Raw genomic sequence first — 57,671 nt, 5'->3', positions numbered from 1 at the left:
AATGCTGATTTTATTAACTCACTGAATGTGTTCCCAGTTCCAGACGGGGATACTGGAACCAATATGAGCTTGTCACTTCAGAGCGGGGCCAAGTACGAACGGGATGCTGATAGCACTGCCGTTGGAACTTTGGCAACTGCTTTGGCCAAGGGTTTACTGATGGGTGCACGGGGAAACTCCGGTGTCATTTTATCACAGATCTTCCGGGGCTTTTCTAAGAAGTTAGCGGATAAGGAAACCTTAAATGCCCAAGATTTGGCCGATGGCTTCGCTGCTGGTGCTGAGACCGCCTATAAGGCCGTTATGAAACCCACCGAAGGAACTATCCTCACCGTAGTTCGCGAGGGTGCTCAGGCTGGCTTAAATACGGCTAAGAAGTCCGATGATGTTTTAGCTGTCATGGATGCTGTCTATGAAGCAGCCAAGGCCGCTTTAGCGACGACACCGGATCTCTTGCCAGTCTTGAAGCAGGTCGGGGTTGTCGATTCTGGTGGTCAAGGGTTGACTTTTGTGCTGGAATCCTTTAATGATTCTCTGAATGGCCGTGTTGCCGAAGAGGGCGACTACAAGCCAGATGATGCTGAAATGGATGAAATGATCGACGCTGCACACCACCAAAGTGTGCAAGGTAAATTAGATCCAGACAGTATCAAGTACGGTTACTGTACCGAAATTATGGTTCGTATCGGCCGTGGGAAACAAGTCGATCACGATTTTGATTACGATACGTTCTATAAGTATTTGGCCAATCTGGGTGATTCTTTACTAGTGGTCAATGATGAGGAAATCGTCAAGGTCCATGTCCATACGGAACATCCTGGAAAAGTGATTGCCTGGGGTCAAGAATTCGGTGACCTGGCGAAGGTTAAGGTCGACAACATGCGGATGCAGCAAGAAACCATCATGGAACATGATGAAGAGGCTGCTGCAGATGCCGGCGCCGTTGCGACCGCTGAAGAGCCTGCTGACACGGCAATCATTGCAATTACTGCTGGTGACGGGTTAGCTACGCTCTTTAAGAGCCTCGGTGTGACGCACGTGGTCAATGGTGGTCAAACCATGAATCCAAGTACGCAAGACATCGTGGATGCAATCAATCAGAGCCAAGCTAAGCGGGCCATTGTCTTACCAAATAACAAGAACATCTTCTTGGCGGCCGAACAAGCCGCTAAGGTTGCTGATGTGCCAACTGTGATTGTGCACGCCACGACGGTTTCTCAAGGGATGACCGCTATGCTCGGGTATAACCCGGATGCCGAACTCGTTGACAATCAGGCTGCTATGGAAGATAATTTGTCTGCCGTTAAGAGTGGTCAGGTGACGCATGCCATTCGGGATACGCAACTAGACGGCTTTGACATTAAGGAAGGTAACTTCATGGGAATCGTCGATGGGACGATTAAAGTGACTGATGCCGACCTGTTGAAGACGGCTGTTGACATGGTGAAGACCATGCTCGATGACGAAAGCGAAATTGTTACGATTATTTATGGTGCCGATACGACGGCTGAAGTTGCGGATCAGTTGCAACAAGCCATCCTGGCATTAGATGATGAATTAGAAACGGAAGTTCACGAAGGGGACCAACCGGTTTACCCATTCCTGATTTCGGTTGAATAGTCGATTTACCTAAAGCATAGGCTCGTGAGCGGCATTTCTGCCATTGACAGCCCAGTTGTATGTGGTAACGACAACACGAAGGGGTGTGGGACATTTTGTCTCATGCCCCTTCGCTTGTTAAACCTATGTGGTTCGTCCTGCGACTTGCGGTTGTCAGGGATTCCGCCTTGGAAGTGTACCGGTCTTCTCGCAGCCTTGAGGCCCCACTAAGACTTCAAAGTTGCTCGTGTTGTAAACTAGCTGATGAAACGTTAGTGAATATCATTTTCACGGCTGGCTATGTTCCTGGCAATTTGGCTTTACCATGATAGATGGTGTTATAAACCGCCAGCTTGTATCGTCTCATGTTGCCACAGAACGTCAGTGTCAGTCGATGAGGCCATCGTATAACTTTAGGACTAATTAAAAAAATTTGAGAAGGAGGTGATCGTGATGGCAAGTTTGAGTGATTCGGTCGGAATATTGGCCGGGGTTGGGCCCAAGCGGGTACAGGCGCTAAGCGAGCTGGATATTCATAACGTTAATGACCTGTTGACATACTTTCCCTTTCGCTATGAGAATCTGCAGGCCAAGGATCCGGAAGAACTCACGGATCAAGCGAAGGTCACACTGAAAGGAACCGTTGCGGCAGCTCCCGTTTTGACTCGCTTTGGGCGTAAAAAGAACCGGCTGAACTTTCGCCTGTTGCTCGACGAACATACCATTATTCCGGTGACCTTCTTTAATCAGCCCTGGTTGCGTGACCAACTAGAGGTCGGCGCCGAAATAGTTGTTTATGGGCGTTATGATGCTAAACGACAAAGTTTGGCGGGGATGAAGATTCTGGCTAGCGCGGATAACGCGATGGGATCAATCTATCCGGCGAACAAAGAAATTCATCAGGCGACCATAAAGAAGCTGGTACAGGCGGCCTATGACCTCTACGCACCGGTTATCGTAGATTTGATTCCGGAGCCCTTACGCGAGCAATTTAGATTACTACACCGTCACCAGATGATTCACGACATGCATTTTCCCGCAAACGATGCAGCAGCGCAAGCAGCTCGGCGCACAGCCAAATTTGAAGAATTTTACTTGTTTGAATTGCGATTACAAATTGTAAAGCAACAGGATCACACGTTACACGGTCAGGCGTTTGCCTACGATTTGGCCCAGCTCAAGGCCTTCATCGATTCACTACCTTACGAGTTGACCACTGCTCAGAAACATGTGGTCAATGAAATCTGTTTTGACTTAAAGCGGCCAATTCATATGAACCGCCTCTTACAAGGTGATGTGGGAAGTGGGAAAACGGTCGTTGCGGCTATCGCGATGTATGCGGCGATTACGGCAGGGGCCCAGGCGGCTCTGATGGCACCGACCGAAATTTTGGCCGAGCAGCATGCCAATAACTTGGCGAAACTGTTCGATGGCTTTCCAGTGAATGTCGCACTGTTGACCGGTGCGACCAAACCAGCTGCAAGAAAGACGTTACTGCCACAGATTGCCAATGGTGAAGTGAACCTGTTGATTGGGACACACGCACTGATCCAACCGGAAGTGACGTATCACCATCTCGGCCTCGCCGTAATTGATGAACAACACCGTTTTGGGGTCAATCAGCGGCAGGCCTTGCGCGAGAAGGGGCAACAGCCCGATGTCTTAGCGATGACGGCGACGCCGATTCCCCGGACGCTAGCGATTACCGCGTATGGTGAGATGGATGTGTCGGTCATCAATGAACTGCCAGCTGGTCGGCAACCGATTCGGACGACCTGGATTCGTAGCAATCAAGTGGATGCCACACTACGACAGGTCAAGGCTGAACTCAGCAGTGGATCACAGGCTTATGTGGTCACGCCGCTGATTGAGGAGTCTGAAGCCGTCGACATGAAGAATGCCGAAGCCATTTATGCACGGTTTAAAGAAGAATTTGAACCGACTTACAAGGTGGGATTGCTCCACGGGCGGATGAAAAATGACGAAAAAAACGCTATCATGGCCGCCTTCAAGGCCAACGAATTTCAAGTGCTGGTAGCCACGACGGTGATCGAAGTTGGGGTGGATGTGCCCAATGCGACACTGATGATGATCTATGACGCCGATCACTTTGGTTTGGCCCAGCTACACCAGTTGCGGGGCCGGGTCGGTCGGGGGAAGAAAGCCTCCGCTTGTATTCTAGTGGCTGACCCGAAAAACCAGTTGGCCATTGAACGGATGACCACTATGACCAATACCAACGACGGTTTTGTTTTATCCCAAAAGGATTTGGAATTACGAGGTCCGGGTGATATTCTGGGAAGAAAGCAGTCCGGTGTGCCCGATTTCAAAGTTGGGGATCCGGTCGCTGATTTAAATGTTTTGAGTGCAGCTCAACAGGCGGCAAAGGAAACGGTCGCCGCACCAAACTGGGCCGATAAAGACGATAACTTGGCGCTGGCCGCCTTCCTAACGACGACCGCCCATCAAACTACTACGATGGATTAAGTGAGGAGATAGACTAATGAAAATTGCCGTTGACGCAATGGGTGGCGATTACGCCCCAACCGAAGTCGTAAAGGGTGTGGAATTAGCACGTGATGCTTACCCAGACTTAGAGTTTTTGCTGTATGGACAAGAAGAAAAGGTAACATCCTTGCTCACCGATACCACGCGTATCACCGTAATGCCCGCGCCAGAAGTGATTACGATGGAAGATGAACCCGTTCGGGCCATTCGTCGTAAGAAGCAATCCAGTATCGTATTGGCCGCAACAGCCGTTCGTGAGGGAGAGGCGGATGCCTTCCTATCCGCTGGAAATTCCGGGGCCGTGTTGGCAGCAGGATTGCTGATTGTTGGCCGTATCAAGGGCATCGATCGTCCTGGGCTGACCACGACGCTGCCTGTCTTACAAAAGCCAGATCAATCGAGCTTTGTCATGCTGGACGTGGGGGCCAATGCCGATACGAAGCCATTCAACGTGGTGCAGTACGCCGTTATGGGGCAGTATTATGCGCAGTCCTTGATGAACGTGAAGAATCCACGGGTGGGGCTGCTAAACAACGGGACCGAAGCCGATAAGGGTGATCAAAATCACCGTGCGATCCATGACGCCTTGGCCGGCATGGACAGCATTAACTTTGTGGGTAATGTAGAATCACGGGATCTGTTACGTGGGGTTGCCGATGTGGTCGTTACCGATGGTTTCACTGGGAATGCCACGCTTAAGGCAATCGAAGGCACTGCCTTGTCCATGTTGAAACTAATCAAGGGCGAGATCATGAGTGGTGGTCTCGGTGGCAAGCTGGGTGCAGCCATGTTAAAACCAGTCTTCAAAAACGTTCAGAGTGCCATGGACTACTCACAATATGGTGGTGCCGTTCTGCTCGGATTAAAGGCACCAGTCGTTAAGACACACGGTTCATCTAAAGCCGGGACCATTAAAAACACGATTGCTCAGATCCATGAGCTCTTGGAGACGCACAGTGCCGAACAGCTGGTCAATTACTTCGATCAGCACACCGATGAAATGGCTGCTTTGAAGGAAGCTTTGAAATAGCAGCGTCAAGATCTAAGGGGTATTAGATTAGTTAAATATGGCAGCCATAGCCGGCCAACTTACACCCCCGGTTTGTTTGTGTAAGGCCCTCAGTAAGCCATTGTTGACCGCATGGGGAAGCCAGGGTGCTACACTGGTTGGCAAAGGACGTAGGGACGATAAATTGGCTAGACAAGCCTGGGAAAAACGGTTAGACTACTTATTGAATACTGTGAGCGAGGGATTATAAATGACAAAAGCAGAAATTTTTGACAAGATTGCCGATATTATCGCCGATCGATTTGAAACTGATAGAGACGCGATCAACGATCAACTGAATTTTAAACAGGACTTGGATGCGGATTCCATTGACTTTGTGGAATTTGTCTTGGAACTGGAAGATACCTTTGGCGCAGAGATTTCGGATGAAGATGCCGAAAAATTGAATACCATTGGCGAAGTTGTGGACTACATTGATGCCCACCAAAATCAAGCAAAATAAAGTACCAAGCGAGTCCGGGCCGCAACTTTTCGTCCCGGGCTTTTTCAATCTGACTATGAAGAAATGAGGGAATTTACGCGTGATTGCTGGATTAAATGAAGAATTAGCAGAGAACTTTGATATTCACTTTAAAGACCAGTCGCTACTCGACGAAGCGTTTACACAAGCCTCGTACGTCAACGAACACCCAAATCAGGGCCTGAAATTTTATGAACGAATTGAATTCCTAGGGGATGCTGTGATGCAGTTGGTCGTTTCCAACTATATCTTTCGACGTTACCCCAAGATGCCCCAGGGACGCTTAACGCGGCTTCGGGCAGCCATGGTCAATGAACAGAGCTTTGCGAGTTTTGCACGCGAATGCCATTTCGACCAATATATTCGGTTAGGTCGGGGTGAGGAAAAGGCGCAGGCTCGGCAACGCGACTCCTTGTTATGCGATATTTTCGAGTCCTTTATTGGTGCGCTGTATATGGATCAGGGGTTGGACAAGGTGGTGCCGTTCGTGACGACCGTCGTCTTTCCTAAGCTGGATGAGGGCCGTTTCGACGAATTCTTTGACCACAAGACCGAACTCCAAGAATTGGTCCAAAAGAATGGGTCAGTTACCATCGACTATCGCTTATTGGATGAAGAGGGGCCAGATAATGACCGGGCCTTCAAGGTTGCCGTTTACGTGAACGATAAGTTACTGGGGGAAGGAAACGGCCACTCCAAGAAGCATGCGGAACAAAATGCAGCACGGCATGCGCTGGAGAATCTGAAAGAAGAGTAAGGATGACTAACGATGCGGTTGAAGACATTAGAAATTAGCGGGTTCAAATCCTTTGCGGATAAGACTCGAATTGACTTTTTGCCGGGAATGACCGGCATCGTCGGCCCTAACGGTAGCGGAAAGAGTAACATTTCTGAGGCCGTCCGTTGGGTTCTAGGGGAACAGTCCGCCAAAAGTTTACGAGGCAGTAAAATGCCCGATATAATCTTTGCGGGTTCGGCTGACCGGCACCCATTGAATAGAGCAGCAGTGGCCATTACATTGGACAACACTGACCACTATTTGAAAAGTGACTATACCGAACTGACTATCAGTCGGGCGCTGTATCGGAGCGGTGAAAGTAATTACCAGCTTAATGGTCAGGACTGTCGATTAAAGGACATTACGGAACTGCTCATGGATTCCGGGATGGGTCAGGACTCCTTTTCCATTATTTCTCAAGGACGGGTGGAATCCATCTTTAATAGCAAGCCTGAGGATCGCCGTAACATCATTGAAGAGGTCGCCGGAGTCTACAAGTACCGCAAGCATAAGGAAAAGGCGCAGCGAGAAATGGACGACACGATGGCTTATTTGAGTCGGGTTGAAGACATTATCGCGGAACTCGAAGGCCGAATCGAGCCGCTAGAAAAACAGAGTAGTTTGGCACAAGATTATCTTGATCAACAGGAAAAATTTGCTCTGTTGGATCGAACCCAACTCACGCGCCAATTACGAGCAGAGCTGGCCGAAAAGCAGACGGCCGACAGCCTTGTGCGCACCAAGCATAACCAGGTCACGATGCATCAAAATGCCGAAAAAGAGCAGTTGGCAACGGTTCAGCAGTTGAAGCAAGGACAGGCTGATCATTTGGCAGCCAAGGATGCCCTGCAAGCAAAATTGGTGACGGCAACGCAACGGGTTGAACAAGCTCAGGGACAGGTGAATCTGTCCGGCGAGCAGCAACGCCATTTGGACGAACAACAGCGGCAGGCCAAGGATCAACTGGCTGAACTAAACGATCGTATTGCGACCAATCAAGACGCATTAGCTACGACTAAACAACAGGTCAACGAGCTAGTGGCGGCGATGAAGACAGCTCAGGGTGAAGTCAAAACTTTAACGGTGGCGACGGACCCCAAGACGGTGACAGCGTTGCGGCAGCAGCTGGAGGATCTACGTACGACATACTTCGATCAGAAACAACAGATTGCCACGCTGCGGAATCAACGTCAGTATTTACAACAAAATCAAGAACGGGTACAGCAACAAGGTCAGCGGGTGGCCCAGCAGCTGGCTGACTTACAGGCGAAGGCCCGAGCGGCCCAAACGACGGTAATGACGCTCACGGAACAGACCACCACAGTTAAGGCACAGGTGAACCAAGCCGAACAGGGATTAGACACCGAAGCTGGGCAGTATCAGCAGTTACAAAAGGCCTACCAGCAGGCCCAGCATAATTGGCAAGCAGCCCTAGAAGTTTACCAGCGAGCGCAAACGCAGGCGGCGAGCCTGCAGTCTGCTTCAGCCGAATATGGGGGGTTCTACCAGGGCGTCCGGGCCATTTTGAAGCAACGTGATCATTTTCGCGGCTTGCTGGGCGCCGTTTCCGAACTTCTGCAAGTACCGGAACGGTATACGATGGCGGTAGAATACGCCTTGGGTGGTCAGCTACAACAGGTCGTGGTCGATGACGAAACGACGGCGAAGGCTGCGGTCGGTTATTTGCGCGAACACAAAGGTGGACGGGCAACCTTTTTACCACTAACTACGATTCGCGGCCGTCAAGTCGACCGGAGCACGCGGCAACTCTTACGGGGACTCTCTGGTTTTCTTGGTGTCGGGAGTGACCTGGTACAGATGACAGCCCAAGCACAGCCCATTTTGGACTACCTGCTGGGAACCACGATTTTTGCGGCCAATTTGGATACGGCCGTCGATATCAGTCAGCGGATTCACCATCGCTATCGGGTGGTTAGTCTGACGGGTGACGTGGTCAGTGCCAGCGGGGCCATTTCCGGGGGGCAATCGCGGCAGAGCCACAGCAGTGTTTTGCGGCAACAACAAGAGTTACAACAGCTCCAAACGTCGATTGCGGCTATGAAGAGCAAGCTTACGGCTCAGGAAACGAAAATCAAGCAGCAACGAGCCGGGCTACAGGACAGTGAGGCTCGCAGTCAGGAACTGCAGGTAACGATCAATCGCTTACAACCACAATGTCGGCAATTAGAGGACAATCTGGCAAATGCCCAAACGACGGCCGGACAGGCTGATCGGCAGGTGAAGGCCGCCAAATTGGAGATCAAACAGGCGCAGGTGGTCACGGACGACCAACAGGGTGAGTCGATTGCGGCGCGAATTACCGTCGGCGAGCAGGATGTGGCGGCGACCGAGCAACACGTCAAGGACTTGCAGACTAAGATCACGACAGTGACGGCTGAACAAGCGCAGAATCAGACGGCGTTAACTGCCAAGCAAACATGGTTGGCGGGAGCTAAGGAACGTCACCAACAGCAGGTAGAAACGGTGCATCGACTGGAAAAGCAAATGCAAGCTGACCAGCAACAGGTGACGACGGTGACCGCCGAGCTACAGCAATTGGTGAATCAGGAGTCACTGACGCCAGAACAGGCTCAGCAACGGCTGGCCGACGCCCAAGTGGCCCGGCAGACAGTCGAACAACAAGTGGCGCAGGAAAATGAACTGTTGACCACAGCAAACGATGATCTGGCTGCTGCCGAAACGGCAAACCAGCGGACTAGCGGGTTATTGCAGTTGGCTAACGATGAGTTGCAACAAGCACAGGTCAAGCAGACGCGTCTATCGGCCTTGATCGACCAACAACAGAACCAGTTGTCTGAAAAGTATCATGTGAGCTTAGCGGCTGCCGAGCAGGATGTCAGTGACTTGCCAGCCGATGAGCTTGCGGTCCAATTGAAACTATTGAAGCGTGGTTTGGATGAGATTGGGCCGGTCAACGTGAACGCCATTGACGAATATAAAGATGTGCGTGAACGCTATGATTTCTTGACGCAACAGCGCGATGATCTATTGACGGCTAAGGAGCAGTTGACGACGACCATGACTGAATTGGATGGCCAAGTCAAACGCCGATTCAAGGACAGCTTCGATCAAATTGCGGCAAAGTTTACTGCGACATTCCGCCAGATGTTTGGTGGGGGAACGGCTAAGCTTGTTTTGACCGATCCAGATGACTTACTAACAACTGGAATTGACATTATGGCGCAGCCACCTGGCAAAAAGTTCCAGAACATGGGGCTTCTTTCCGGTGGCGAGCGGGCACTGACAGCGATTACGCTATTATTTGCGATTTTACAGGTGCAACCTGTGCCATTCTGTATCTTAGATGAAGTGGAAGCGGCGCTAGATCCAGCTAATGTGACCCGATTTGCCCGTTACATTCATCAGTTCCAAAATCAAACACAATTTATCGTCATCACCCATCGGAAGGAAACCATGGTTCAAGCCGACATTTTGTACGGTGTGACCATGCAGGAGTCCGGGGTGTCTAAGATGGTGGCAGTTGACCTTGACCACGAGACCACTACGGAAGGGAAGCAATCCTAATGGGATTATTTGATATTTTCCGTCGGCGTGCCAAGCCGGCGAGTGAAGCACCAAAACCGGAATCAGAAGCAGAACCAGTAGAAAATGCGGCCGTCACTAGCGAGAGTGTTGCGAGTGAGGCAACGGATAGTGAGACCAGTGTAGCCAGTGAGACCAGTGAGACCAGTGAGACCAGTGAGACCAGTGAGACCAGTGAGACCAGTGAGACCAGTACAACTAGTGAAGCCGAAACGAGTGAAGCAACGGCCACAACTAGTGAGTCTGAGACTAGCATAACTCCCACCAGCGAAGCGTCACAAACAACTGACAATGGGAATCTAATCGGTGAAGTTGTGCCTAATGAGGCCAGTGAAACGGCAACTGAAATGACGAGTGAAGCCCCTGTGGCGCCAACTGTTACTTCAGAATCCGTTACCAAGTCAGTGGTTGTGTCTGAACCTGAGGTAACATCTGAAGCGGCACCAGTTTTGGAGTCAACATCGGTAGCCGAAACGCCAGGTAGTGAGGCGGTTGTTGCAAACAGTGAAGAAGCAAAGGGTGCGGCTGAAAAATCAGTTGAAATGCCTAGCGAAGCAGAATCCGTGCCGACAGAATCTGTGCCAGCTGAACCCACCGAAAAACCTGTCAGTGACGAACAACTTTACGACAAGGGGCTGGAAAAGACGCGGACGACATTTGGTCAGCGCCTGAACGCTCTGCTTGCCAACTTTCGGCACGTCGACGAGAGTTTCTTTGATGACCTTGAAGAGACTTTGATTGGCGCCGACGTTGGCTTTGATATGGCTGTGAAGCTCAGTGACGAGTTGCGAGATGAAGTGAAACTACAAAACGCTAAGAAGTCCCAAGATGTACAAAACGTGGTCGTGGAAAAGTTGGTCGAGATTTATGATGCGGCCGGTAACGATGAGAGCACGGCACTAAACATGGCGTCTGAGGGCCCCACAGTAATCTTGTTTGTTGGGGTCAACGGGGTCGGTAAGACGACGACCATTGGGAAGATGGCAAACCGTTTCCACCAACAGGGTAAAAAAGTTCTGTTGGCCGCCGCCGATACTTTTCGGGCTGGGGCGACGGAACAACTCGATGTTTGGGCTAAGCGCGCGGATGTCGACATTGTCACCGGGAAACCACAGTCGGATCCCGCTGCTGTTGTGTTTGACGCCGTGAAAAAGGCGAAGGATGAGGATTACGACATCCTTTTCGTTGACACCGCTGGTCGATTGCAGAACAAGGTCAACCTGATGAATGAGCTGGAAAAGATGAAGCGAATCATCACCCGTGAGATTCCAACTGCGCCACATGAAGTCTTATTAGTGTTGGACGCCACAACTGGCCAGAACGCGCTGACACAGGCGAAGTTGTTCAAGGAATCTACGGACGTGACTGGAATCGTCTTAACTAAGTTAGATGGGACGGCCCGTGGGGGGATCGTGCTGGCAATTCGCAACGAGCTCCACGTCCCGGTGAAGTTCATTGGACTTGGAGAACAGATCTCAGATCTACGACCATTTGATCCGAACGAATTCGTTTATGGCCTGTTTAAGGGCTTGATCGACGTTAAAACTTTGGAAAAAAAGTAAATAATTAGCGACATGAGTGTTGACCTTAGGGGGGTGATACTTATGCCGTTTTTTTGATGTTTTCGTTGAACCGAAGACGGGTTAACGCTTGAAGAGTAGGCTGATAAAGTAAGACTAGCCTAAAAACAGGTCCTGTAGTTATGCTTGAAATGTCAAAAACTATTTACATATAATGTTAAACATGTTTTACTATAAGTGGTCATAGTTTTGACGTTAAGAAGGTGAGAAACGATGCGGAATAGCATTACCGTTCGGCGAAAAAAATTAAAATTGTCTCAAGCCGAAATTGCTGAGTTGGCTAAGGTGACCCGGCAAACTATTAATGCGATTGAAAATGACAAATACGATCCTTCACTAACTTTAGCTTTTAAATTGGCGGAAGTTTTAAATACAACGGTTGACACGTTATTTGATTACGAAACGAAGGAGGCGTCAAAATGACACGAGCGCAAAGAATCGTTCGCTTCACCTTTTGGAGTAATAACCTTACTGCCATCATCTTGGCGATTTTATTTTGGATAGATATGCCAGATTGGTTGACTATGGTTGTTGTTTTATTAATGACTGTGAATCTGTGGGGGATGTGTTGGTATTTGTCAAAGTATCTGGGCGTCAAGACATTTAAGGGGCTGTATTTTGTCGATGATGAACGGGATAAGGCGGTAGCGTTGCGCGTAATGCGTGCATGCACACACTTATAGATTGCATATGCTTACTGATGCTAATAGTCTTTGTCCTCATGGGGAGTTCCTGGCAGTTCACAGTGGTATCGTTTGGAAATACTATTTTAGGTTTACTATTGCTTATCATAATTGGTAGCAATTGTCAGTACTATTATCTTTGGCATAAATATGATCGGGCATAACTAAAGCATAGGAGATAACTTTAGGATAGAAGTTAGCACAGTGTTTGAATGAATGTTGTGATAATACGTTTAAAGCCAACCGGTCAGTAGGGTGTCGTCCAATTAATAGGTGCAGGAGCTGAGAACCGGATACATACGATAGGAATTAATGTGATCAATACTTAGGGGGTTAGCCAGCTTTTGACAGGGTTGCCTGTTGTATCATCTATAATTTTTGAGTCAGAGGCAGGCTTGGAAAGTAGCGGGAAATCGGAGTGTAGCCGTTTTAAGGAGTGCTTTTATTTTTGATTCAACCGGTTACTTACTAACTTTTAGGTTGCTGCTGGTTCTGGGGGGGGGCTACTTAGCGTGGAGACTGATTTTCGACAAGACAAGATAGCTTGATCCAGGCAAAAGAAAGATATTAAAATTAGCGTTGTAAAATCCAACTGTGGGTTTACAACGCTAATTTTGTATGGTTTATAGTTTTTGAATCAGAATCAAACAGGGATTCCAGGTGTCCCAGAAGGTCGGGAAAACTTCTAACGGGTCAAAACCAACTGCACGGTAGAAGGTATTAGTTTGATCATAGGCGGTATAGTGGCCGGGAGCGACCGTCTTGACCTGAAGGTAACTAAACGTTTGGCGCGCGTTCGCGATGAGTTCGACCATGAGTCGCCGGCCGATACCTTGATGGTGGTAGGCACGTTTGATACCCATACACTGAACTTCAGCGGTAGCAGCACTAGTCGTGGTGAGGCCGATGAAGCCCACGACATTTTTTTCATTGCGAGCGACCCATAGTGGTAGGTCACGGGCAGCGTCAACGTATGCTGTCATGGAGTTCGGCAGTCCGAACCACTCGGGAAGATCAGCGAGAACTTCTTGGACGATGTTGGCTTTGGTGATGGCGTCGTTTTCACGCGTGATAGTGATTGACATGGTAATATCCTCCTGGTATGTAGAAAGTGAGTGAGATTTAATTGTTCCAGTGGAGAATAAGGATGACAGTGAGGGGCATGAAATGCGATTGCTTTATGAAAAGTAAGTGAGAATTCCGCTATTCATGGGTTAACAACACGAAAATTATTATTAAAATAGATGATCAGCGCTGACTTTGCGCGTTGACCATGACTGATGCACATCAAATGTGATTAAGCTGTTTCACCAGTAACTTTACCCGAAATCAGCGAAAAAAATTGACGAAAGCGCTAAAAATCGGTACCCTAGTAGAGTGTGACACGAACTGGAGGACCAAGCATGGAGATTGAAAAAAACTATCGGATTAATTCCTTATTTGCGTTCTACCAGCCGCTACTGACCGTGAAGCAAAATAACTATATGCAATTATATTACGGAGATGACTATTCTTTGGGTGAAATTGCTGAAGAGTATAATGTTAGTCGTCAGGCGGTCTACGATAATTTACGGCGGACCGAGAAAATTCTCGAAGATTATGAAGCTAAATTGCATCTCTACCAAGAATTTACCGCGCGCAATCAACAGGCCGATGAGATTCAAGCGTACGTGGCGGATAACTATCCCAAGGACGCGAAGCTGAACCGGTTGGTTGCGGGTCTTGAAAATCTAGAAGAACAATGAAAGTTAGGTGGCAAAACGAATGGCGTTTGAAGGATTAACCGAACGACTACAAAACGCAATGCGCAAATTGCGGGGCAAAGGGAAAGTCTCCGAAAGTGACCTGCGAGAAACCATGCGTGAGATTCGGCTGGCATTACTAGAAGCCGACGTTAACTTTACCGTGGTCAAGGACTTTGTGAAACAGGTTCGTGACCGGGCAATGGGGGCCGATGTCTTAGAAGGACTGAACCCCGCGCAACAGATCGTTAAGATTGTTGATGAAGAGCTGACCAAGACCATGGGGGAAGAAGCCGTTCCCCTGAACAAGTCTGACAAGATTCCAACGATCATCATGATGGTTGGGCTGCAAGGGGCCGGGAAAACGACCACTGCAGGGAAGTTGGCGCTGAAATTAAAGAATGAAGAAAACGCACGGCCATTAATGATTGCGGCCGACGTTTACCGGCCAGCCGCCATTGAACAATTGGTTCAAGTGGCTGCCGGTATTGATGTTCCTGTCTTTCAATTGGGAACTGACGTGGATCCTGTGGAAATCGTTCGTCAAGGATTAGCGCAGGCTGAAGAAAAGCATAACGATTACATCATCATTGATACGGCCGGTCGTCTCCAAATTGACGAACAGCTGATGGATGAACTGGCGAACATTAAAGATTTGGCGCATCCAGATGAAATCCTGTTAACGGTTGATGCGATGACTGGGCAAAACGCTGTAGCGACTGCCGAAGGATTCAACGGTAAACTCGACGTGACCGGTGTCGTATTGACTAAGTTGGACGGGGATACCCGTGGTGGGGCTGCACTCTCGATTCGCGCAGTGACTGGCAAGCCAATCAAGTTCATCGGGCAAGGCGAAAAGATGACCGATTTGGACGTCTTCCACCCCGACCGGATGGCGTCACGAATCTTGGGCATGGGGGACATGCTGTCCCTGATCGAAAAGACGCAAAAGGAATACGATGAAAAGCAAGCACAACAATTAACCGAAAAAATTCAGGAAAATTCGTTTGATTTTAACGATTTTCTCGATCAACTTGAACAGATTCAAAAGATGGGGCCAATGGATGAGCTGATGAAGATGATTCCTGGAATGGCCAACAACCCAGCCATGAAGAATGCTCAGGTCGACCCTAAGGACATGGGTCGTTTGAAGGCGGTTGTGTACTCTATGACGCCACAGGAACGAACGAATCCGGATCTTTTGAATCCATCGCGACGGCGGCGAATCGCAACCGGGTCAGGACGTCCTATTCATGAAGTGAACCGCATGATCAAGCAGTTTAATCAAATGAAGAAAATGATGAACCAAGTGTCGAAGGGCAACATGTCCGGTATGGAACAACTCATGGGCAACACAGGTATGGGTGGCGGTGGCATGGGTGGCCGGATGCAGAAGATGGCCATGAACCGGATGTCCCGGCAAATGAAGAAGAATAAAAAGAAGCGACTGAAGCGCAAGAAGCGGAAGTAGGCTTTAGTGAACGGGTTTGGAAATGGCAGAATTGTCATCTCTGGACCTGTTTTTGTTTTGACCGGATATGAATAGAAAAATGGCCGGAAACTTTCATTTACAACTGATAATTTTGGGTCTGCGGTATGGAAAAGATACAATCAGAGTTGGTGGAATCCCTGATAGCCGCAGATGGGCATGCCACACAATCCTTCTTTGAACCATGTTGAATAACACCGTGAATCTTTTTATACCTTTTGGGTAGACGCAGGTGAAAATCTCCGGTATACTACGAATTAAAGAACCAACCATAAGGGAGTAACTAGCAGATTAATCTGCGGTAATATCGTCAGCAAGAAGCCAATCCGGTATTACCTTAAATAGTGAGACTTATGTGTGTCCACAAAATTTTTTGTGTGCATGCGTAGGTCTCATTTTCTTTTAGCCCCGGTTAGAAGAAGATGAGCTTACAGCACACCTCAGGAGGAATGGCAAATGGCCAAAGTACCATTTTATCAAGAAACGGTCGCGCAGCTGTATCAAAATTTACAGACTAACGACCAAGGCTTAAGCTCACAAGTTGCACAAGAACGGCTCGAAAAGAATGGGCGAAACGTATTGAATCAGCAGAAGACGACGTCGCTCCTCCAGAAGTTTTTAGCACAATTCAAGGACTTTATGATTATTGTGTTGATGGTAGCGGCGTTAATTGCTGGACTGACCGGTGAAGTGGTCGACGCTGTGATTATTTTGCTGGTGGTCGTGTTAAACGCCATCTTCGGGGTTTTCCAGGAGGCCAAGGCCGAAGAAGCCATCAACGCGCTAAAGGAAATGTCGGCACCTAACGCGACGATTCGACGCGATGGTCAGGTTATGAGTGTGAAGAGTGACGAACTCGTCGTTGGGGATATCGTTCTATTGGAAGCCGGGGACATTATTCCCGCCGACCTGCGTTTACTTGACGTGGCCTCTTTGAAGGTCGAGGAATCAGCGTTGACTGGGGAATCCGTGCCAGTGGAAAAGGCAGATGCCATCCTGACTGAAAACGAGTTGGCTATTGGTGATCGGCACAACATGGCGTTTATGAACAGTAACGTCACATACGGTCGGGCGACCGGGGTCGTTGTGGCGACTGGCATGCAGACGGAAGTGGGCCGAATTGCTGGCATGATTGAAGCCGCCGATGAGACCACGACGCCACTACAAGCCAATTTGACGCAATTAGGGAAGTCACTGACCATTTTGATTTTGGTGATTGCCGCTATCGTCTTTGCCATGGGAATGTGGCGTCAGGCCGAGAGCCTGATCGACATGTTATTGACGGCGATTTCGTTAGCCGTTGCCGCAATTCCTGAGGGCCTGCCCGCCATCGTGACGATTACCTTGGCGTTGGGAACACAACGAATGGCCAAGCGCCACGCCATTGTGCGAAAACTCCCTGCCGTTGAAACGTTGGGGAGCACCGACATCATCGCCTCGGATAAAACCGGAACGTTGACGCAAAATAAGATGACGGTCGAAAAGGTTTACGAGAATCTCAAATTAGCCGACGCCCATACTTTGGATTTTTCCCGGGACAATCGCTTGGCACAGGTCATGATTTTAAGTAACGACACAAAAATCACGGCCGATGGACTCGCCGGGGATCCCACGGAAACGGCGTTGGTCCAGTATCAGTTGGACCGCGATTATCCGGTTGACCAAGTCTTACAGGAGATGCCACGGGTCGCAGAAATTCCATTCGATTCTGAACGAAAATTAATGTCGACTGTCCATCCGTTGACAGATGGTCGCTTCTTGATTGCTGTCAAGGGTGCGCCTGACGAATTGCTCAAACGGGTGACCCGTTTAGCCAAGACGGACGCGGTCGTACCGTTGACCGATAGTGACCATCAAGCCATTTTGACGACCAATCACGACTTAGCAACGCAGGCCTTACGAGTACTGGCCTTTGCCTATCGGATTGTCGACCAAGTACCAACCAATATGACTAGCGAAGCCGTAGAAAACGACTTGATTTTAGCTGGGATGGTTGGCATGATTGACCCTGAGCGGCCAGAAGTTGAACAGGCTGTGGCTGACGCCAAGTCTGCTGGAATTCGTCCCATGATGATCACCGGTGATCATCGTGATACCGCAGCTGCGATTGCTGCACGGTTAGGTATTATCGAAAAAGGCGATACGGCTGCCGTAATTACCGGTGCCGAACTGGATGAAATGGACGACGCTGTATTTTCCAAAAAGGTTGGAGACTACTCGGTCTATGCACGGGTCGCACCGGAGCATAAGGTGCGTATCGTGAACGCTTGGCAAAAGCGTGGCAAGGTCGTTGCCATGACCGGAGATGGCGTCAATGATGCCCCCGCCTTGAAGGCCGCCGATATTGGTATTGGGATGGGCATTACGGGGACCGAAGTTTCCAAGGGTGCCAGCGATATGGTTCTGGCTGATGACAACTTCTCGACCATTGTGGTGGCCGTTGAAGAGGGACGGAAGGTCTTTGCCAACATTCAAAAGGCTATTCAGTATCTGCTGTCCGCAAACCTAGGGGAAGTCCTGACGTTGTTCATGATGACCATGTTAGGGTGGCAGATCTTAGCACCGGTTCACATTCTATGGATCAACCTGGTGACGGATACATTACCAGCAATTGCCTTAGGGGTCGAACCGATGGAACGTAACATCATGAAACAGCCGCCACGAGGCCGCAAGTCGAACTTCTTCTCCGGTGGGGTCCTCGGTGGGATTATCTACCAAGGACTGCTTGAGGGGGGAATCACCCTGTTCGTTTACTGGCTGGCGTTGACGTACCCGGTTCATGCAGCGACTAACTTGATCCATGCCGATGCCTTGACCATGGCCTTTGCCACCTTAGGGTTGATTCAACTGTTCCACGCCTTTAACTCCAAGTCGATTCACGGCTCGATCTTCACGGTCGGTCTATTTAAAAATAAATTCTTCAACTGGGCGATTTTGATTGCCTTTGCTTTACTGGCAATGACGATTCTGGTGCCCGGCTTGAACAGCATGTTCCACGTTGCCCACCTGGATGCGTTCCAATGGGGAATCGTCTTGGTCGCTTCATTCATGATGATTGTGATTGTCGAAATCGTGAAGTTCTTCCAGCGACGATTGATGAAGTAATTTTAAACAAATAATTGTTTGGTTAGTTAACATACACTGGTCAAGTAGTTAAGAGTCCACCTTGTGAACGTCATTATTGGCGATTACGGCGTGGACTTTTTTCGTTTTGTAAAGGATTCCGTCGGATTGCCATAATTTTTTGTATGCAAAGTGGGTTGTGGTAGCTTTGCATGACGGGCATAAAAGCAGGGCTTGACGTTCATAACGTGCTGCCCGTTTAACGTGTTCTACGGAACAGTCGATTGGAGTCAGAAGAGGTCGGAGTGAGAAGTCTGGTGAAGTATGTTTCGCGGTAAGTGGGGTTCCTGCTAGTTGCAGAAGGTCATTTATAACGAACAGAAGACTTGCACGGCCCGATATATGTTAAACTAATTTTAGACAAAATTCGGAAGGACGTGACAGACGTGGCATTAACGTATCAGGCGTGTTTGCAAGCGACCCAGGTGGTCTTGGCGAGCGGTGCCGTGCCGACCATCGTGGGTGAAGCCGGAATCGGCAAGTCGGCCTTGGTGGCGGATCTTGCACAACAGCGACACGCCAAGCTTTTCACGACCGTGGTGAGTCTGGTGGAAAAGGGTGATCTGGTGATTCCAGTGCCACCGCTGACCAGCGATTCTTTTGTTCAAACGAAGCAGTACGGGTCCTTAGCCGACGTTCAGTTTGGGTATTCGCACACCCTGGTTGCCATGATTCGTTACGCCGAGGCGTACCCCGAACAGGAGATCATCTGGTTTTTAGATGAGTTTAATCGGGGCACACAGGCCGTTCAAAGCGAGCTGATGAATCTGGTTTTGCAGCGGCAGATAAACACGTTGATGTTGCCCAAACAGGTCCATTTGATTTTAGCTGAGAATCCGGATGCTACCATGGCCGGGTTTGAGCAAAGTCACTACGGTGTGACCCCCGGGGATGCGGCTATTGCCGATCGAACGACCCGGCTGATTTTGCAGGCCGACACAGGGACCTGGTTACAATGGGCTACGAGTCGTGTTAACGATGTGGCAAGGATTGATCCGCTGGTGACTCAGTATCTGACGGATAATCCCGCGGACCTCCACGTCATAGGGACGACCAATGCGACGGATGATGATCTCCAGCCGACACCACGGGCCTGGGAGCGGGTCTCACGTGCCATTCGTGAACTCGATAAGCAACACCTCTTTAGTCAAACGGCGGTTGTTACGGCCATTATGCAAGGAAATTTGGGGATGACAGTAGGGACGACCTTTGCTGGTTTCTTGGTGGCACAACGTCCGGGATTAACGGTGAATCAGGTCTTTGGCATTGAAGATGCAACCACGGTCTTTCAACAGTTGGCTCCCGCACAACAACAACGGATTCTCCTGAACTGCCTAGACGCGGGACAAGAGTGGCCGTTAACGGTTGGTAGCCATGCACAGCGTTTTGACGAGTTACTCACGAATTGTGCGCCAGATGGCCAGTTTGCCATTGCCCAGAAGATGGCCGGACAGAACCATCTCTTGGAAAATTTAGCAGCAGTCAAGGACCAACAACCCGGCGTTCGACGACTTTACCGGTCGCTTACGGCGATTGGTTTGCGGAGTAGTGAAGTCGAGGTGTAGGCGATGGTGAGTTTAACACAGGATCTACAACGGTTACGCCAAGCTCCGGCAAGCGACCGCAATCGATTGACACAGGTCGCGTACCGTGATGCCGTGTTGTATTTGTTGCAACAAGACCCATTTTACGGGCACGTGTTGAGTCAGTTGACTCTCACATTTCGGGAAGACTTGACAGCGCCACTAAGTCTCGTTTCAACGGCCCGGGATTGGCAACTTCAACTGAATTCGAGTGCCTTACAGCGAACGACTTGGACCGGTACACAGTGGTTAGCGATGCTGCGACATACGGTGTTACACTTGCTTTGGCGGCACCCACAACGTTACGCGACGGCCGTTCAAACGCCAGCACAGGCCGGGTTAGTTCGGTGGGCCACCGACGCGGCGGTCAATGACTACCTGACCGATTTGCCGGCCGATACAATTACTAGTCAGAAATTAGGGCAAATATTAGAAGAACCAGTTCTACCACAACAGGATTCTGCGGTCTATCTAAAACAACTCCGTCATTGGCAAGCACAAAAAGAGAGCACTAACCGCCAACTAGCAGTAGGTGGTCCCCAGTCATTACCAGCAGCGCCACAATACGACGGTCACAGCGGTTGGCAGGAAGCAACCGCTGAAACTGCCGAGGCACGCGAGCAGTGGCGAGCACAGCTTTTCACGACAGCAAATGAGGCAATTTCTGCCAAGCAGCGCGGAACCTTGCCGGGTAGCATTCAAGCAGCACTCATGCCCCTGGTGGTTGACCAGCCATTGGATTGGCGAGCACTATTAAAACGCGGTTTGGGTCAGGTGCCAGCAGGTCGTCAGCCAGCATACGGGCGGTTTAACCGCCGGCAACCGGTTCGTATGGACTTGCCGGGAGAAATCGTACAGACTTGGCGAAAAATAGCAGTCTTTGTGGATGAGTCTGGTTCGATGGGGAATCAAGAAATCAGCTACCTCCTGGGGCAAATGGCAACGTTATTGGCCATTTATCCGGCGCAGGTGACCGTTTACCCGTTTGATACGGTCGTTGACCCAACACGTGCTTTCGCACTGGAGCGGCGGCCACAGACACTTCAACGAACTGGCGGTGGGGGAACACGATTTCAAGCCGTGTTCGATGTCTTACCCCACTTGCTTGCTGGGGGGACGAATCAGTTGGTCATCATTTTGACGGACGGCTATGGTGAGAAACAGGTGCAATCAACGCTACCAGTGACGGTTCTGTGGCTCCTAACGAGTCCGACTGACCAATTTTCGGTCAAACGCGCACCAGGTACCGTGGTGAGTTTGATGACCGATCCGCAGTGGCAGTTGCTAAGGAGGCAATCATGAGTGAGTTAACGGCAACAGAATTACGCGATGTCTTACAACAAACGGCGGCGTATCGCAATGCACGTGCGATTTTAAATGGTGAATGGGCGGCGCGTGCCGAAGAAAACCCGCTGTTTCAAGCGCCAATGACGATTGCTGATCTGAGATTTGCTCGTGACTTACAAGCCGTCGGGGTCAAGCAGGGACCAAACTTTACTGATTACGCTACTGTTCAGCAGTGGATCGTGGCGAATCGAGAATCGTTAACGGTCGATGATCTGGTCTGGTTACGCAAAGATTTTGATTAATTTGAGGGTGTAAAGAAAAAACCCTTTACATCATATCCAGAAACTGGTATATTATTACACGTTGAAAGAAATACAGGAGGTGTCTACATGTCAGTTAAGATTCGTTTAAAGCGAATGGGTTCTAAGAAGCGCCCATTCTACCGGATTGTGGTTGCCGACTCACGGAGTCCTCGTGATGGTCGTTTCATCGAACAAGTTGGAACGTACAATCCAGTTACCCAACCAGCTTCAATCACGTTGAAGGAAGAATCTATCATGAACTGGTTGAACAATGGTGCTCAACCTTCAGATACGGTTAAGACTTTACTCTCCAACGCTGGTATCATGAAGCAATACCATGAAGCTAAATACACTAAAAAGTAGTGATTAGCCATGACCGATTTTAAGGCATTAATTCTAGCAATTGTTAGCCCACTCGTCGAACATCCGGAATCTCTAGTGGTGACACCAGTGGAAACGGAGCGCTTTTACGAATATCGGTTAGCCGTTCATCCGGACGATGTCGGCCGGGTCATCGGCAAACAAGGTCGCGTGGCGCAGGCAATCCGAACGATTGTCTATAGTGTTCGCGTTCAAGGTAATAAGCGGGTGCGTCTCATCATCGATGACCGCCCAACAAAGACTCTCGAGTGAGGCGGCAACGTTTCCTCGAGTTTTTTTGTTCCCCAAAATAAATTTAACGTCCATTTGGATCAGTAATCATGAGTTGAAATAACCAACTAACTTACAAGGAGGCAAACAATATGGCCTATTATACGGTAGGAACTATCGTAAATACACATGGTATCAAAGGCGAGGTCCGCGTAATCGCAACGACAGACTTTCCTGAAAGTCGCTTTGCGGTAGGGTCAACGGTTTATGCTTTTCAACAGGGACAGGCAAAACCCGTGGCATTAACCATTATGACGATGCGGAAACATAAAAACTTTTATCTGTTAGGTTTTGAAGGAAAACCATCAATTAATGACGTTGAAGTCTACAAACAGAGTACCTTAAAAGTGACCGACAACGAACTAGAGACCGGGGACTTACAACCCGGTGAATATTACTATCACCAAATCGTTGGCTTAAAGGTCGTCACTGAAGCTGGCGAAGAGCTGGGTGAGATCAAAGAGATTTTGTCCCCGGGCGCCAATGATGTCTGGGTCGTTGACCGGGCAGGTAAGGATGACTTGCTGTTGCCTAAGATCGATGATGTCGTGAAGAAGGTCGACCTGGATGCCGGCCAAGTCACCGTGGAACTAATGGAGGGACTCGAGTAATGCGTATCGATGTGTTAAGTTTATTTCCCGATATGTTTTCCGGTCCCATGCACGATTCCATCGTGGGTAAGGCGATTGAAAATGGCCATCTGACCATGCCTGTGACGAACTTTCGGGATTATTCGACTAATAAGCACGGCAACGTCGATGATTACCCGTTTGGGGGCGGCGCGGGAATGCTCCTGCAGCCGCAACCCATTTTTGATGCCTTAAAGGCGACCGAGGAACAGGCGGCTGCAGAGGGTCTTCCCAAGGGCCGTGTGATTTTACTCGATCCTGCCGGGGTGACCTTTGACCAGCACGTGGCCGAAGAATTCGCTCATGAGGAACATTTAACCTTCCTGTGTGGCCACTACGAGGGCTATGACGAGCGGATTCGGACGTTGGTGACCGATGAGGTGTCTTTAGGTGACTTTGTCCTGACAGGTGGCGAATTAGCTTCAATGGTCATGATCGATGCCACGGTCCGGTTGCTGCCGGGGGTACTGGGAAATTCAGAATCAGCACCGGGAGACTCATTTTCATCTGGTCTGCTAGAATACCCACAATACACACGGCCAGCGGAATTCCGCGGCATGAAGGTGCCAGACGTTTTGATCAGTGGAAATCATGGCAAGATTGATGAGTGGCGTGAAAAAGAAGCACTGCGGCGGACGTATCAACGCCGACCAGATCTGATCGACCACAAGAAACTGACGCAGCAGCAAAAGCACCTCTTAGCTGATGTTCGTATTGAAGAGGAAGAACGGCAGGCTGCTGAACAGGAGTCAAGAAAATAACCTTTACAGGCATTTCGAGATATGATACACTTAATTTTGGCTGTTTAGCCATAAAAACAATATTCCGCTGTCGAGACTGAGAATGAATGTTGGCGAAAGGATAGAATATATTATGCGCCAAAACAATTTAATTTCTAAGATCAACCAAGACCAATTACGGGACGATGTTCCAGATTTCCGTGCCGGAGACACTGTTCGGGTTCATGCCCGGATCGTCGAAGGTACTCGCGAACGTATCCAATTGTTCGAAGGTGTCGTAATCAAGCGTAAGGGTGCTGGCATCCAAGCAACTTACACGGTACGTAAGATCAGTAACGGTGTCGGTGTGGAACGGATCTTCCCATTACACTCCCCACGTGTTGCTAAGATTGACGTTATTCGTCAAGGTCGTGTACGTCGTGCTAAGCTCTACTACCTCCGTGAACTTAACGGTAAGGCAGCGCGGATCCCAGAACGTCGTCGCAACTAGTTACCAAAAAGGGTCAATCACTTCGGTGGTTGGCTTTTTTATTTGTTTCTTTGTCAACCGATGTTGATGGAGGGAATTCCAGGCGGTTACTGAGGGTTAAGCATAACCTAATAGCGTTATCACAGTTTAAGTGGGTATTTTGCGTTGGCCTAGGTGTCTTGGCGTTGATATCGTCGTTGTACCAACCAGATTATAAAAGTCACGCCATCAAATAGCAGGAGACCGACCCAGAAAATGTTGAGTGACAGGGCATTCGCTAGGGTGGCAAAAATCAATGATCCCAAGGGAATAGTTAGTTGAACGACCGTATAGAAGGCACTGATGATGGCCCCGATGGACTTCTTGGGCAATTCGTTGATCATTTTCCCTTGTACTTGGGGATTTAGAATCCCAAGAAGGATGCCTGAGACGGTAACGATACCGAGTAAGAGTGGCCGACTCTTTAGAAAAGGAATGTTCAATGGCATTAAGCCATAGACGATGTAAATCAGGATAATTCCTTTAGAAATGCTGAGATACTGCGTAATTCGTCTGGGTAAAAGGAAACCAATGATACTGCCAACGGATTCAATCATTCCCACTAGGGCAACGGTGTAGCCATAGTTCATAAATAGCAGTTGTGGCTGACGGACGTGGAAGAGTAGCACTAGTGCCAGGAAAAAAGAGACGGAATTAAGTCGTGCAAATAGACTATAGCGATCGTGGAAGGTCGTCAAGAGTGCGGCACCGATGAGCCCGCCAGTGACGGCAATTGTTGAATTGATTCCGGACTCAAATCCCTCTGCTTCGGAAATATCCTCGGGGGGCCACGATATCTTTGATGATCGGGATAGCGCTGTAGGTGTTAAAACTTCCAATTAATTTGACCAGCATGCTCAGGCATAGAATTAAGATGAACCCTGGCCAATTTCCTTGTCCCAGCATTAACAGGCTGATGATTGTAGAAGATTCCCTGGATCAAGCGATTGCGGAGTTACAGACGAAAATAATTCGTTGATTGATCGGCCAAATAACCCATTAGGATATCTAAAAGGAGCGGTAGGCTACCCGCAACGGAGGCAACACTACTAGCCAAACTCGGATGTGACATATGGCGGGCATAAATTACAAAAACGATACCAAAGAGCGAGAAACCAATGGCGCTGATAATATTGGCTAACATGAAGATACGGTAGTGGAAATTACGAAAGAAGACTTCCATCGGTGATCGCTTCCTCAGCGTGCTGAATTTCACCTAATTTTTGGGAAATACGGATGGCCTAATAATGAGTTGATAGCACTAATTATGCTCATACTAGAAATTGATAATAATGAATTGAACTAGATTAAGTTGGTATTTAATGAGAATAATCTAATCAAATGTTCATTTAACCGATGATAGATGATATAATACAGATTAAGAAAAGGGGTGCCAATGATGAAACGATTTCTAGTCATGTTATATCCCGGCTTTTTGTAACTTTGAGATTGCGGCCTTAACTGAAATCTTGGTTTTTCAAGATGATTGGAAAATGACAACGGTTGGTGCGGAACAAAAGGCGTACACGGGAGAGGATTCCTTAGAAGTTTTGGCGCAAAATGAGTTCTCACAAGTCAACCCGCTAGAGTACGACTTGTTGATTCTCCCAGGTATTGATGATTACCATGTTCCGTTAGGCGATGGCCGCAACGTGGATTTTCTGGCACAGTTGAAGACACCCAGTAAACGACCAATCATTGCGGCTATGTCGAGTTCACCGATTTTATTAGCGAAGGCGGGACTGTTAGCTGACGCTAAGTTTACGGGGGGACTCTTTGAGGAAACGTATGAGAAAAATCCGTTCATTCCAAAACAAAACTTGGTTCGTCAGCCGGTCGTTTCAGACAATGGCGTTATCACGGCGAGTTTTCAATTTTTCCGTGAGTTTGCGATTACGGCGGCGCGGGCTTGTGGAATTAGGGTCGGGGATACCTTCTTGGAACCGGCCCGCACGGATCGACCATATACGGTGGAAGAGCTGACTTACCATTTTGAAGGGTAAAAATGGTGAGCGGTTGGGTCCTTTTAGGTCGGTTTGTAAATAATTAAGGCATAACGATTGGACGATGATAGGTTTAACAAAAATGAAGGCCTAATTGGCCAGAGAAGGGAAATATTTCCTCATGACAAAGCGGCAAAAAGCTAGGCATTACGTACTGACACTACTAAAGGGTGTGGTCATCATGCTGGTTTTACTGACCTGGGATCTGAAGCACACCAGGATGGGCTGGACGATTCCCGTCACCTATTTCACCACCTGGATATTTTTGAGCTGGCTACTCTGTTACCCAGCGCTACGGAACAAGTATCAGAGTTTGTATAGTAAAAATGGCGAACGGTTTGAAACGTATAAGCACCGAGCGTTGTCCATGCATCGCCAAGATGTGGGAAATAGTCATGAGAATCGTCGGTGGACACCAAAGGGAGTAGCCGCCAATCCTTGGGAGTATACGACTGGAACCACACAAAGTACCGATGAGATTCTTAATCCAGTCCTGATATTTGCTGAACACCTATGGGCGACGTTTTTACTGATTCTCTTTGGTCCAGTGCTAGTTGTGCTGGCTGGGGTGATGAAGCTGGTATCTTGGCTGCGGCAAAGACCGCGTTGACGTTAGGAGATTAGGACATCGCTTCGGCTAAAAAGTAAAGTCTAACAGGGGAGCGCCAGATGAGGAGGGTGTTCTCATCACAGAAGTCATGTCGAAGTCTTGCCAAGCTTGCTATGCTTGGGTATTAAAAAAGGACTAAGTCGGGTTAACTTAGTCCGGATATTTATTAAGAATTCAATGCTACGATAAGGATGATTGTAAAGGCAGCCTGCAAGACCAAAATAGTATAGCTCTCTGGCTCACGATAGAGGTGATTAAGAACCATACCGCTAATGGTGATACAGGTTGATAAGGCAAAGATGATGGCTAAGACCGTCCCCATTGGATACATTACCTTTGCCGGCACTTCGAAAATTAAGGACATGCCAACAAGCAGAAAGGCGTAAAAATCGAACATGCCGATTCGAAACAGGCCTTTAATGCTAGGCCGTAATACTCTATTCATTTTCCCCGCTTCTTCCCTGATTCCCGCTAACTGACTAGCCAGCCTACCCCAAGCCAGCTAGGATGTCGCCAATTAACGTTAAATTTAGATGAGAATTGCCATCTATGATTAGAATTATACTATAATGGGTTAACTTTTCAAGGGGGGAGCAAATCAATCAAATCATTTTTGATCTTGGTTAGATGGGAGCCAGAGCTAGTTCTGAAAATTGGGATGATTATGAGAACTGATTATGAGAACTACAATTAAAATTTAATCTACGAGAGAAGAGTAACGATGAGCAAACCGTATGGAACACAGGATTTTCTAAAGCAACTCCAAAATGCAGGTGTTGTTGCGGGTGATAGTGTTATGGTCCAAAGCATTTGACTGGATCACCGGGGACAGCCGGGCCGTTATTACAGCACTCTGTCAGGCCGTGGGACCAACTGGAAATGTGGTCATGCCCAGCCAGACACCGGAACTATCGGACCCCTCATTGTGGACAGAGGGTCCAGAACCAGAGGAAAACTGGCAGCCAATTCGAGAGCGAACCATGGGTTACAGCAAACGCCTGACGCCTGCAATTGGTCAGAGTGAGGTGGTCGAACTATTTCGAAACTACCCGGGCGTTGTGCGATCGATGAATCCGCTAGACTCTTTTACGGCGTGGGGAAGCCGAGCAAAATGGTTGACCACAGATACAACATACGATTTTCCATTCGGGGATGATGGCGTGTTAGGGAGATTGTATGAACTGCATGCCAAGCTAGTCTTAATTGGAACAAATTTTGAGACAAACACAGCGCTCCATTTGGCGGAAACCAGGATCAATCGAAACATTAAGGTCATTGAGGAGACCGCACCAGTTGAGATGGGAGACTTTTTACATCCACAAAAGAAAATGGTGACGTTTAAAAATGTCGAATTAGAGACCTACGATTTTTTAAAGTTGGAGCGTGAATTTGAGGCGCAAGGTACCGGGATGGCCAAGGAGGACCTACCTAAGGGTAAACTGCGGGTCATTGATATGCGGCAGTGTGTCGATTTTGCTGAAGAAAAATTCAAGACGTATACTTATACGAGCTAGGCGTGGATGGCGTGTGAATGTGTGTATCGCTATCTCAGACTGGTGAGGACGTAACAAAAGTACCGGTCCAACAAGCCATTTCAAGAGTGGCAACAGGAATGATGATATGTCGTTATAATTGCCGGCGGAGGTTAGAGGACGGTTTTACTTGAAATTGATAACAAAAAATCGTCTGTAGTAAGAAGATACAAAATAACCTTTGACAAGTACATAAATAACGTGTATAGTTAACTATTAGAGTTTAAGAGATGCTAATAACGTGATTCAGAGAGATTGGTTAGCAAGCCGGAGTTTCTTAGATTTTAAAATGGTCCGCCCATTCACAGGAATGGGGGGCCATTTTTTTATGCAGTTTTTTAGAAATGATGACGGCCTGAACTTGATATAGGAGACTAGCAATGATGAATTTCAGATGCTGATCACGATGAAAGAACAACTAGTGGCTAATTTGAATTGGAGCTTATTTATGGTCTTAATTTACTTTGTGGGTGACATTTTATCGATTGTTAATCGTAAATTACTGAGGTATGCTAAAGAAGCAAGTTAAAGGAAAAAGGGACTTTTGGAAAAATAGAATGCTGGTGTGACGGCGTTTGTTTAGTGTATTCCCCACAGGTGTGGGGGTGATCCCTTGCGTGCAGTATTTGTAGATGAATATTGGCCGTATTCCCCACAGGTGTGGGGGTGATCCTGGATTGAGGTTTAATAATCGTCTTAGACTTTGGTATTCCCCACAGGTGTGGGGGTGATCCCTGCTTTTGATATTCAGCAGTATTGGTAAGTTTGTATTCCCCACAGGTGTGGGGGTGATCCTATACCCAATGAGTTACGGTCCCTGAAACAATGGTATTCCCCACAGGTGTGGGGGTGATCCTAACAGGTAGAATGAACACATATATCAAATGATGTATTCCCCACAGGTGTGGGGGTGATCCCAAACGCTAAGTATCGCAACCGGCACGTATTTAGTATTCCCCACAGGTGTGGGGGTGATCCCGTCGCTATCTTCGTAAGCTTGTCGTTTACCTTGTATTCCCCACAGGTGTGGGGGTGATCCTTGGTCGACGTAGTTGCCGGCCAAAGCCAGGCCGTATTCCCCACAGGTGTGGGGGTGATCCTTGAGTCTTCCGGATTAATGATCGTATTGGGCAGTATTCCCCACAGGTGTGGGGGTGATCCTTAAACAGATTTTTGAACCAGTTCTTGTGTTTCGTATTCCCCACAGGTGTGGGGGTGATCCTTAGCTAAGACATAAAAAATGGAGGTATCATTAGTATTCCCCACAGGTGTGGGGGTGATCCCACGTTCGATGATTGAGGTTGATGTATTGGTACGTATTCCCCACAGGTGTGGGGGTGATCCAGCTGATAAATTAGGAGTATCTAAACAATCAGTATTCCCCACAGGTGTGGGGGTGATCCTTGACGTGGCAACTAAGTCTGATGTTACAACGGGTATTCCCCACAGGTGTGGGGGTGATCCTTCATGATAGTCACCGTACCAGTTGGTGGCGTAGTATTCCCCACAGGTGTGGGGGTGATCCTCGACTTCACTCACCAGGCGACCCGTCATCGAAGTATTCCCCACAGGTGTGGGGGTGATCCTGACTCATCAGGAAATGGTATGTCGCGGAAATCTGTATTCCCCACAGGTGTGGGGGTGATCCTGAGGCATCAGAAGCATGATGTCCTTCAAAGCAGTATTCCCCACAGGTGTGGGGGTGATCCTCATCATCTCCGGCCCACGTATAACTTTTGTCTGTATTCCCCACAGGTGTGGGGGTGATCCTTATTCTACAGTAATTCTACTCTGAAAGCGGGGGTATTCCCCACAGGTGTGGGGGTGATCCTAATATTAAGGATACGGGTGTTATTGCTGTCGTGTATTCCCCACAGGTGTGGGGGTGATCCCGCCCGCCGGTAAAAAAGGGCATAAAAAAAGCAGTATTCCCCACAGGTGTGGGGGTGATCCTTAATTCTGGTTCCAGCCACTGCCGACCGCTCCGTATTCCCCACAGGTGTGGGGGTGATCCTAAAATGATGGCGGCTATCGCGACAGCAGTTAAGTATTCCCCACAGGTGTGGGGGTGATCCTTTCTCGCTCATACGGCATACTATCGGGATCGAGTATTCCCCACAGGTGTGGGGGTGATCCTGACATTGTTTTTAGCTTAGATCACAAAACTCGGTATTCCCCACAGGTGTGGGGGTGATCCCATGTATATCGAAGCGTCAACGGGATTACTACAGTATTCCCCACAGGTGTGGGGGTGATCCTATAGCAGCGGCCGTTGGGGCACCGTGCCAAGCGTATTCCCCACAGGTGTGGGGGTGATCCTCACTCCTTTAATTTTTAAGTGTCACTGGTATGGTATTCCCCACAGGTGTGGGGGTGATCCTGCCGAGCAGTTCGATGGTTCAAAAGAGTCAGCGTATTCCCCACAGGTGTGGGGGTGATCCTTAATCGGGCTTCCTTCACGGGTGATGATGCGCGTATTCCCCACAGGTGTGGGGGTGATCCTCACCCTTTGGAAAGAGTTCTTGGCGCTGATAGGTATTCCCCGCAGGTGTGGGGGTGATCCTTGGTTAGCTTTCACGATGCATGACAAATTAGAGTATTCCCCACAGGTGTGTGGGGTGATACTAGATATCTTTACAGCAAATATGAGGCTATGTTTAAAAAGTATTGTGGTAAGAAATTAAATCTATTGCCTGTGGGAAAGGAGGAAGGTCCGTTTAGACTAAAGTAAGATTTTCACACTGGAGAAGATCTTATTTAATGTAGATTTCAAGCATAAAATGAATGTGTGTACACCAACGTTTTCATTTTTACATTATTTATAAACTACTACAAATTATTTTGTGTGTTTATTGTATTGACGTAAAACTCTTCAAATTGTATCTTAAGAATAGCAATAAGATATATAGTTGTATAAACAATAGGGAGAGCGGAACCATATAGTTTTCTAAATCACAGAAAGTGGACGATAAGGATGACAGTGGAAATATCGAGGCGTGCAGCAGCGCTGTGGGCCAAAAAACAATCAGAGGACGGTCAACAGGCATGGCTACCACTCATCGTGCATTTACTAGACACACAAAATGTGGCAAATTATCTTTTTAATCAATGGCTAAGTCCAGGGCAGCGGCGATTGCTACAGGGAACATTGTCCGCGACGGAGGCACAGAACTTAGTCAAAATAGTAGGATTTCTTCACGATATTGGTAAGGCGACGCCAGCTTTCCAAGACAAAGAATCCTATGACCGCGACAAATCATTGGACGAATATTTAAAGTCAAAGCTGATCCGAGTAGGTTTTATTGATTTTAATCATCTAGATTTAGCATCGGCAAAAGAATCACCGCATGCTTTAGCGGGGGAAGCCATTTTGGAAGGATTTGACGTTCCCAATTCGATTGGCGCTATCATTGGTGGCCATCATGGCAAACCAGCCAGCTGTCCTCCAGATGATCAGATCAGCAATTATACGGCCAACTATTATCAGAGTGACAAAGAGGCTAAGATCCAAGCGCCTTGGATAGACGTACAAAAAGAACTTTTTGAATACGGGTTGACCTCTTCGGGGTATCGAACAGTCAAGGAGATTCCTGACATAACACAGCCGCAAGCGGTTATTCTAGAAGGCTTACTAATCATGGCAGATTGGCTGGCATCCAGTGAGTACTTAGATAAAGATAAGAAAATACCGCTTTTTCCTTTAATTCCGCTGGATCAATCTTGGCCAGAAGATAGCATCAAAGAGCGATACCAAAAAGCTATGATCGCTTGGGATGTCGGTGGTGAGTGGAATCCTCAACGTGTGGATCTGACGGATCCTAAGCATAACCCATATAAAATTAGATGGGGGTTTGAACCACGTCCAGTTCAAAGGGCAATGACACAGGCAATCGCCGATACACTAGACCCGGGAATGGTGATTATTGAAGCACCAATGGGAATTGGGAAGACCGAAATTGCCTTATTGGCAGCGGAACAACTAGCGCACGTTACTGGTCGGGATGGCCTGTTTATGGGACTTCCGACGCAGGCAACGACTAATGCCATGTTTGATCGGGTAGATGATTGGGTAGCGTTTCTTGCAAAGCAACAGACTGAAAATCTACAGATTAGATTGATGCATGGAAAATCTCAATTTAATCATAGATATCAATCACTTCCTGAGACAACGAATATTTATGATACTGACGATGGATTGGGTAAGGTGGTCGTCAATAGCTGGTTCTCCGGGAAAAAATCAATTTTGACGAAGTTTACGGTAGGTACAATTGATAATCTCCTATTGTTGGGGTTGAAGCAAAAACACCTTTTCCTCCGACATTTAGGCTTCAGTGGCAAAGTAGTCGTGATTGATGAAGTTCATGCCTATGATGCGTACATGAATCAGTATTTGTATAAGGCCTTGAGATGGCTGGGCGCCTACCACGTCCCTATCATAATTTTGTCCGCAACATTACCTAAGAACAAACGGAATCTTCTATTGGAGGCTTACTTAAAGGGAGAATATGGTCCGAAATATGCTTTGGAGGCCCCCGAAGATTGGGAGAATACGCAAGCTTATCCACTACTGAGCTTGTTAGACGGTCATCAACTTAAGCAGGTGACATCCTTTCCGGGTCAGAGTGATCAGCAACCAACTAAGTTACAGATTCAACGTTTAAACGTGTCTGATGAAGACCTCGTTGCGCACGCCGTTGATCAGATTAGCGGTGGCGGAGTTGCTGGAATTATCGTCAATACGGTTAAACGCGCGCAGGAGTTGGCAGAGAAAGTACCGGCTGATATTAAACTGATGGTCTTGCATTCGGCTTTTCTAGCAACTGATCGAGTGGCACAGGAAGATAAGCTGCAAGCAGCAATTGGTAAGCATGGTCAGCGACCAGATAAACTGATTGTTATTGGGACCCAAGTTTTGGAACAGTCATTGGATATTGACTTTGATGTCATGTATACGGATATTGCGCCAATGGATTTGATTCTACAACGGGCAGGTCGCTTACATCGTCACCAAATTGTTCGACCAGAAGCTTTGAAGACACCACAAGTCTTTATTCTGGGAATTGAGGGGCCTAATAATTATGGGAATGGTAATGAGGCAGTTTACGGTAAATATTTGCTGATGAAGACGGATCATTTCTTGAAGGATGTCATTAACCTGCCAGACGATATTTCACCACTAGTTCAGCGAGTTTATGATTCTGTAACGGATGCTGAAGTTGCCGATATCGCTGATGCTAGGATTAAATTCGATAATGATATAAAAATTGAAAAAGGAAAGGCCCGTGTCTTTCAAATTGCCAACCCTAAATTGAAATCCGGGGCCACAATTCATGATTGGCTGGGTCGTGATTTAGGTAAAGTTGATCAGGATGAACAGAAGGCAAGCGCAGCTGTTCGGGATATTAGAGAATCGCTGGAGGTGATCCTGGTTCAGCATACGAACGAGGGTAATCTCTTACTAGATGGTCGACGTTTAAGTGACGTTTCTTCACAGGATATTGCACAGCAAGTGATTCGGCTCCCTGCTGCGGTAACACCGCGAATTGATCAAGCGATTGACACTCTCGAAAAGCTGACCGGTCGCTATTTCTTGGGATGGCAAAGCGATGTCTGGCTTAAGGGGGCATTGGCCTTACCGCTGGATGAAAACTTATCGGTGACGTTTGCTGGCTGGCAGCTCACGTATTCCGCAAAGTTCGGCTTAAAATATGTAAAGGAAGGTGATAATGGTGGACAGTAAAAAGTTTAATTTGACGACCGATCCTTGGATTAAAGTAGTGACGACCGAAACTAATCAAGAAAAAAAGATTTCTTTGATTGAACTATTTGAAAATGCTTCACGTTATCAGCAATTGGCCGGCGATATGCATAGTCAAGATTTGGCCTTACTGCGGTTACTCTTAGCCATCTTAACAACGGTTTATTCGCGAGTTGATGCTAACGGGGAACAGTACTCCTGGTTAGACGGAGACATGAGTTCGCCTGAAGACTTAGAGATCGACTTGGATGCATTCGATGATGACGATGGTGAGGACACATTATTTTCGACTTGGGGCCAGCTCTACCACACAGGTCATTTCTCATCGGCGGTTACTGATTACCTAGCGGGTCATGCAGCGGATTTTGAATTCTTTGGCGATCGCCCTTTTTATCAGGCATCGACTGAAGACTACGATGCACTTGTTCCAGAGAACAGAAAAGTTGCTGCTGGGAAGGGACAAGTTCTGGTGAAGCAGATGAACCGACGAATTTCGGAAAGTGCTAACACGCCGGATATTTTCACACCGAAATCGGGTGACGCAAAGAATAAAGTATCATTGGATGAATTAGTGCGTTGGGTGATTACGTACCAAAACTTTACGGGTGTCACGGATAAGACGAAGGTTGTGACCGAAGAAAAATTTTCTAACTCAGGGGGGTGGATTTACCGACTCAATCCGGTGTTTGCGAAGGGAAAAACGCTGTTTGATACGTTGATGTTGAATCTAGTGTTAGTCGATACCCGTCAAGATTCTACGGAGTATGCTTTACAACAACCAGTCTGGGAAGCTAAATCGGTTCGTGACTACGTTGCGCAGCGCAAAGCCCAGATACTACCAGATAATCTTTCGGAATTGTATACGACTTGGTCACGACTTTTACATATCGAGTGGCAGGATGGTCAGCCAACAATCCTTAGCGCCGGAATTCCAACATTTGCGTATGAGGATGCGCTGATTGAGCCCATGACGACTTGGAAATTTGATAAAAAGACCAATGCCTATCGACCGGCGGGGAAGAGCCTCCGTTCTCTAGGAATTGCGATGTGGCGAAACTTTGGCCAGTACGTAAAGGTTAGACGGGAAGATGACATGCACGAACCAGGAATTGTTATCTGGCTAAGAGCACTCAAACAAAAGCAGTTGATTGCTCACGATGCGCCATTGTACTTGAATTCAGTAGCCCTGATTAGTGATGGTAATGCAACTTCCCAATCACCAGCTGTTGAGGTAGTCGATGATATGGCGCTGCAAGCGGACGTTTTATTTGATGATGAGCTGGCCGAGCGGTGGCCGTTACGAATCGAAGAAGTTATTGAAACAACGCAGACGATTGGTAACGATTACTATCACTTTGCAACGGACATTGGTAAAATTCGTAATTTAGATACACGAACCTTTGCTAATGGCATGAGTGCAAAATTTTACGAACGCTTGAATGAACCGTTCAAGGCATGGTTGGGTAGTCTAAGCGGACAAGATGACCGAGATGCCAAAATTAATCTATGGAAGGCGACGCTAGAAAAAATCGTGGTGATGGCTGTAGATAATGACATGCAAGCTAGTTCGCCGCGAGATGTCCGAGGAATTAGCGATAATCATGGACAACCCCTTAATATCTTTACCGCGAAAAATCATCTGATGTACAACGTTCGGCGTGATCTTAACCTTAAAAAGGAGTGATGAGAAATTATGCCAAGTGAAGTTAAAAAAGCTACTAGTCGGATTATTAATACCCTCTATCGTGATGGTAATCCAGATAAGGCAGTCCTAGCAGGTCTCAGAAATGCACCAACAATTACTAGCCATCGTGCTGAAATGGTTTGGCCAGTCATCATGACTAATTTAGATAAAAATCAGTTGAGTCATGCAAAGGATGGGACACCAACTTCTGAAGAAGTAGCTGTCTATACAGCTATCCGGTTTTATGCGATTCACCAGCAGGGAAATAATGACTCGCTTGTCTATGCGTCAGTTCACAGTGAGAATCCGAAAGGCGAAACTTTCTTTGGTGCTTTAGGTAAATTACGGGGGAACGAAGATCTACGAGTTGCTATGGATCGTAGAGTGCAACCCTTGTTGGCGACAACGAACGTCTCAGGCGTTATTAATAGCTTGTCACATTTAGTAAGTATCTTAAAATCCCATAGTAGTGCACAAAGAATTGATTACGCTCTGTTAGCACAGGATTTGTATGGCCTACAGAGAAGTTATGAGCAAGCTAGCCGAGTACGGTTACGTTGGGGACAACAATATTATTCAGTTAAGCAAGCTAAATCAGAAGGAGAGAATACTAATGACTAAAAACCTATATGTTGACCTAAGCGTCTTACAAACTGTTCCATCATCAAATATCAATCGTGACGATACGGGTGCCCCTAAGACCGCTCTATACGGTGGGGTTACGCGTGCACGAGTCTCTTCGCAAAGCTGGAAAAAGGCTGTCCGCGACGAATTTAAGCAAGATAATGTTTCTGCAGGGACGCGAACAAAACAAGCTGCTAATTTGCTGGTAGCCGAATTGAAGAAATTGGATGCGTCCTTAGATGACAAGGCTGCGCTGGCAAAAGTCACTGAGATTTTTAAGCTGGCTGGTATCAAAATAGATGCAAAAAAGAATAATGAAACTGGGGCACTGCTCTTGGTCAGTCGCGGTCAAATCGCTAAATTAGCACAGTATGCGATTGATAATGAGGAGTTAGATAAAAAAGAGGTTAAGCAAGTTTTGAAGGGCGACCAATCCTTAGATCTTGCCCTATTTGGTCGGATGGTCGCGGACAATCCTGAACTAAATGTAGATGCATCAGCCCAAGTGGCGCACGCCGTCTCGACCCATGAAGTGGTTCCTGAATACGATTACTTTACAGCACTCGATGATGAACAACCGGATGATACTACTGGGGCAGCAATGTTGGGAACTATCGATTTTAATTCAGCTACTCTTTATCGCTATGCAAATATTAATATGCATGAATTAGTGCATAATTTAAACGTCGCAGATGCAATTAAAGGAACAACTGATTTCATTAGAGACTTCTTACTCTCAATGCCAACTGGGAAGCAGAATACCTTTGCTAATAAAACATTACCAAGTTACGTTATGGTGACGATTCGTCAGGACACACCAGTAAACTTGGTATCGGCGTTCGAAAACCCAGTGATTTCTAACAGTGGTTACGTTGAACCTTCAATTACCAAACTTGAAGCTGAATACCATCGCGCCCAAGCCTATGTTGACGAACCAGTGGCTAATTTTGTGTTAGGCAAGTCAGATTCCGAGATTGGTGTTAATGTGGCAAAATTATCGGATCTTTTGGCACGGGTCACAGCGGAGTTATCAGAGGTGGTTCAGGATGAAAACACTAACGATTAAGCTAACTGCGCCGTTGCAGTCATATGGTAACGAAGCGAGCTTTGCCCGGCGGACGACCAATGACTATCCGACGAAGAGCGCGGTGATTGGAATGGTGGCGGCCGCTTTAGGCTATCGCCGTACCGACGACCGGATTCTTGAACTCAATGCATTGGATTTTGCGGTTCGCATTGACCAGGTTGGTCGCCATTTGACGGACTTCCAAACGGTGGAGTGGAAACCGGGAACGCGTAAAATCACTTATCGCGACTATATTCAAGATGCAGTCTTTGTGGTGGCATTAGGTAGTGACGATACAAATTTAATTGATAAAATAAAATTTGCACTTAAGCACCCACAATTCCAACTATTTTTGGGTCGCCGAGCAAATGTTCCTGCAGGTGTCCTGGAGATTCATGAATTTTCCGACCAGACACCGGTTGCGGAGCTAAAAGAATTGAAGTGGCAGGCTGCGGCTTGGTATCAAAGAAGGCAGCATGCAAAAACTCTTGAAATTGTTGCCGATGCTGACCTGTTGGCCGACAAGTCGCGTGCACTGGTCAAAGACCGCGTAGTCTCCTTTGACCAACGAGACCGGCAACATGGGTTTTGCGCCGTCGCCAGAGACACAGTTCCTTTGAGTCAACTAAAAGCGCAGAGCAGTGATCTGGATACCCAGCACGACCCATTTAGTGCTCTCGGAGAGGAGTAAGTATGTACTTATCAAGAGTAGAAATTGACAGTAATAATCGAGCAAAGACTCGAGATTTGACACATCTTGGCGCATACCACAACTGGGTCGAGCAAAGTTTTCCGGCGGAGGTTGAAGCAGGAGAACGTCAGCGACACCTGTGGCGTATCGATCAGCTGAGTGGTAAACGTTATTTACTTATCTTGAGTGAAGAAAAACCAGATGCCACGAAACTAGCAATGTATGGGGTACAGGGAACGGTGATGACCAAATCGTATGACCACCTATTGGATACACTTCAGGATGGTCAGCGACTTCAATTTCGGCTAACAGCTAATCCCACTCACACGATTACGAAGCCTGGTGAGCGGCAAGGACGGGTGGTACCCCATATCACGATTGCGCAACAACGGCAATGGTTGATTGCCCGGGCTGAAAAGTCCGGTTTCGAGTTGATGCAGAGTGTTTCGGCTGAGAATCCGGATGGACAGCCGGTATGGTCCTTTGATATTGTCGGGCGTGAGTGGCCAACTCTTCATCGGCGGACGGACCGCGGTGTTCGTCTGAGTCGGGTGACCTTTGAGGGGCTTCTACAGATTAGTGATGTCGCGACCTTTAAGGAAACGTTGATTAAGGGAATTGGCCGCGAAAAAGCATTTGGTATGGGCTTAATGACGGTGATTCCGGAGGCGTAGTCATGGGGAAAAAACAAGCTGGTGCTAAGAAGCCGGAACGTTATGAGTTAGGACGTGTTCGTGATCGAATTACTTTTTTATACTTGGAACATGCCAAACTCAATCGACAAGACAGTGCTATTCAAGTTCTAGATGACCGCGGAATCGTATGCGTACCGGCGGCAATGCTGAGTGTGCTCATGCTAGGACCCGGAGTGGATGTGACCCATCGAGCAATGGAATTGATTGGTGAAGCGGGCCTTGGCGTGGTCTGGGTTGGTGAGCAAGGTGTGCGGCAGTATGCCTATGGTCGACCACTCAATCATTCCTCAGCACTGCTTGTCGCCCAGGCGAAGCTGGTGTCTAATCAACGTTCGCGGGTAAAGGTTGCTCGGGAGATGTATCAGATGCGTTTTTCAGATGATGACGTTTCACAGCTGACGATGCAGCAGTTACGGGGAAAAGAGGGTGCACGGGTTCGCCAGGTGTATCTTGATCAGTCCGTAAGAACCGGTGTTGCTTGGTCACGGCGCGAATATAATCCAGATAATTTCGAATCGGGAACACCGATCAATAAGGCCTTGACCGCAGCTCATCAGGCACTTTATGGTTTGAGCTACAGCGTGATTTCAGCGTTAGGCGCTTCGCCGGGTCTAGGCTTTGTTCACACGGGTCATGATCTATCGTTCGTTTATGATTTTGCGGACTTATATAAGGCAGAATTCTCCATTCCAGTGGCCTTCAGTATGACCGAAAAGTATGGGGATGACTCAGACATTGGGTCGAAGGTCCGTTTGGCGATGCGCGACGTTTTTGTTGAAAACAAGTTATTGGTGCGGATGGTGAAAGATTTAAAAACACTTTTGGGAATCCCGGAAGACGATAGTGAGGTCGACATGGTTAGTCTCTGGGATGATCGACTGGGACTACAGAAGTTTGGCGTCCAGTACCACGAGCTGCAGGAAGAAGACAGCCGATGATTGTGATTACGTTGACGAAGGTCCCTAAGTCGTTGCGAGGGGATCTCACCAAATGGTATCAAGAAATTCAGACAGGTGTTTACGTTGGCAATACAAGTGCGCGGGTGCGAGATGCGCTGTGGGATCGAATTCTGGAAAATATTGGCCGGGGTGAAGCAACCATGGTCTATAATGCACAAAATGAGTTGGGCTATCAGTTTAGAACGACACGCAAGGACCGGCAAGTTGTGGATTTCGATGGTATCCCACTGATGATGCATTTGAAGGAAGCAACCGGTGGTGTGAAGCATGGGTTTAGTGATGCGGCAAAATTCCATCGGGCAAATGTTATGACACGCAGATCTGTCAAGCGGAGCCAATCATCGTCAAAAAAACTAATGATGGTTAGTCTTGATTTAGAGACTACTGGGTTAGATCCAGTCAAGGATACGATTCTTTCGATTGGCGCGGTTAAGTGGGGCCAAGATGACAAAATTGTACAGTTTTATCAATTGATTCAAGTGCCACAGAAGATTCCCGAGAAAATAACGGAACTTACTGGGATTACCGTTGAAATGTTGAACAAACAAGGCATTAGTCTAGCCGATGGGCTACAAGGTTTACAAAAGTTTGTCGCTGATGCCCCTATTGTTGGTTATAATCTGCGATTTGATGAAGGCTTTTTACTAGCTGCTTTTAGAAAAATCGGACAATCTGGTTTGTCGAATCGGTTAATTGATTTGATGCCGTTGGTAAAGAAGTCGAATAAGTTTTTGGACAACTATCGACTGGAAACAGTTTTAGCCGATTATGAGATTGAAAATTCTCATCCTCACCATGCATTATCCGATGCTCAGGCAACTTTCGACTTGGCAAGCAAGTTAAAGGAAAAAGGCCTTTTTTGAAAAATAGGATCCCGGTGTGACGGCGTTTCTTTAGTGTGTTCCCCACAGGTGTGGGGGTGATCCTTAGATTATTTTCAAACCTATCTCCGTCAGTTAGTGTTCCCCACAGGTGTGGGGGTGATCCTGTCGAAGGCAATGTACGTGAGTTGAAAAATAAGTGTTCCCCACAGGTGTGGGGGTGATCCCTGTAGCATCTGAAATTCCTAAATCTCTGGATAGTGTTCCCCACAGGTGTGGGGGTGATCCCATAAAGATACAAATTACAAGTATCAAATTACAGTGTTCCCCACAGGTGTGGGGGTGATCCCTTGGTACCATTTGAATAAACATAAGCGGCATGGTGTTCCCCACAGGTGTGGGGGTGATCCCAACTTTGACACTGTTCCAACGGTTAACAATAAGTGTTCCCCACAGGTGTGGGGGTGATCCTACAAATCTCCGCTTCTCCGTTTGAAACATACTGTGTTCCCCACAGGTGTGGGGGTGATCCTAGTGCAGCTGTCGCTGCACCTTCCTCAATTGAGTGTTCCCCACAGGTGTGGGGGTGATCCCCGATTGGTCTCGGTTGGTGCTTTTTTTTATGCGTGTTCCCCACAGGTGTGGGGGTGATCCTCTCTGCGATACCACGAATTGCTTGCGTAGATGGTGTTCCCCACAGGTGTGGGGGTGATCCTTATGGCAGCAGTTGACTTAGAAGAATTAGTGAGTGTTCCCCACAGGTGTGGGGGTGATCCCAAACCGTTGCTGCTGCTAAGCAGGTCTACGGCGTGTTCCCCACAGGTGTGGGGGTGATCCTATATCCCGGCATTCCTTTAGGCATACGCATAAGTGTTCCCCACAGGTGTGGGGGTGATCCTTCTTGATCCTTTCTCTGGGGGATCAGTTAGAGGTGTTCCCCACAGGTGTGGGGGTGATCCTTAATATCAAGAGAACGCGAATCAACATAATAAGTGTTCCCCACAGGTGTGGGGGTGATCCTCACACTGATAGGATCGGCCAGGGTCTCAAAAAGTGTTCCCCACAGGTGTGGGGGTGATCCCTACTCCGTATGCAATTTCGGTATTTGCATCGTGTGTTCCCCACAGGTGTGGGGGTGATCCTAAGCGTTGGCCTGATTCCAAACCGGGGAATCGGTGTTCCCCACAGGTGTGGGGGTGATCCTAAATGCGTTTGTAAATTTAGCTAATCCGGTTTGTGTTCCCCACAGGTGTGGGGGTGATCCCTCCACCCAAGCTGTCGTAGTACTCAGCCAGTGAGTGTTCCCCACAGGTGTGGGGGTGATCCCGCGCAAGCTGACCAGATTTACATTGCCAACGGGTGTTCCCCACAGGTGTGGGGGTGATCCTTGGAAACTGATGATCAACTATGGAGCTGTTCGGTGTTCCCCACAGGTGTGGGGGTGATCCTTACTGTAGAATAATTTTGATAAACGCTTCATGGTGTTCCCCACAGGTGTGGGGGTGATCCTAATAGTTTCTGCCGGTAGGCCCTCGATATTTGGTGTTCCCCACAGGTGTGGGGGTGATCCCGAAAACGAGCTTGCTCCTGATACCTCTGCAGCGTGTTCCCCACAGGTGTGGGGGTGATCCTTTCCGCGTTGATGGTATGGATGGACGTCTTACGTGTTCCCCACAGGTGTGGGGGTGATCCTGGTAATGGCACGGCCTCACTAACAGGGGCTGGGTGTTCCCCACAGGTGTGGGGGTGATCCCTGGTAAATTCCACCAGTCGTCAACTTATAGACGTGTTCCCCACAGGTGTGGGGGTGATCCAACGAGTGCCGTGAACAGCTTGGCCGGTGGTACGTGTTCCCCACAGGTGTGGGGGTGATCCTGAGCGATTTGATCCCCAGCACTATCTTGGATAGTGTTCCCCACAGGTGTGGGGGTGATCCTTCTGGTGTCTGCACAGTGGCCCATGTCAAAACGTGTTCCCCACAGGTGTGGGGGTGATCCCGAAGACAAACTCCCATGTATTGGAAGAATGGCGTGTTCCCCACAGGTGTGGGGGTGATCCCTCCAAGCGGATTTGCACCAGCAGTTGTAATCTGTGTTCCCCACAGGTGTGGGGGTGATCCCGGCAGTTAAGGCCATGAATTCACTTGGACTATGTGTTCCCCACAGGTGTGGGGGTGATCCCGCATGGAAGACTTATCGGGCGAGTGTAGCTGCGTGTTCCCCACAGGTGTGGGGGTGATCCTCCATCACGGCAGGAATAAGTGACACGTTGGGAGTGTTCCCCACAGGTGTGGGGGTGATCCTTGATTAATTGTCTTATCATCGAGTACTCCGCCGTGTTCCCCACAGGTGTGGGGGTGATCCTATTCATACCCACTAAGACCTTTTCTGGTGTATGTGTTCCCCACAGGTGTGGGGGTGATTCCAAATGTATTGGCTGGACTTATTTCATTTGGTGGTGTTTTCTCACAGGGCTAAAAGATTTATTTCGTTTCTCCAATTTCCAAGTCTCAGTAGTGTACGCCATAAAACTGGCGGCCACTGCTTTTTTCGTTTACACGCTAATTCGGTTGGTGACTTGCTCAATCGCAAGTGCTTCGTTGGGGTTTTGGCGGGAAATGCCTATGATGGTCTCTAGTAGAGTAAGGGATGGGAGGTCAGACTCATGAGAACCACGACGCGGGAATTGTCTGGTGTGGGGATGTTGATCACACTGGGAATCGTGTATGGGGACATTGGGACGTCACCGCTGTACGTGATGAACGCGATTATTGATCAAACGGGACGGCAGACGTTGGCGGCGACACCGATTATGTTGGGGAGTATCTCTCTGATTTTTTGGACATTGATGTTGATTACGACTGTGAAATATATTTTGTTGGCCATGCGTGCCGATAACCGGAATGAGGGCGGTATCTTTGCTCTGTACGCACTGGTTCGGCCCCATGCCAATTGGTTAATTGTACCAGCGCTGATTGGTGGGGCGGCACTACTTGCCGATGGGACGCTGACACCAGCCGTGACGGTAACTTCTGCGGTTGAGGGGCTGAAGGGTCAAGTCTTAGGCCCCATTCACTTTAGTAGCGCCCAAGGTTGGGTTCTGTTGGTTGTCACTGGGATTCTACTGGGCCTCTTTTTAATTCAACGGTTCGGCACGGAGCGTGTTGGTCGATCATTTGGGCCGTTAATGTTGCTGTGGTTTGCTTTCATTGGTCTTGTGGGTCTTATCAATTTAGTGCGTGTGCCCACGATGTTACGCGCATTATCGCCAGTCTATGCGGTACAGTTCCTCTTCAGTCCAATCAATCATCAAGGTATCTTTATCTTAGGGAGCATCTTTTTGGCAACGACTGGGGCCGAGGCGTTGTACTCGGACATGGGACAGGTCGGTCGCCCCAACATCTATGGGACGTGGCCGTTCGTATACAGTATGTTAATGCTCAGCTACCTAGGCCAAGGCGCCTGGGTGGTTCGGCACAGCGACCAGCTGGCAACCGCCCATCCGGTTAATCCCTTCTACGCAATGGTTCCCGCGAGTTGGCAGTGGTTTGCCATCTTGATTGCGACGATTGCTGCTATCATCGCATCACAGGCCTTGATTACCGGATCGTACACGCTGGTTCATGAAGCAATCGGGTTAAAATTGTTGCCGCGGTTGCGCATCAAATTTCCTGGCAATGTCAAGAGTCAACTCTATATTACGACCGTCAATTGGTTGTTGTGCGTGGTGACGCTGAGCATCGTCTGGTACTTCCGGACGTCGAGTAACATGGAGGCGGCTTATGGCTTGGCGATTACTGTGACCATGTTAATGACGACGTTGTTGTTACATGCTTTTTTGGTTCAACGTCATCATCAACGTTTGGCCTGGATTTACGTCATCAGTTTTGGCCTACTAGAAAGTTTATTTCTATTGGCAAGCCTGGCAAAGTTTGTTCACGGCGGGTACGTCACATTACTGATCACGCTGATTATTCTAACCATCATGGTCTTCTGGTACGCGGGTAACCGCCGGCGAGATGCACATTTGGAGGCGACAGAAGATGTGTCACTACTGGACTTCGTACCGCAGTTGGAACGGTTAAGCGACGATGACCAGGTGCCAACGTTTGCGACGAACTTGGTCTACATCACGCCGGTCTCCAGCAACTATCGCATCAAGCGGGCCGTCATCTATTCCATTTTGGATCAGCAGCCGAAGCGGGCCCGAGTCTATTGGTTCGTCACGGTAAATGAAACGGACACGCCGAATGAGTGTGCATACACGGTGAATTCGCTGGGAACTAGTAACGTAATGGATGTGCAACTTTACTTGGGATTCAAGAAGCCACAGCGCCTAAATGTATACTTGCGGCAAATTGTCAACGATTTGTTAAAAGAGGGCGTGTTGGGGGATCAAACACCGCGCTACTCCAGCATTCCGTTTCGGCGAGTCGGTAATTTCAAATTTGTCATGCTCAATCAACAGTTTCAAGATCTCGGCGTGCAGGACGACTTACCCGCGTTGGACCGTCTGCTGATTGGTGGCCGACTTCTGTTACAGCGAATCACGTTATCGCCGCAACGCTGGTATGGTCTGGAATTCAGCGATGTGGTTGAGGAGAAGGTGCCATTGTTCATTGGCCAGCAACCGGACCGGACGCTACGCCGGCAGCGATGATTAGATAAATAAGCCTAGCCCTATGGTCATCTTTTAAATGATTGCCACGGGACTAGGCTTATTAATTGTGCTAAGGACGCTGTTTGTATACAGACCTATACATTCGGTGCTAGTTGATTTTAAATTTGAACCAAAATAGCCTAACTAGGGGACATTACGGTTATTTTGCTAGCTAAGAAGTGAGGGCCATGTTGGACCAGAACTTTGTCAGCTTCTCTTTCTTCAGATATACAACCTTTAGGTGAAATCTTAAAGATTCACCTAAAGGTTGAAAGCCAAAATGTTTGCGTTACTACTTGCAACAGTAGGAAACTATCACGGCTAAATTAGTGAAAGCAGCCGCACTCCAGCTACCAGGGACTGGGGATGCTTCCAGCCAAAGGACGGGCTTCCAGGTCCTCATCTGAAAATTCTAGATATGTAGAAACTAATCAGAGTCGGGGAAGACTAAAAATTCCCACAACAGGTAGAATCCGTGGTAGTCACAGTGTGGTTAAGGTTAACCATTAAGGCAGAAAAAGAGAAAGTCCAAAATTTCGGGCTTTCTCTTAATCTTTAAACGGATAATTTAATTATTAAGCTTAATCTTCATTAGAAGCAGTTTCCTCAGCCGAGCGCTTTTGAGCGTTGTGGTAGAAGATCCAGGCAACGGCACCGAAGAAGATCGGTCCGATGATCGTCCAGAAGGCGGTCATGTAGTCGTGATCCATGATGGGTTGCAGGCAGGTAAAACCGATCCCGCCGACCAAGATGACCAAAACCACCGCGACCACGGTATTGGTAAAGGTTCGATTCTTGTAAACGACGAATGGCCGTTCGAGGTCTTGACGACGTTTGAAGAATGGGAAGGCCCCAATCAAGAACAGGTAAGGGAAGGACGTTGAGACGTTCCCCATGTCAGTCAAAATCAGGTAGAACTCGTTGGCTGCGGAACCTCCGAAAGCAACTAAGAAGATGAAGACGGCAACCACGATGGCTTGTAGCCACATGGAGTAGGCCGGCATACCGACCTTGTTCAACTTGGTCATCTTCTTTGGCCACAGCTTTGGTGAAGACCCGATGATAAAGGACTTCAGTGGTGAGTAGACCAACACGAAGAAGGACCCTAAGTAAGCCATAAACATGCTTAACCCAGTTAGCCGAGCCAACCAGTGACCGATCGTTGCGGAAGTCACGGCGCTTAAGCCCATGGCCTTTCCTAAGACGAGTCCCAAGTTGTTCATCAGCACGTAGGTAATGTTTCCTAAGTTAACTTGGCTCTTGCCCAAGACGCTGCTCCAATTGGTGCTGATCCCCCAGAGGAAGATCGACAGGGAGTACATGATGGTAATGGCAATCGTAGAAATGATCAGGCCCTTAGGGAACGTCTTTTCCGGTTTGTCCATGCTATCCGTAATCCCACCCATAGATTCCATACCAGCGTAAGCGAAGACCGCGTACGTTACGAAGGACATGAGTGCCATTGGCGAGGAGAACTGTGGGTTTGGTGAGGAGATGAAGCTGTGAATCCCATTAATGGGTTCTGCCAATTGGCCATGACTTAAAATGACGATGACGATGCTGGCCACAAAGAACAGGGCAGTCAGGAACATCACGAAGATTCCACCCAATGAGGAAATCTTAGCGATGGAATTCACCCCGCGGGTCGCGAAGAACGTCACGGTCAAGATCCAAACAATACCGAGGAGACCGACTGTTTGTGTGGAACTGAGACCCAAAATCGACCAAGTCTGCGTCTGGTCACTCCCAGAAATTAACGTGGAAAGTGGAATCCAAACCTTGGTTGAGGTTGATAGCATCCAAATAATCCAGGATGACAACCAAATAAAGGTCCCAATGAAGGCCCATTTTTCACCGATGGAACCGGCCAACCAGGAGTAGATACCTCCTTTAGCTTCTTTAAATGCTGACCCGTATTCTGCTAGCATCATCGCACTAGGTAAGAAGAACAGTAAGGCGGCGAGAACGTACCAAATGATACTTGCGTAACCCATTTGGTCATAGGCGACTGTCGTGTTAGCGAAGCCGTAAATGGCCGTAAAGATCATCAAGATTAAATTGGATAATTTAATCTTTTTCTGGTTTTCCATTGTTTTATCTCCCATTTATTGGTGAAGCAGGTTCACCGTTAATTATAAATTGAGGTCTTGTTGATAGTTCAAAGGCCCTAAATCGGTGGCCTGAGTAATCAAGGTCGCCGCTAGCTCCCGGTAGCACCGAATTCCCAATGCGGCGTTCGCGGTAGCTTGTTGCGTTAAATAATGGCTAAGTTCCGGACCGGTCAGTTGTGAAGCGACCGCATCTGTATGTTGAACGGATTGTTTAAAGGTAATCCGCAAGTCCTTTTGAACAGCACTGACAGTTGGCCAAGCCTCGTGGTAGTGCGCATCTAACAGCACGCTGACAAGCTTGTAGACCCAGTAGGCCGATGCCGTATCGTAAGTGGCTGCGCCCAGGTGATAGGCGGCCGGGGTCTCATCGATGCCCGCGTAGAAGGGAACATAGACGCTTTGTGCGGCCACGCCCATCGCCAACCATTGAATGCCAGCTAGAGCAGGTGCCATGTTTGGTCGTAGCTGTAAGACGTGTGATTCCTGTGTTTTAGCCAGACTAATCGGCCGAAAACGGTGCTTTTGTTCGTCCGATCCCGCACCTATGGGATCATAAGGTGTTTCCTCGTAGTGACTGCTCAAGAAGGCCTGGGCGTCGTCTACGGCCAGTAAATGATCGGCGTATTGGATAAAGGGCAGTGTGAAGGATTGCGGTTCTTGTTGAACGGCCGGGGTCAAAATGTGTTGCCCATACCAGACCCGCGGGGTATTGTAATACAAGTCAGATTGATCCTGTGTCCCGAAAATCTCACGCCAAATGAAGCGGTCGCTGTGCGGATTCAGGTGATTATCAGCGACGAAGGCTTGCAGGTGACGGGCAAACATAAAGTTAGTTGCATCGTTAAAGTCGATAGCTTGAATAGCCATTTGATTGGCGATCACAGCGTAGCCATTATCTGGAATCCGTTGGGCGACCCAATAGTGGCCAGCACCCGTTTCCAGGTACCAGGCTTCCTGCTGGTCGGCAAATAAGATCCCGTTAGACTCGCTAGTTCCGTACAATTCGACTAACTGGCCAAGCCGGGCGACACCTTCACGAGCGGTCTTCACGTAAGGCAAGACGACGGTGACCATCGCTTCCTCACCGATACCGTCCTTGACTAAGGGGTCGGCACCCAAAACCCGTTCATTGGAATAGGTACTTTCAGTCGCGCTCATGGCCACACCGTATTCGTTGATACCGTCTTCCTCAAACAGACCGTATTTGTCGGTCCATTCAGGGGTTGCTGTGTATTTCGCAGCGTGGGTGGGCAAGGGCATGGTAAAGCCATTGTCCGTGCTGACAAATTGTTGGGGTGTGGTGGCCGTCTTAGTTGGATGAACGACGAAATGTTTGGGCCAAGCGGCCTTAGCATCTTCATTGCGGCCAATAATAACCGAACCATCCATGGTGGCTTTAGCGCCAATTAAAATGCTAGTACAAGCGGAATAGTTCATGGGAGCACTCCTTTCTCATTTTTTGAATAAAATTACAACCTCCATTCTAGCATGTTTGCTGGAGCGGGGAGCTAATTTCGGGGCAACTTTAATTATTTTGTTTATTATTCTCATAAAAGTAAATATTTATACATCATTATGCGGAAAATAGTGTATCCTTAGCTAACAAGGTCAAAGTTAAAATGAACGCTAAGCGCGTGCTTCCGCTAGTCATCGGCAGTCCGATGTGGTTAAATGATGAAAGCGGATTATTCGAGAAAGAGGCGAAAAATGAGAATTATGTTAGAAAATAAACGTGAGATGGGGAAGCATCTCTTAATTATGATTGCATCAGCGACAATTACGGCGCTTGCTCTGAATGAGTTTCTAGTTCCTGGAAAGATCTTCAGTGCTGGTATTAATGGGGTTTCACAGATTATTGCGACGCTGCTACAAATGGGGGGCATCCACCTGAGCACTGGGTGGTTTATCCTAATGTTTAACGTGCCAATTGGAATCTTAGGCTGGTTTAAGGTCGGCCGAGGGTTCACGATCTATTCGATTTTTGTGGCGGTGCTAACGTCGGTTCTGGCCATTGTGATCCCGGTCAATAACATCTCAAATAATCCGTTGCTGGCGGCGCTATTCGGGGGAATTCTGACTGGTGTTGGCGTGGCTTATCCGTTGAAAAATGGGTTCTCGACTGGGGGGATGGATATCATCGCCGTGGTGCTTGAGCAGACAACGGGGAGAACGATTGGGACACTCATGATGATGATCAATTTTAGTATCGTCATTTTAGCTGGGTTTCTGTTTGGTTGGCCAAGTGCTTTATACACGATTATTTCAATTTATGCAATGTCCCGAGTGGTTGACAGTATTCATACCGGCCATCAGAAACTGACGGCTTTCATCGTCACTACGCAGCAGGACGCCGTGATTAGTGAATTGAACAAGACATTGATTCGGGGAATTACGGTGATGCCCTCGTTTGGTGCCTACACCCGCAAGGACAGCGTCGTTTTGATGACGGTTATTTCGCGGTATGAACTTTATGTGTTGGAGCACGCGGTCAAGAGTATTGATCCGCATGCCTTCGTCAACTTAGTCAGCACCGTTGATATTGAAGGAAACTTCTATAATGAGCGGGAACAGTTGAAGTTACGGCAAACAACCGAACAAAAATAGGCGAGGGAATTGCCCCCGCTGGTATGAACCGGTATAATAACATTATTCACATAGAGAAGGGATCGAATTTAAATGCCAATTGTCAATATTGATTTAATTGCTGGTCGTTCACAAGACCAACTCAAGGCTTTAGTCCAAGACGTGACCGCTGCCGTTACCAAGAACACCGGTGCGCCCGCTGAACACGTCCACGTTATTTTACGCGAAATGCAACCTAACCGTTATGGTGTGGCCGGCGTTTTGAAGAGCGACGAAAAGTAAATTTTACAGAAAAACTTATAAACCGCCACCAACTCGACTATTTCGCTGTTGGCGGCGGTTTCATTTATAAAAAGAATTGGCGTAGCCGTCACTTTTAGGTATACTAGTAACAAGTGCGACATCACGGCAGAAAGTGGCCGTTGCTAACGAACGAATGAATGGAGAGTCGAACGATGAATGATCAACAATACATGATGGCAATTGACGAAGGGACGACGAGTACCCGGGCTATTTTATTCGACCGGCACGGCCAAATTGCGGGACAGGCACAACGGGAGTTTCACCAGTATTTCCCGCAACCAGGTTGGGTCGAACATGACGCCAACGAAATTTGGAACGCGGTGCAATCCGTCATTTCCGATGCTCTGATTGATTCGGACATTCAACCGTATAAGGTTCGGGGAATTGGAATCACCAATCAACGGGAAACCACGATCATCTGGGACAAGAAGACCGGTGAACCCATTTATCATGCGGTGGTTTGGCAATCCAAGCAGACCAGTGAAATCGCCGATCAATTAAAGGCTGATGGCTATTCTGAGGCTATTCATGAGAAGACGGGACTAGTCATTGACTCTTACTTCTCAGCCACCAAGATTCGCTGGATCTTGGACCACGTACCGGGTGCTCAGGAACGGGCGGAACAGGGTGAGCTTCTCTTTGGAACCATCGATACTTGGATTCTTTGGAAGCTGACCGGTGGCCGGGTCCACGCGACCGACTACACTAACGCCAGTCGGACCATGCTGTACAACATTCACGATTTGAAATGGGACCACGAAATCTTGGACTGGCTGAACATTCCAGCAGCCCTGTTACCGGAAGTGCACTCCTCGTCCGAAATTTACGGCTATACCGCGGGTTACACGTTCTCTGGGGTCCAAGTGCCAATTGCTGGGATTGCCGGTGATCAACAGGCCGCTTTGTTTGGGCAGACGGCTTTTGATAAAGGGATGATCAAGAACACCTATGGGACCGGGGCTTTTATCGTGATGAATACCGGTGAGGAACCCACGTTATCCCACAATGGCTTATTGACCACGATTGCGTATGGCCTCAACAATAAGGTGACCTATGCGCTGGAAGGGTCGATTTTCGTGGCTGGTTCTGCCGTTCAATGGTTACGTGACGGTATGCGCTTCTTCGAGCATGCCAGTGAGTCCGAAAAGATGGCCGTGGACGCGCAAACAACTGGTGATGTCTACGTTGTGCCTGCCTTTACTGGGTTGGGGGCACCGTATTGGAATCAAGAGACGCGGGGGGCTGTCTTCGGGTTGACCCGGGGCACCACGCGGGAGCAGTTCGTCAGAGCTACGGTCGAAGCCATTGCTTACCAGACGCGTGACGTGGTTGACACCATGACCAAGGAAACTGGACTGGACCTGCAATCACTTAGCGTTGACGGGGGAGCTGCGAATAATAACTTCTTAATGCAGTTTCAGGCCGATATCCTCAACACACCGATCAAACGGGCGGCCATCAACGAAACGACGGCCCTGGGTGCGGCTTACCTGGCCGGCCTTGCCGTTGGCTTCTGGCCCGATATGGCGACGATTCGGCAAATGCACGAATCGCGTGACGAGTTCATTCCCCAGATGGATGAACTGAAGCGTCAGCATTGCTACGCTGGGTGGCAAGCAGCCATCAAGGCGACGCAGGCGTTCCATCAAGAATAATTTAACTGAAGGTTGAAAGTCCCAAAACACTCATTATGACTGTTGTCACAACGATACTGGGTCTAAAATTAGGCAACGTTATCCAGCCATCGCCTTACCGGCCGGCAGATATGGGCTGGATCGGTGCGAACACAACTTGAAGCCTCGAAAGTACCGAGTCTCCAAGCTTGGTTTTCTACTAAGCCAGCAGAAAACCCACCTGCTGACTAAGTAGAATGACGCGCCTGAGCCTATATCTGCCGACCTCTCGGCTGACGTAGTTGTTCTGCGACAACATGGATCATGCCGCTACGAGCGCTATTGAATTATGCTTAAACCTTAGCAACCCCATGGGATTCAGTGCCTAGGATTGTCGAGCACAATCAGAGCCGGAGGAGGCCAGGGATGCAGCTAGCCGGAAGCCTGTCCTTTGGCTGGAAGCGTTCCCCACAGCAAGCGGAATCCATGGGACGGCCAACTTATTTATTGGCGCTATTGCCCTGTTGGGAAGTCTATTTTTCTTCAGTGACCGCCGCATTCGACTCAGAAGTCGGCTCACGGCTGGCATCGTCACTCTCTTTCTCGCACTGTCCTTATGCGTGCAACCGTTGGATCTACTATGGCACGCTGGCCAGTTTCCGGTCTGGTATCCATACCGGTTCTCATTTATCGTCAGCTTTTGGCTGATTTGGTTGGCCGCTCAGACGTTGACCAATGACTTTCAGCCCGGTTGGCTAGCAATTGCCATCGTCACGCTACTGGTCGCGGCTGGCAGTGCCTACGTGGTCCTCAATCTGAAAAAGTTTGCGTTTCTTTCCTGGAATCACTGGTATCCGGAGTGCGGCCGTTTTCACTAATTTAGCCGTGATAATTCCTACTGTCGCAAGCGTAACGCAAACATTTTGGCTTTCAACCTTTAGTAATTTAATTTATAAATGAATGGATCTTCTAGCATGTAGTGTGCTGGGAGATTTTTTGATTACTGCTAAAGCTTGAAAGTGATGCGCACAAAGCGGAGCCGGAGATGGCCGGGAATGAAGATAGCCGTGCCGACGATGTTAGTCAGTATTTCTTATCTGGCTTTCAGGTGGGCTAGAATCCCGTCCTTTAGCTGGAGGCAGTCTCCACAGCAACCGGCAAGCGGAATTGCTGGTAGTCGAAGGGCGATCATTTCAACTAGTTTAGTGGTGACAATCCTTACTCTTATGATAGTAGAAATTGTCATTAATAAGAGCTGCCGCAAGCTAACTGCCAAGAATTCCATCTGTTATAGGGGTGCTTCAATCTAAAAGAGCATCAATTTTCTCGTTCAGTTTGAAACTAGACGATTACCACTACAGGAATTCTTGGATTGCCGCATACTTTGATTTCCAGTCGATTTTACGGTAGCTGAGACAGGGTTGTTGGAGTAGGTGAGTTAGCAGGTCCTGCTTATCAGGCTTATCAAGGAAAAAGTAGGCACGTGGGGGTATAAACTTTGGGTCAATTTGGCGAAGCTGTTCGCGAGATAAGTGCGGCAAGGTCGCCACGGATTTGATAGGTAGCGCCACGCCTTGGTCCGCCAGATAAGTGGTCAGATTAGTAGTAGCGTCGGTTTGAAGTCGGGTATCAATCTGAATCAAGGTGGTAGTTGGTCGACTGATTGGTTGGCCGAAACTTAAGAAAAGCTGTAGGGCACCAGTGGAGCCAGTCGTGTAGACGAAGGCTTGAAAAGGATGTTGAAAAAACCGGCGTCGGTATTCGATGATTTTGCGACCGGACAGGATAGCCGCTGTCGGTTGTGGGTGCAACGACATGAGCAAGGTCGGCAACAGCGGATTGTAGTGAGCCTGGATTAGAGTCATTGGGAAATCTCCTTTTTTGTTCTTTAATAGCTGATAATCGGTATAGGGAAGAATACGTGAAGAATTTTACAAGCTGCGGTATACTATGCCCCAAAAGGAGGAATACGGTGATGGCAGTCTTTACGGATCAGCAAAAAATTGAGTTACTAAGTGATTTGGTGGCGATTCATTCGGTCAACGGCAATGAAGTCAAGGTGGCCCAATACTTGCAAAATGTGTTGGTCCAACACGATATTCAGGCAAAATTAATTTCCCTTAGTGAGGGACGGACGAACTTGATTGCCGAGATTGGTCAGGGAAGTCCCGTTTTAGGTATTTCCGGTCATATGGATGTCGTGGATCCTGGCGATACGACGCAATGGCACAGCGCTCCCTTTAAACTGACAGAACGTGATGGCCGGTTATATGGTCGTGGGGCTAACGATATGAAGTCCGGACTAGTTGCTCTGGTGGTAGCGTTGATTGAATTGCACGCCGTTGGTCAACCGCAACATGGCCGGATTCGGCTCATGGCGACCGTGGGTGAAGAAGTCGGTGAGCTCGGGTCCGCTGCTTTCTTTGATCAGGGTGCCATGGCCGATGTCGATGCGCTACTGATCGGTGAACCCACGGGTTATCACATTTTTTATGCACACAAGGGGTCCATGGATATTCGCCTATCGTCGCAAGGTAAGGCAGCCCACAGCTCAATGCCCGAGCTGGGGGCTAATGCTATTGATCCCTTACTGGTTATTTTAAATCAAGCCAACACGGCGTTTCGTGAAAGTGACCGGGCCAATGATTTGTTAGGCCGGTTAACGTTTAACACGACTGTCCTGCATGGGGGTGAGCAGGTCAATTCAATCCCTGCGACTGCTACGGCCGAAATAAATGTTCGAACGATTCCCGAATTTGATAATGCCGCTGTCATTGCAACCCTCCAGAACCTCGTTGACCAACAGAATGATCAGGGGGCACAAGTTACTATGGACGTTTTCATGTCTCAGTGGCCAGTAGAAGAACCGCAGGATACAGCTTTGAGCAACTTAGCTGCGAGCGTAGGCGAACCCTTTGCCGGCGAAACGATTCCCAAGTTAGCGTTACCAGCCGTAACCGATGCCTCCAACCTGTTGAAGAAAAAGGGTCACGAATTTCCATTCGTCGTCTTCGGCCCGGGGAACGAATCCGCCCATCAAATCGATGAGTACGTTGATCGCCAGATGTTTCTGGACTTTACACTACTGTACCAGAAGCTATTTGTAGCTTACTTGGAGCAAGAAAGTTAACAAAAATACCGCTACCCGCAAACTGTTTCATTGGGGTGGCGGCATTTCTTGTTTATTCTGCTAATTTTAAATAGTCTTGTAGGTAGGTTGCTAAGCCATCGTGGTCGTTGTCTAACGGTGTAATGTCGTTGGCTAATCCTTTGATGGTCGGGGTAGCATTTTGCATAGCGACGCCCCAACCGGCGTAATCGATCATAGCGGAGTCGTTGTGTTCGTCTCCAAAGGCAACAATGTTCTGGCGTTCAACGTGAAAATGGTGGGCAAGAACTTCGACACCGGTGGCCTTTTGTACCCCCTTGACGCCCAGTTCAACGACGGAGTTTGGTCCGCCCCAAGGTGCAGCGTCAACTTCATTACCAAAGTTGTGTTTAAGGTAGCTTAGCAGATGTTCCTGATGGCGCCGTTCAACGGCAACCGTTAAACTAGTCGGATTTTCCTGCAACGTTTTCTGGTTAAGAATCTGATTACTCTGCAAGACTGGCGGAAAGAAGCCAACCTCAACGGGGTGGTCGCGAACTGCGAGAAACATATGCTTACCTTCCGCGGCAATCATGTCGATGCCAAGCTCTTCGCGGTGCTGCAGGAGGTCGTAAGCGACTTCTTTGTTAATGGTGTATTGATATTCATCTTGCCAATAATGATGGGGGATGTGCCCCAGGCTACCATTAAAATTGATCATCGGTCCATCCAGATTTAATTCGTCATAGATGTCTTCGGAAATACGATTAGGTCGGCCGGTCACGATACTGACGATGTGGCCGGCTTCTCGTGCCTGGGCCAAAACCGATTTAGTCTTAGGGGAGAGCTGGGCGGCCGCATTTAAGGTCGTGCCGTCCAGGTCGATTGCAATTAATTTTCGTTCCATAGAGAACACCTCACAATTTATTTTATGGATTTAATTTTCTGAAAAGAAGCTAGCCTGTATAATTTACCATAGTTACGGTGAAAATGCGACTATTCCCCTTTAGCGGGTGGAGACTCGTTATAAAAGCGCGTATAATAAACGAGGCAAAACGGGTTTGACTCGTTACAGATGTATAGTACAAATAACTAATTGTAATTAACAAGATGGAGGAATAACGGTGAATCTACCTGATGACTTTATAACCAAGTATCGACGCTTATTAGGGGCAGAAGCGGATGCCTTTTTGGCCAGTTTTGATACGCCAAGTACCGCTGGCTATCGGGTTAATCCCGCCCATCACGATTTGCCAGCAACAATAACGGAGACGCCGGCAGTGCCCTATGCTAAATATGGTCATTATGGAACGGTCAGTGGACGAAGTTTGATGCACCAAAGCGGCGCTGTTTACAGCCAGGAACCGAGTGCCATGTTTGTTGGCGCCACCGCCGCACCACAAACCGGTGAGCGGGTCTTGGACCTCTGTGCGGCGCCTGGTGGAAAGACGACCCATTTGGCCAGTTATCTTTGTGGGACCGGTTTGCTGGTCACAAACGAAATCAACCGGAAGCGGGTAAAGGTTTTAGCCGAAAATGTGGAACGGTTTGGCGTCAAATCAGCTGTGATCCTAAATGATTCGCCTGATCGTCTCAGCCCCGTCTTTCCCGACTATTTTGACAAAGTACTCGTCGATGCGCCTTGCTCCGGTGAAGGCATGTTTCGAAAAGATCCAGACGCAATGTCTTATTGGTCATTGGATTACGTTGCGGATTGTGCGACTCGACAACGGGAAATTTTAACGGAGGCCGTTAAGATGGTCAAGCCGGGTGGTCAATTGATTTATTCGACCTGCACGTTTGCTCCCGAAGAAGACGAACAAATGATGGCGTGGGTCTTAAAAACGTTCCCTGACTTTCATTTAGTTCCCGTTACCAAGTCCGCGGGCGTCGTGGATGCACGGCCTGACTGGGCGGATGGTAATCCGGAACTCGCTAAGGCGGCCCGGTTATTTCCCCACTTGATGCAGGGAGAGGGTCACTTTGTTGCAAAGCTAGCACGTGATTCGGGTGAAGACCGGACACCCCACGGGCGAGCTAAGCTGGGGACGTCACTGACTAGTGACCAGCGAAAACTGTGGCAGGAGTTTGCACGGACCGTGTTGGGCCATGCCGTTTCTGGCCAGATGATCACCGTCAAGGACCAGCTCTTTGCCGTACCGGACGATCTACCGGACTTGAAGAAGTGTCATATTTTCCGGCCAGGATTACATTTGGGAACGTTTAAGAAGAACCGTTTTGAACCGTCCTACGCCTTAGCCTTGGCAAGTGCGGATGTGCCAGTGAGTCAGACACTCGCCATTACTGACGATCAATGGCGAGCATGGGTCCATGGTGAAACGTTTACGCTAGATATGACGCCAGAAAAAGGGTGGTATCTGCTGACGTGCGGCGAACAACCAGTCGGGTTCGGAAAAGTCGTTGGCCAGACCGTGAAGAATTTCTTCCCTAAAGGGCTGCGGTTCACGGTTTATGATAATTAAAATAGCTTGTTAATAGGGTTCTACAATATCTGTTGTTGGTAATAGATTTTTATCTATTAATGATGACAGATTTTTTGTTTATCATTAGAATAA

General features: G+C 48.3%; 46 protein-coding genes and 2 CRISPR repeat arrays (1 of these 48 running past the window's edge). Of the genes, 38 read left to right on the top strand and 8 right to left on the bottom strand.

Features of this window, described 5'->3' with window-relative positions; all coding sequences use genetic code 11:
- From EKM89_RS06830 to EKM89_RS06790, 9 genes are all read left to right on the top strand, one after another.
- Positions 1-1,620: the 3' portion of a DAK2 domain-containing protein gene (locus tag EKM89_RS06830; RefSeq protein WP_125686968.1), read on the top strand. Its footprint begins 72 nt before the window's first position; 1,620 of the gene's 1,692 nt are visible here — the last part of the coding sequence; the start codon falls outside the window, past its left edge; it ends in the stop codon at positions 1,618-1,620.
- 432 nt (positions 1,621-2,052) lie between these two features.
- Positions 2,053-4,086: an ATP-dependent DNA helicase RecG gene (gene recG / locus EKM89_RS06825; RefSeq protein ID WP_125686966.1), complete on the top strand. Its 2,034-nt coding sequence runs from the start codon at positions 2,053-2,055 to the stop codon at positions 4,084-4,086.
- 16 nt (positions 4,087-4,102) lie between these two features.
- The gene (gene plsX, locus EKM89_RS06820; protein WP_125686964.1) at positions 4,103-5,137 is read left to right on the top strand and encodes a phosphate acyltransferase PlsX; all 1,035 of its coding nucleotides are present in this window, start codon (positions 4,103-4,105) and stop codon (positions 5,135-5,137) included.
- A gap of 229 nt (positions 5,138-5,366) precedes the next feature.
- Positions 5,367-5,618: an acyl carrier protein gene (acpP, locus tag EKM89_RS06815; protein WP_125686962.1), complete on the top strand. Its 252-nt coding sequence runs from the start codon at positions 5,367-5,369 to the stop codon at positions 5,616-5,618.
- A 79-nt stretch (positions 5,619-5,697) separates the two neighbouring features.
- A complete protein-coding gene (gene rnc, locus EKM89_RS06810) occupies positions 5,698-6,393 on the top strand; it encodes a ribonuclease III (protein ID WP_048736169.1) in 696 nt (231 codons plus the stop codon).
- Positions 6,394-6,405: 12 nt separating this feature from the next.
- Positions 6,406-9,960: a chromosome segregation protein SMC gene (smc, locus tag EKM89_RS06805; RefSeq protein ID WP_125686960.1), complete on the top strand. Its 3,555-nt coding sequence runs from the start codon at positions 6,406-6,408 to the stop codon at positions 9,958-9,960.
- On the top strand, positions 9,960-11,540 hold the full coding sequence (gene ftsY, locus EKM89_RS06800; RefSeq protein WP_125686958.1) for a signal recognition particle-docking protein FtsY: 1,581 nt from the start codon (positions 9,960-9,962) through the stop codon (positions 11,538-11,540). Before smc ends, ftsY begins: the two co-directional genes overlap by 1 nt.
- Before the next feature lie 231 nt (positions 11,541-11,771).
- On the top strand, positions 11,772-11,981 hold the full coding sequence (locus EKM89_RS06795) for a helix-turn-helix transcriptional regulator (RefSeq protein ID WP_125686956.1): 210 nt from the start codon (positions 11,772-11,774) through the stop codon (positions 11,979-11,981).
- Positions 11,978-12,241 (top strand): hypothetical protein, encoded by a 264-nt coding sequence (locus EKM89_RS06790; RefSeq protein ID WP_125686954.1) that lies wholly within the window; start codon positions 11,978-11,980, stop codon positions 12,239-12,241. Before EKM89_RS06795 ends, EKM89_RS06790 begins: the two co-directional genes overlap by 4 nt.
- 623 nt (positions 12,242-12,864) lie before the next feature.
- On the opposite strand, the gene EKM89_RS06785 is transcribed toward EKM89_RS06790, so the two are convergent.
- Complete coding sequence (locus EKM89_RS06785; protein ID WP_125686952.1) at positions 12,865-13,326, bottom strand: GNAT family N-acetyltransferase; 462 nt, start codon at positions 13,324-13,326, stop codon at positions 12,865-12,867.
- Between the two features lie 318 nt (positions 13,327-13,644).
- Between EKM89_RS06785 and EKM89_RS06780 the strand changes: the two genes are divergently transcribed.
- From EKM89_RS06780 to rplS, 11 genes are all read left to right on the top strand, one after another.
- Positions 13,645-13,986: a putative DNA-binding protein gene (locus EKM89_RS06780; RefSeq protein WP_125686950.1), complete on the top strand. Its 342-nt coding sequence runs from the start codon at positions 13,645-13,647 to the stop codon at positions 13,984-13,986.
- A 19-nt stretch (positions 13,987-14,005) separates the two neighbouring features.
- On the top strand, positions 14,006-15,454 hold the full coding sequence (ffh, locus tag EKM89_RS06775; protein WP_125686948.1) for a signal recognition particle protein: 1,449 nt from the start codon (positions 14,006-14,008) through the stop codon (positions 15,452-15,454).
- A gap of 474 nt (positions 15,455-15,928) precedes the next feature.
- Positions 15,929-18,577: a cation-translocating P-type ATPase gene (locus EKM89_RS06770; RefSeq protein ID WP_125686946.1), complete on the top strand. Its 2,649-nt coding sequence runs from the start codon at positions 15,929-15,931 to the stop codon at positions 18,575-18,577.
- A 404-nt stretch (positions 18,578-18,981) separates the two neighbouring features.
- Positions 18,982-20,160, top strand: coding sequence for an ATP-binding protein (locus EKM89_RS06765; RefSeq protein ID WP_125686944.1), 1,179 nt, complete (start codon positions 18,982-18,984; stop codon positions 20,158-20,160).
- 3 nt (positions 20,161-20,163) lie between these two features.
- Positions 20,164-21,480 carry a vWA domain-containing protein gene (locus EKM89_RS06760; protein WP_125686942.1) on the top strand — a complete coding sequence of 439 codons (1,317 nt, stop codon included), beginning with the start codon at positions 20,164-20,166 and terminating at the stop codon, positions 21,478-21,480.
- Positions 21,477-21,767 (top strand): hypothetical protein, encoded by a 291-nt coding sequence (locus tag EKM89_RS06755; RefSeq protein WP_125686940.1) that lies wholly within the window; start codon positions 21,477-21,479, stop codon positions 21,765-21,767. Before EKM89_RS06760 ends, EKM89_RS06755 begins: the two co-directional genes overlap by 4 nt.
- Before the next feature lie 87 nt (positions 21,768-21,854).
- Positions 21,855-22,130 (top strand): 30S ribosomal protein S16, encoded by a 276-nt coding sequence (gene rpsP / locus EKM89_RS06750; protein WP_020088982.1) that lies wholly within the window; start codon positions 21,855-21,857, stop codon positions 22,128-22,130.
- 9 nt (positions 22,131-22,139) lie between these two features.
- Positions 22,140-22,400, top strand: coding sequence for a KH domain-containing protein (locus tag EKM89_RS06745; protein ID WP_125686938.1), 261 nt, complete (start codon positions 22,140-22,142; stop codon positions 22,398-22,400).
- 110 nt (positions 22,401-22,510) lie between these two features.
- On the top strand, positions 22,511-23,029 hold the full coding sequence (gene rimM, locus EKM89_RS06740) for a ribosome maturation factor RimM (protein WP_125686936.1): 519 nt from the start codon (positions 22,511-22,513) through the stop codon (positions 23,027-23,029).
- Positions 23,029-23,808, top strand: a complete 780-nt coding sequence (gene trmD, locus EKM89_RS06735) for a tRNA (guanosine(37)-N1)-methyltransferase TrmD (protein ID WP_125686934.1) — start codon at positions 23,029-23,031, stop codon at positions 23,806-23,808. The genes rimM and trmD overlap by 1 nt, the downstream gene beginning before the upstream one ends.
- A 112-nt stretch (positions 23,809-23,920) precedes the next feature.
- Positions 23,921-24,277 carry a 50S ribosomal protein L19 gene (gene rplS / locus EKM89_RS06730; protein WP_125686932.1) on the top strand — a complete coding sequence of 119 codons (357 nt, stop codon included), beginning with the start codon at positions 23,921-23,923 and terminating at the stop codon, positions 24,275-24,277.
- A 149-nt stretch (positions 24,278-24,426) separates the two neighbouring features.
- Here rplS and EKM89_RS06725 read toward each other — a convergent pair whose 3' ends face one another.
- Together EKM89_RS06725 and EKM89_RS06720 are read right to left on the bottom strand one after the other, a co-directional pair.
- Positions 24,427-25,134: an MFS transporter gene (locus EKM89_RS06725; protein WP_125686930.1), complete on the bottom strand. Its 708-nt coding sequence runs from the start codon at positions 25,132-25,134 to the stop codon at positions 24,427-24,429.
- A 116-nt stretch (positions 25,135-25,250) separates the two neighbouring features.
- Positions 25,251-25,478 (bottom strand): hypothetical protein, encoded by a 228-nt coding sequence (locus EKM89_RS06720; protein ID WP_125686928.1) that lies wholly within the window; start codon positions 25,476-25,478, stop codon positions 25,251-25,253.
- Positions 25,479-25,788: 310 nt separating this feature from the next.
- Between EKM89_RS06720 and EKM89_RS06715 the strand changes: the two genes are divergently transcribed.
- Complete coding sequence (locus tag EKM89_RS06715) at positions 25,789-26,298, top strand: DJ-1/PfpI family protein (RefSeq protein WP_263853923.1); 510 nt, start codon at positions 25,789-25,791, stop codon at positions 26,296-26,298.
- Positions 26,299-26,419: 121 nt separating this feature from the next.
- A complete protein-coding gene (locus EKM89_RS06710) occupies positions 26,420-26,908 on the top strand; it encodes a hypothetical protein (RefSeq protein ID WP_125686926.1) in 489 nt (162 codons plus the stop codon).
- Between the two features lie 166 nt (positions 26,909-27,074).
- Here EKM89_RS06710 and EKM89_RS06705 read toward each other — a convergent pair whose 3' ends face one another.
- Positions 27,075-27,353 carry a hypothetical protein gene (locus EKM89_RS06705; RefSeq protein WP_125686924.1) on the bottom strand — a complete coding sequence of 93 codons (279 nt, stop codon included), beginning with the start codon at positions 27,351-27,353 and terminating at the stop codon, positions 27,075-27,077.
- Positions 27,354-27,693: 340 nt separating this feature from the next.
- Here EKM89_RS06705 and EKM89_RS06700 point away from each other — a divergent pair, with 340 nt between their 5' ends.
- The 10 genes from EKM89_RS06700 to EKM89_RS06655 all read left to right on the top strand — a co-directional run bounded on the left by EKM89_RS06700 (position 27,694) and on the right by EKM89_RS06655 (position 45,397).
- Positions 27,694-28,422, top strand: coding sequence for an aminoglycoside N(3)-acetyltransferase (locus EKM89_RS06700; protein ID WP_164510529.1), 729 nt, complete (start codon positions 27,694-27,696; stop codon positions 28,420-28,422).
- Between the two features lie 602 nt (positions 28,423-29,024).
- Positions 29,025-31,003: a CRISPR direct-repeat array (repeat unit 28 nt; unit sequence GTATTCCCCACAGGTGTGGGGGTGATCC).
- 411 nt (positions 31,004-31,414) lie between these two features.
- Complete coding sequence (gene cas3, locus EKM89_RS06695; protein WP_125686920.1) at positions 31,415-34,180, top strand: CRISPR-associated helicase Cas3'; 2,766 nt, start codon at positions 31,415-31,417, stop codon at positions 34,178-34,180.
- Positions 34,167-35,882 carry a type I-E CRISPR-associated protein Cse1/CasA gene (locus EKM89_RS06690; protein ID WP_225421836.1) on the top strand — a complete coding sequence of 572 codons (1,716 nt, stop codon included), beginning with the start codon at positions 34,167-34,169 and terminating at the stop codon, positions 35,880-35,882. Before cas3 ends, EKM89_RS06690 begins: the two co-directional genes overlap by 14 nt.
- 9 nt (positions 35,883-35,891) lie before the next feature.
- Positions 35,892-36,503: a type I-E CRISPR-associated protein Cse2/CasB gene (gene casB / locus EKM89_RS06685; protein ID WP_125686918.1), complete on the top strand. Its 612-nt coding sequence runs from the start codon at positions 35,892-35,894 to the stop codon at positions 36,501-36,503.
- Entirely contained in the window at positions 36,496-37,572 is a 1,077-nt protein-coding gene (gene cas7e / locus EKM89_RS06680; protein ID WP_125686916.1) for a type I-E CRISPR-associated protein Cas7/Cse4/CasC, read from the top strand. The genes casB and cas7e overlap by 8 nt, the downstream gene beginning before the upstream one ends.
- Positions 37,553-38,263: a type I-E CRISPR-associated protein Cas5/CasD gene (gene cas5e, locus EKM89_RS06675; RefSeq protein WP_125686914.1), complete on the top strand. Its 711-nt coding sequence runs from the start codon at positions 37,553-37,555 to the stop codon at positions 38,261-38,263. The genes cas7e and cas5e overlap by 20 nt, the downstream gene beginning before the upstream one ends.
- Before the next feature lie 2 nt (positions 38,264-38,265).
- Complete coding sequence (gene cas6e / locus EKM89_RS06670) at positions 38,266-38,937, top strand: type I-E CRISPR-associated protein Cas6/Cse3/CasE (RefSeq protein ID WP_125686912.1); 672 nt, start codon at positions 38,266-38,268, stop codon at positions 38,935-38,937.
- Between the two features lie 2 nt (positions 38,938-38,939).
- Complete coding sequence (cas1e, locus tag EKM89_RS06665; protein ID WP_125686910.1) at positions 38,940-39,896, top strand: type I-E CRISPR-associated endonuclease Cas1e; 957 nt, start codon at positions 38,940-38,942, stop codon at positions 39,894-39,896.
- Complete coding sequence (gene cas2e / locus EKM89_RS06660; RefSeq protein ID WP_125686908.1) at positions 39,893-40,780, top strand: type I-E CRISPR-associated endoribonuclease Cas2e; 888 nt, start codon at positions 39,893-39,895, stop codon at positions 40,778-40,780. The genes cas1e and cas2e overlap by 4 nt, the downstream gene beginning before the upstream one ends.
- Positions 40,781-40,815: 35 nt before the next feature.
- Positions 40,816-43,162: a CRISPR direct-repeat array (repeat unit 28 nt; unit sequence GTGTTCCCCACAGGTGTGGGGGTGATCC).
- 240 nt (positions 43,163-43,402) lie between these two features.
- The gene (locus EKM89_RS06655; protein ID WP_125686906.1) at positions 43,403-45,397 is read left to right on the top strand and encodes a KUP/HAK/KT family potassium transporter; all 1,995 of its coding nucleotides are present in this window, start codon (positions 43,403-43,405) and stop codon (positions 45,395-45,397) included.
- 581 nt (positions 45,398-45,978) lie between these two features.
- On the opposite strand, the gene yjeM is transcribed toward EKM89_RS06655, so the two are convergent.
- Together yjeM and EKM89_RS06645 are read right to left on the bottom strand one after the other, a co-directional pair.
- Positions 45,979-47,487 (bottom strand): glutamate/gamma-aminobutyrate family transporter YjeM, encoded by a 1,509-nt coding sequence (gene yjeM, locus EKM89_RS06650; RefSeq protein ID WP_125686904.1) that lies wholly within the window; start codon positions 47,485-47,487, stop codon positions 45,979-45,981.
- Between the two features lie 42 nt (positions 47,488-47,529).
- Positions 47,530-48,945, bottom strand: a complete 1,416-nt coding sequence (locus tag EKM89_RS06645) for a C69 family dipeptidase (RefSeq protein WP_125686902.1) — start codon at positions 48,943-48,945, stop codon at positions 47,530-47,532.
- Between the two features lie 279 nt (positions 48,946-49,224).
- Here EKM89_RS06645 and EKM89_RS06640 point away from each other — a divergent pair, with 279 nt between their 5' ends.
- The 4 genes from EKM89_RS06640 (at position 49,225) to EKM89_RS06625 (ending at position 52,885) form a co-directional block, all read left to right on the top strand.
- A complete protein-coding gene (locus tag EKM89_RS06640) occupies positions 49,225-50,112 on the top strand; it encodes a YitT family protein (protein WP_125686993.1) in 888 nt (295 codons plus the stop codon).
- Positions 50,113-50,184: 72 nt separating this feature from the next.
- The gene (locus EKM89_RS06635) at positions 50,185-50,373 is read left to right on the top strand and encodes a 2-hydroxymuconate tautomerase (protein WP_048736130.1); all 189 of its coding nucleotides are present in this window, start codon (positions 50,185-50,187) and stop codon (positions 50,371-50,373) included.
- A gap of 173 nt (positions 50,374-50,546) precedes the next feature.
- Positions 50,547-52,049, top strand: coding sequence for a glycerol kinase GlpK (gene glpK, locus EKM89_RS06630; RefSeq protein WP_125686900.1), 1,503 nt, complete (start codon positions 50,547-50,549; stop codon positions 52,047-52,049).
- Between the two features lie 413 nt (positions 52,050-52,462).
- Complete coding sequence (locus EKM89_RS06625; RefSeq protein ID WP_318530994.1) at positions 52,463-52,885, top strand: YfhO family protein; 423 nt, start codon at positions 52,463-52,465, stop codon at positions 52,883-52,885.
- A gap of 477 nt (positions 52,886-53,362) precedes the next feature.
- On the opposite strand, the gene EKM89_RS06620 is transcribed toward EKM89_RS06625, so the two are convergent.
- Positions 53,363-53,872 carry a hypothetical protein gene (locus EKM89_RS06620; protein WP_125686899.1) on the bottom strand — a complete coding sequence of 170 codons (510 nt, stop codon included), beginning with the start codon at positions 53,870-53,872 and terminating at the stop codon, positions 53,363-53,365.
- A gap of 110 nt (positions 53,873-53,982) precedes the next feature.
- Here EKM89_RS06620 and EKM89_RS06615 point away from each other — a divergent pair, with 110 nt between their 5' ends.
- Entirely contained in the window at positions 53,983-55,137 is a 1,155-nt protein-coding gene (locus tag EKM89_RS06615; protein WP_125686897.1) for an ArgE/DapE family deacylase, read from the top strand.
- Between the two features lie 52 nt (positions 55,138-55,189).
- On the opposite strand, the gene EKM89_RS06610 is transcribed toward EKM89_RS06615, so the two are convergent.
- Entirely contained in the window at positions 55,190-56,002 is an 813-nt protein-coding gene (locus tag EKM89_RS06610) for a Cof-type HAD-IIB family hydrolase (RefSeq protein ID WP_125686894.1), read from the bottom strand.
- A 217-nt stretch (positions 56,003-56,219) separates the two neighbouring features.
- Here EKM89_RS06610 and EKM89_RS06605 point away from each other — a divergent pair, with 217 nt between their 5' ends.
- Positions 56,220-57,578 carry an RsmF rRNA methyltransferase first C-terminal domain-containing protein gene (locus EKM89_RS06605; RefSeq protein ID WP_125686892.1) on the top strand — a complete coding sequence of 453 codons (1,359 nt, stop codon included), beginning with the start codon at positions 56,220-56,222 and terminating at the stop codon, positions 57,576-57,578.
- Positions 57,579-57,671: the final 93 nt, after the last annotated feature.

The sequence above is a fragment of the Levilactobacillus fujinensis genome (genome assembly GCF_003946335.1).
GTDB lineage: Bacteria > Bacillota > Bacilli > Lactobacillales > Lactobacillaceae > Levilactobacillus > Levilactobacillus fujinensis.
This window is presented reverse-complemented; position numbering and strand designations above follow the sequence as displayed.

Coding starts and splice junctions, on each gene's coding strand:
- EKM89_RS06610 (WP_125686894.1), bottom strand. CDS start 56,002: ATGGAACGAAAATTAATTGCAATCGACCTGGACGGCACGACCTTAAAT.
- EKM89_RS06710 (WP_125686926.1), top strand. CDS start 26,420: ATGACAAAGCGGCAAAAAGCTAGGCATTACGTACTGACACTACTAAAG.
- cas7e (WP_125686916.1), top strand. CDS start 36,496: ATGACTAAAAACCTATATGTTGACCTAAGCGTCTTACAAACTGTTCCA.
- yjeM (WP_125686904.1), bottom strand. CDS start 47,487: ATGGAAAACCAGAAAAAGATTAAATTATCCAATTTAATCTTGATGATC.
- cas6e (WP_125686912.1), top strand. CDS start 38,266: ATGTACTTATCAAGAGTAGAAATTGACAGTAATAATCGAGCAAAGACT.
- EKM89_RS06640 (WP_125686993.1), top strand. CDS start 49,225: ATGTTAGAAAATAAACGTGAGATGGGGAAGCATCTCTTAATTATGATT.
- rpsP (WP_020088982.1), top strand. CDS start 21,855: ATGTCAGTTAAGATTCGTTTAAAGCGAATGGGTTCTAAGAAGCGCCCA.
- EKM89_RS06620 (WP_125686899.1), bottom strand. CDS start 53,872: ATGACTCTAATCCAGGCTCACTACAATCCGCTGTTGCCGACCTTGCTC.
- acpP (WP_125686962.1), top strand. CDS start 5,367: ATGACAAAAGCAGAAATTTTTGACAAGATTGCCGATATTATCGCCGAT.
- trmD (WP_125686934.1), top strand. CDS start 23,029: ATGCGTATCGATGTGTTAAGTTTATTTCCCGATATGTTTTCCGGTCCC.
- EKM89_RS06655 (WP_125686906.1), top strand. CDS start 43,403: ATGAGAACCACGACGCGGGAATTGTCTGGTGTGGGGATGTTGATCACA.
- casB (WP_125686918.1), top strand. CDS start 35,892: ATGCCAAGTGAAGTTAAAAAAGCTACTAGTCGGATTATTAATACCCTC.
- cas1e (WP_125686910.1), top strand. CDS start 38,940: ATGGGGAAAAAACAAGCTGGTGCTAAGAAGCCGGAACGTTATGAGTTA.
- EKM89_RS06760 (WP_125686942.1), top strand. CDS start 20,164: ATGGTGAGTTTAACACAGGATCTACAACGGTTACGCCAAGCTCCGGCA.
- EKM89_RS06780 (WP_125686950.1), top strand. CDS start 13,645: ATGGAGATTGAAAAAAACTATCGGATTAATTCCTTATTTGCGTTCTAC.
- EKM89_RS06690 (WP_225421836.1), top strand. CDS start 34,167: ATGGTGGACAGTAAAAAGTTTAATTTGACGACCGATCCTTGGATTAAA.
- EKM89_RS06755 (WP_125686940.1), top strand. CDS start 21,477: ATGAGTGAGTTAACGGCAACAGAATTACGCGATGTCTTACAACAAACG.
- EKM89_RS06705 (WP_125686924.1), bottom strand. CDS start 27,353: ATGAATAGAGTATTACGGCCTAGCATTAAAGGCCTGTTTCGAATCGGC.
- recG (WP_125686966.1), top strand. CDS start 2,053: ATGGCAAGTTTGAGTGATTCGGTCGGAATATTGGCCGGGGTTGGGCCC.
- EKM89_RS06745 (WP_125686938.1), top strand. CDS start 22,140: ATGACCGATTTTAAGGCATTAATTCTAGCAATTGTTAGCCCACTCGTC.
- cas5e (WP_125686914.1), top strand. CDS start 37,553: ATGAAAACACTAACGATTAAGCTAACTGCGCCGTTGCAGTCATATGGT.
- EKM89_RS06795 (WP_125686956.1), top strand. CDS start 11,772: ATGCGGAATAGCATTACCGTTCGGCGAAAAAAATTAAAATTGTCTCAA.
- plsX (WP_125686964.1), top strand. CDS start 4,103: ATGAAAATTGCCGTTGACGCAATGGGTGGCGATTACGCCCCAACCGAA.
- EKM89_RS06635 (WP_048736130.1), top strand. CDS start 50,185: ATGCCAATTGTCAATATTGATTTAATTGCTGGTCGTTCACAAGACCAA.
- glpK (WP_125686900.1), top strand. CDS start 50,547: ATGAATGATCAACAATACATGATGGCAATTGACGAAGGGACGACGAGT.
- EKM89_RS06770 (WP_125686946.1), top strand. CDS start 15,929: ATGGCCAAAGTACCATTTTATCAAGAAACGGTCGCGCAGCTGTATCAA.
- EKM89_RS06715 (WP_263853923.1), top strand. CDS start 25,789: ATGACAACGGTTGGTGCGGAACAAAAGGCGTACACGGGAGAGGATTCC.
- smc (WP_125686960.1), top strand. CDS start 6,406: ATGCGGTTGAAGACATTAGAAATTAGCGGGTTCAAATCCTTTGCGGAT.
- rimM (WP_125686936.1), top strand. CDS start 22,511: ATGGCCTATTATACGGTAGGAACTATCGTAAATACACATGGTATCAAA.
- EKM89_RS06785 (WP_125686952.1), bottom strand. CDS start 13,326: ATGTCAATCACTATCACGCGTGAAAACGACGCCATCACCAAAGCCAAC.
- ftsY (WP_125686958.1), top strand. CDS start 9,960: ATGGGATTATTTGATATTTTCCGTCGGCGTGCCAAGCCGGCGAGTGAA.
- EKM89_RS06615 (WP_125686897.1), top strand. CDS start 53,983: ATGGCAGTCTTTACGGATCAGCAAAAAATTGAGTTACTAAGTGATTTG.
- ffh (WP_125686948.1), top strand. CDS start 14,006: ATGGCGTTTGAAGGATTAACCGAACGACTACAAAACGCAATGCGCAAA.
- EKM89_RS06645 (WP_125686902.1), bottom strand. CDS start 48,945: ATGAACTATTCCGCTTGTACTAGCATTTTAATTGGCGCTAAAGCCACC.
- EKM89_RS06720 (WP_125686928.1), bottom strand. CDS start 25,478: ATGGAAGTCTTCTTTCGTAATTTCCACTACCGTATCTTCATGTTAGCC.
- cas2e (WP_125686908.1), top strand. CDS start 39,893: ATGATTGTGATTACGTTGACGAAGGTCCCTAAGTCGTTGCGAGGGGAT.
- cas3 (WP_125686920.1), top strand. CDS start 31,415: ATGACAGTGGAAATATCGAGGCGTGCAGCAGCGCTGTGGGCCAAAAAA.
- EKM89_RS06790 (WP_125686954.1), top strand. CDS start 11,978: ATGACACGAGCGCAAAGAATCGTTCGCTTCACCTTTTGGAGTAATAAC.
- rplS (WP_125686932.1), top strand. CDS start 23,921: ATGCGCCAAAACAATTTAATTTCTAAGATCAACCAAGACCAATTACGG.